Below are 57,671 nucleotides of genomic sequence, written 5' to 3'. Positions count from 1 at the left end.
TTCTAAAAAACAAAAGAACAATAGATGCGAAGATCATAATGGGAAATTCCACTTTGATTGACCCAATATCACTGACTGTGAGAAAAAAGAAATTAAAAGGCTCAGTCCGAAAATCCTCTGCACCTTTTACAACTGCATTATCCATCTGCTGAATACCTTCCATTTGATAAAGTACAGCCAGAAAGATAAAAAGAAAAAGAAAAAGAGCTATTTTTTTCATTGAAACTCCTCCCCCGCTGCCATCTTTATATTTTTTTATGTTTTTTTTGCTCTTTGTGCCCAGGAGCCGGCTTTGCTTTATGAGCGATCTCGCTTGAAAACTCTTCCTGATGCTTTGCAGGCTGTTTTTTCGCTTTCTGCTCTGCACTATTTTGATGTTTATGTGCCATACTTGTTCCTCCTTCTCTAAAATTTGTCACCCTTTTATTTTTTCAAAACTAAAGGAGAAACATTCACATAAACGCTTTGTCCATCATTGGCATATTATAGGACATAAGACTCTGATTCAGTCAGAAAGGATGATTTAACTGAAATATCTGGTGGTCATTGTATTTTTGCTTTCCTTCCTTGCGCATTATGTGCTGGCGGCAGATTCGCCATCCTATGATGAAGAGCTTTTTATTGCACACCGCGGACTATCCTCTCTCGCTCATGAAAATACGTGATGGATTCAATATGATTGAGCTTGATGTTCAAATGAGCAAGGATAAACATTTGGTTGTCATTCATGACATTACCCTGAAAAGAACCGCAGGCCTTGATAAAAAAGTTTCAGATCTGACATTAAAGGAGCTGAAAAATCTCGATGTCGGTGAATGGTATGAAGAATCATTCGCAGGCGAAAAAATTCCTACGTTAGATGAAGTTTTTATGAAATATAATGATCGCTATCATCTGCTCATTGATTTAAAATGCCCCTCTATTTATCCAGGCATCGAAAAAGTCCTTTAAGATAAAATATTGGACGATTACTCTCCTAATGAGTTTTCTATGCTCTCCATCCAATCAACTGAGCTTAAGAGCATTATGCTTCTGAATGCATTCCTGCCTCAAATTAAAAAAGGACTTGTTATCTCTTCTCATATCCCCTATCATCAGCTAAATGAGCTGGGAGCAAAAATTGATTTTATCACCCTGCACAAACGGTGCCTGAATTATTATTTTTATCAGCAGGCCAAACGGGCGAAGCTGACTCTCTATATTTGGGGCATACACAATAAATATGATTATAAAAATGTAAAAAGACTAGCTGTTGATGGGGTTGTGGTGGGGAAAAGGTTTGATTAGAAAACAGAGAATGTCCGTATTTCGCAGTTCAGGCGAAATACGGACGTTCTCGGTTTGGCTTTTATATAAAACAAGCCGCTCAATAGGAACGGATTTTATTTCGGCGGGTTATAAAGGACGCTGCCATTTTCATGTAAAGTAAACCTAAAAATAAAAACAGAATAATCATGCCCAAAACTTCAAAGCCAATCAATTTCATGCCTACGCTCATTGCTGTGAAACAATACAGCATGCCAAGAAGCAATTTCATCTCTGCATGTTCGTATTTGGCTGTCATATAAGCTCCGGCCTGAGCACCTGCAAGGCCTCCCGCTATCAAAAAAGCGCCTATCGATAAATCTATGGGAGATTTTATAAAATAAGTGATAAAGCCACTGCTGACAATAAATAAAACACTGAGAAGACTTGTCCCGATTGCGTCTTTAGGATAAAAACCGGATAACGAAATTAAGAGCGGCACGATGATAAACCCTCCGCCGACACCAAGCATAGTTGAGATAAATCCACCAATTCCTCCCGTAAGCACTAAAAAGACTATCGCCCATTTTTTAATAGGTTTTACCCCATTGCTCTTCTTTTTCTTTCTGAACAGCAAGCTCCAGGCAAAATAACTCAAAAGGAGAATATAAGTGACGGGAATGATGGTTTCATCATATCCATTATTATTTAAGTAATAGACAAAAGGATTGGCTGCCTGAGTTGCTGCCACTCCGCTTAGACCTATAATTATAGCTTCTTTCCATCTCAGGTTTTTCAATTTCAGATGAGCAACCATCCCCGAAACCGATGTTCCGATTGTATATAATAAACTGATCGTTATTGCAGTAATTGGCTCTGTATTCATCAGCAGCAAGACAGGGGTTAATATAAAACCGCCGCCAACACCGAAAAATCCGGATAAAATGCCAATCAGAAGACCTATTGCGGCAAAAAGAAAGAAAATAAGAATCACACCTTAAGGCAGATTTACAACTCATCTCTTATTTTATAGATGGGTGCTGCAAAAGAAAAGGTCACGCCTTATTTTCAGAATAAATACATTTCTGAGATGTTGCTTTAAAATGGGCACTAAAAAAAGGCTGATGTCACAGCCTTTTCAAAGTATTCCACTTATTTTTCAATCAGTCACCCGGTTTTTTACTGAAACAAGAATAACACCTGCAATTATACAAGCTCCTCCCAGAAAAAAAGACGGACTCAGTCCTTCGTTCAAAAGCAGCCATCCTAAAAATGCCCCCGTCAATGGCTGGAAAAAGAAGAATAGGGAACCTGCTCCAGCTTCCATTAATTCCATCCCTTTGTTCCATAGAAAAAAAGCACCTGCTGTTGATATAATTCCTAAATAAAGAATCCCTGTAATTACCAAAGGACTAATGTCAGTAATAGCATTCACATTCCATTCCCAAACAGCAAATGGACTTGTAAATATAACGGCAAAAGAAATCGCATAAGTTGTGATTGTTAAAGATGAAAATCTTTTAGATGCGATTTTGACAAATACAGAAAGCAAGGCCCACGTTACTGCAGCCAGTACTAAAAAAAGGCTCCCGCTGTATTCCATGTTTTGCTTGTACCCAATGACGATGATGACCCCAATTGTCGCCAAAAGAACAGAGATCAGTTTTCTTGGCGTAATCTTTTCCTTAAGAATAACACCTGCAAACAGAACGACAAAGGCAGGAGTGGCTGATGTGAGCAGTGCTCCAGTATGAGCATCAGACAATTTTGTGCCGATGAACTGACATAGTATGGAAACGAAATAGCCAATGAATCCGATCCATGCAAAGAGAATATAATCCTGTTTTGAATATTTAGGCTTCATGCCTTTTTGAGAAATTTTCAGCAGAGTGAATAAAACGGCAAACGCAATAATGAAACGCAGCCAGACTAATGTAAAAGGGGGAATGTACTCAAGCACGTATTTGCTGACCACATACATTCCGCCCCATATGCCTGCGGCAAGTGATAAACAGACCGCTCCTGCCCATGATTTTTTCATTGATGACGCCTCCATCCAGTTAGGATTTTACTTTCCATATCCTAAAGACAGGGCTGGAATTCATCCTTTTCCTTCTTTAGGAAAGAATGGTTGGCTGGTCATTTTCAAATAGCGAAAAGAATAGCATTTTATATTCCTCCTTTTTTTAACGAGGTCTGGCAATAATTCCGTTATGAACTTTAATAAAACCGTGCCTTAAAATATCGAAACCGTTTTCATAAATGTACATTCCCATTTGCTGAATGGTCATTAATTCCCTGTAAGTATGATTCATGACATCAGCCATGATCTGATAATATAATTTAGATTTCAACTGAGCCCTCGGGGTAGTTAAGATCGCATATCCCCCATCTTTTAAAAACTTTCTGTGCCAATCAATGGACTCAGGTTTTTGGTCATCAGGAAAATGTTCAATCATGCCAACGCTTATGACGATGTCAAACTCTTTTCCAAATGGAAGATTTCGAATATCTTCGACAAGGTAAGTGATGTTAAAATCGTTCTTATACCACACTTTGGGTGCGCCAGTCACAGGGTTTTCACCTAAAAAAGGATAATGCTCAGGAAATTCGGCAAAACGGCCGTCTCGGCAAAACGGATCATAGTCCACCATGACAATTTCACCGCCTGGATACATGGCAGCAAGCTGCATCGCTTCATAGCCTTCGGCAGCCCCTAAAAATAGAATTCTAGGCTTTGAAACATGCAGCCCTTCAAACAGTGCTCTTTTCCCCCGCGGATCCCAGATGCCATCTTCAATTCGGTGAATATAATTCCAAAGCCTGAGCTTCATTGATCTGCCTAGAACATCTTTAACCTCAGCCGGACGGAATGCAGCAAAATATTTCTTCAGTTCATCATTAAATGCATTCATTTCTTCCGGTACATCTCCATTCATGGAAGGATTTATTAAAATACTGCCATGATGTATGAACAGGCATGGACTTTTGATTTTCTTTTTCCCAGTCCTTTCGATCTTTTGCAAATGTTTTGACTTCGTAAGGTTTTCTAACATCCTTCCACGTCAGCATCGACCAGTCCCGAACCAGATTTGTTGCAAAAAGCTCGCCTTTTTCTTCCTCTGTATAGGTGCGAAGATCAATTTTAAAGCTTTCAGATAAAGCTGTTTTTCCAATATCACTTTCTGTAAAAGGACGTACTTCAGCTTCTGTCGGCATGGAAAACCTCCGTTTTTTCTGAATTTTAAATTAATTTTATCAACCCTTGTACGTATTAGCAATGAATATTTAAGCACCGCTGAAAAATAAAAAAACGAAATTCAATGAGAAACTAAGAAAAACAGAGAATTTGAGAGATTTACAAGTTGTAAACGCTTTATTTGCCTATATACAGATTATTCTGAATGTTTAATTATTGTTAAGATTTTGTTAAGATGAATTTACTCACTCATAGGAAGGCGTGATTCCAATGACGACGGTAAGCGAAGCATATCAGAATCACATCCAGTAAAAAATCAGCCCGTGAAAACTGATTTTGAGATGTGTGGATATGCGGGGAAACGTGAATCTGACTAAGGGGATGATTCCAATGACGACGGTGAGCGAAGCATGCTAAGATCATGATGCAGATGAAAATAGCCCGTGAAAACTATTTTCGCAGCATGTGGGCATGCGGGAAATCAAAGCAAAAGAATAAACTGATCGAATCCGTGCAAGACATTAATTGAAAGCAATCAATTGATTCAAAGCAACGAATGGTTATTAGTAAGAAAGGAAAGAACAAAAAAGTGAATATGTTTGATTCAAGATAAGACGCTGTTTATGTTCTGTATACATAGACAGCGTTTTGTTTTGAGCTTTTTTTCGTAAAAAGACGTTTCTTTATAGAAACGCCTTCAGCTTGAATATTTAGTTGGCTTCATTTTCTATAGACTTACATTCTTCCTCTAAATATTGAAGGAAGAGGTCTGCTGCATCATGCACCGGTCCATATTTTCCGGTATCTTGAATACGCTGTTTTGCAGCATCTATATAAGGATAATAAGCTGCTTGAATTTCCAGGTCCTTGATTAATTGTTCCCGCGTTTTATCCAGTACTGTATACTTTCTAGTCCAAAGATTCTCACTCATATCCACTTTCAACCCTTCCCTTTTCACAAGAAGCGCGGAGCTCGCTTCGATTCTCTTTATGTATATAGTCCATCCGAAATTTATCTGCGGTATTCAGTATACGTTTAAACAGTTTCTAATAATGCAGTAGACAAAAAAGGAAACTTTTCAGCTGTTTCCCCGCCGAATTCCTCTGTAAGAGCTGCTGCAAGCATGCTTGAGACCGTTTCTCTTTTTTGAATATCAAATGACACGATTTCATTTGCATTTAATCCGAATGTAAGGCCTGTGTGCGTGTAGCCTATAAAAAAGCGGTCTGTCTGCAGACTGTTAATGACGTCTTCTTTCTCTAATCCGAGAGTGATTAAAGATAATTTTCCTTTTTCTGTGCCGATTTCAATTTCGTAGATCATGGCTGCATCCTCCTTAAATTGTAGTGCGTTAAAACTATGTAATGTTCATGACAAATCGTTTCCATTAAGTCAGAAATAAACTGTCTTTCTATACTATACGTTCCCTGACGCACTTTTTTTGTCTGTTCTCTTAAAATGGAGGATTTTTTTACTGCTGTAACTCTTGTTGATACAGTATTAAAATAGGCTCTTTACTCGTGCCACGCCTTAATGGGCCGGTCATCAGGATACCCGAATGTTTCACGGTATTTCTTGCGCTCCTCGGTAAAATCCCACCAGTTTTTATCGCTGCCTGGATGATTTGCATGATAGACGACACATCTCATGACATCTTCTACACAAGGATCCATCCATACACCGTATTTTTTCTCAAGTTCATGAACGAGCTCTTCTCCTTTCCTGTTCTTTATATCCGCTAAAGCAGAAAAGCCAAAATCCACAGCGAAATTATGGGCAAGCTTTGGGCCCACTGACGGAATAGACTGAAAGACAGCAAGTCCAATTAATACCCGGGCACGTTCGTTTGGAACTTCAATTAAAGCAGCTAATTCGTTTGCCTTCATCTCTTTTATCTCTAAGAGTTTGATTTTGCCCTTTCTCAGCTGTTCCCTCTCCTTGTCAGTTAGGGGAAGCTTTGGTGATTTTTGCTTCATTTTGTTTCTCCTCTCCTATTAAATTGGTTATCTCCCATCAAAAAACAGCAGTGATAAACTCTTCACTGCTGTCACCTTGATTAACTATACCGCTGTATGACATTTTCAAGTGTTCTTCTGATAGATGCCTGATCTTGCTGAGTGATCATAACTTTTACCAGGGATTCATCCATTTCGAGGGCCTCAGATAAAAAGCCTCCGAGTCCCCTTGCCCGGCGATCTACTTCAAGCAGCAGCTCTACTCCGTGATGGCTTACATTTGAAATGACGACTTCCAGTTCATCGAGCTTGCCGCGGAATGGACCTGCGGTTGGATAGAACTCAAATTCCTGAATGAAAGGAAGCCTTTTCCTCAAATGATACGGAGCTGCCTCATTTTCTACTTTTCTCAGGTTAAAGCCAAGGTCCCTTAGTGCGGAGAAAATTGTTTGCACGAGCGGCGGTGCTGCTACATCTAAAAAGTCTTTGTCACTCGGGTCAACTGCTCCTTTAATATCAAGCCCGGTTTCTAGCCAAACCTTTGATGAGCCAAGGGTGATTGGTGTGTCAGCAGGCAATGGAAAAGCAAATGGAATTTCTTTTATTTCATTTGCCTTGATTACAAATGGTTCATTAATTTTCACCTTTGTAATGGTAGCAGTCTGATGATATTTCTTATCATCTGATTCTTTTAAATAAGTTGTTTGCAGAGAAAGGTAGATTTCATCGATCTGCTGCTCGATGTTTCCGCCTTCGACGTGAATGATCCCTTTCAGCTCTTCTCCCAAAACAATTTTATCAGAAGCTAATCGCGCATCCACTTTAGCTGCACCAATCCCTACACTTGAAAGAATCTTATTAAAAAATGACATTCTGTTCTCTCCCATCCGCACACTTCAACACTTCCCCTATAAGCTCATCAATAGAATCATATGGCTTTAGAAGCTTGAGCATCCGTTTTATAATTTCTTTAGCAAACGATGATAATTCAAGTTCATCTTCCCAGCTTCTGCTCTTTCTCGAAGAAGGAACATAGCCTGAATACAATAAAAAAAGCACGAAATGTCCCAAAGCAAAAAAATCGCTCTGATAGGAAACCTCTCTGAAAAGAATCTTTTCTTCGGAGTATTTTGTTTCAGATTTGCATACTTCATAAGATTCATTCAGTCTTCTGGCTAATCCAAAATCAATAATATGAATGGACTGATTTTTCATAAGAATGTTCGGTATTCTTAAATCCCTGTGAACAATTCCATTTTCATGAAGAATCTTTACAGCCCTTAATACTTTCAACAATATATGAAAGGATTCCTTCTCTCCATAAGCTTCTTTTTTAATAAATATTAAATCCTCGAATGTCTCGCCTTCTACATACTCCATTGAAATAAAATGTTTCTTTTCCCATTGAAAAGATTCGTAAAAATCGGGAAAGGCAGAATTGCGCATGCTTGACTGAATGTCAGCCTCCCGCATGAACGAAAGCAGCCCTTTACTGGAACGCGCTTTATAAGCTCTAAGCTGCTTTACGACAGCAAACTTCCTGCAATGAATATCTTCGGTAAGATATGTAATGCCATAGCTGCCCATACCCAGCACTTTTTTTATGATGTATTTGCTGTTAATCGTTTTACCTGATTTTAACGGCCTTTCCCCATATTTTAATAACAGGTTAACCATTAACTGCTGTAGGATCTTGAGAAACGGCTTGATCTAGATTTCCGCTTATAATGCTTGTGGCCATACTTAGCGGGATTTCCGTAATGTCTATTTCTGCGGTCGCTGCTGCTGTATCTGTGATGTGATTTTTTCCCTAAAAATGAATTGATCAGTTTTTTTAACATATAGATCCCTCTTTCTTTCTTTATTTACTACGTTTCATAAGAACAAAAGTTTCAGCTTTTTCATATGTAAGTAGGAGGCACGGATATAGGAGCTGGCTATTATGAATATCCTCCCGCTTTTTAAGAAAAAAGCATTACCTGTCCTTTTACCTAATACGGAAAAATTAAACCTGGAAAAAACTTTGTCAAACTCTTTGGATTTGAAAAATCCCCTAGTACTTTATGGAGAAGAAAGACTTGCTGTTTTGGACATAAGAGCTCAGACTGCCGAGTTGAACAGGAACAACCTGACAAGAACGGAAGCCTATTTAGCTTTTTATTTAAAGCACCCTGAAATTCATTGGTCTTTTCTTGCCCATATGGTGTCAAGAAACGGGGGCTACAGCATGACTGATTTGAAAAATGGCATTGTCGGTCAGTTTCTGCCAGAAAAAGAGATTATCGCTCTTTTTCAATTTCTTGAAACAGCAAACGCTCTTATTTTCCATGATGCCTATCCGCAGCTGATGCTATACGAAAAAAGCCTTTTATTCGGCAGACCACTTTTTCATTTATTGCCCGCTTTAAATGTTTCGCGATTTATGATGCCAATCTGGGAGATGTTTTTTAAAAAGAGACACTCTGACGTGCTTACGCTTGCCTTAATTACAAACGAGCAGCATTATGTGGAGAATCAGCTGCTGTCAAAATCGTCCGGCATCTTAAAAACATTCCCTTATGCCCTGCAGGAAAAATGCGGACTGACGAATGTTGTCTTTCCATACAAAAAGCACTTTTATGATAAAAAATATTCGCTTGCAGGAATGGAAGTAGATAACTTTATTAAGCCTGAAGCAAGAATCAAAATAGGAAAGATCCTTTATCAAACTCTTTTTCATCCAGCCGTCTTCAATGAGGCATTGTTATTTTCAACGCATACCCCGCATACTGGCTCAAGAAGTGACTATTGGCCACACCTCTTCTCAGCTGCTAAAGAGAAGCAAAAATTCCAGAGCCCGAAGCTGCTGGATGCATGGGAAGATGTTCATCATACTTTTCACAGATACAGCGATTGGCTTTTGAATATAGATCTAATTTCAGATTTTGATGTTTTTCCGCACACAGGCACCTATAAAGACATAACAAAGAATGTAAAAATGAATTTGCTGAAAATGAGCTCCCTCCATTTGATTGCAAAGAAAATATTTTGACATGACGCCAATAAAAAACGACGAGAACCCTCGTCGTTTATTCTATGTCTTCCAAATCTTCATCAATTATGCATTTTTCGAGTAAATAATCGAATGCGATATCTGCTATTGTATCCAGTTCGAGTTCTGAGGGAATGTATCCCCTTTTCGTCAGCTCATTGTAAAAGAATTCTGCCATTTCTTCTGTATCAATAATAACTTCAATTTCTTTCACAACACCGCCCCCTTAGTAATTGTTTATATGTCCCAATTTTCAAAACTATGTCTGGAATGAATAAGCTTTCGATAAATTTTAATGTTCATAATCTGTCCTTGCCTGCATACCATTTAAGTAAATGGACAAGCCAAAGAGGAGATGACCTGAAATGAAGAACTTACAAGCGATTTCAAAAAAAGAAGAAGAAAATATCGTGCTGCAATTTATAGACGGAGCAGGCTTTGATCAACTGCTTGAACAAACGATTAAGATCCTTCAGGGGGCTATGCTCTTCGGGTGTGTGCCGTTTTTTATTTACTTGCTGATTTCACTGTTTTCTTAATGATCCTTTGTATACTTGTTTAAACTATCGATTATAAAATCCATCATTTCTTTATACTCAGGATCACCAAACATATCGTACAATGACAAATAATCATTGTATATATCAAGAAGTTCATCAACAATATCCCTTTTGCTTCGTTTTACTTTGCGAGCAGCGGGTTCTTGCTTTGTCAGCTTTTCTTTGGCAAGGAGCTGTTCCATCGCTTTACTTTCTGGAGAAACGATATGCATCAGGCTCAGCTGCTGAACGAATGTTCCTGCCTGTTTTTTTCCCAAAATGAATACAAGCTCTTCCTCGGATGCTTCAAGCCATTCCCCGTCGTTGATGCGCATGAGCTCATAGATAATATCTTCCCAGCCATCCTCTGTATATCTCCAGATTTCTGTACGAAAACCGACTACCTTGAACAACTCTTCTTCGTAGCCCTTTACTTGTACAATATCTCCAATATGGTACTGAAATTCAATTTCTATTTTTTCGGAATCAATGACTTTTCCGGTGTATTCTGAGTAAAGCTGGATCGCGTTTTCAAAGTATAAAATCTCGCTGTGATTCACTTCATATAGATAATGCTGATCGATTTGATGAACGTTTGTAACCGTTCCAACTGTACTGTACATAACAATCACGACAGTATCACCGACTTTATACTTTGGAATTTTTTTGTTCACTAAAAGATCCTCCTCTGCCGCGATTCATAAAAGTTAGAATAGTATATGCTGTAAAACCTGAATGCGTAATAGGCAAATCAGCAAAGGATTTTCTAAAATAATAGACAATTTGGGTTCATTTAAATGATTGACTCATTTTTTTAGGACACCTGGAGATAGTAAGAATATGAAGTCATTTTAGGAGGTCATTTTTTATGGAAAACACATCTAATTACGTCGAAGATTTACATGAAAAACAGCAAAAGGACGAGCAGAACAGACAGCACCAAGGCAAAGGAAACCCGGGCAAGAAAAAGCCGAATAAAACACATAAATAATAGGAAATGCAAAATCGCCTGGTTAGCGCAGGCAGACAGAAAAGGCTCCGCCATAAAAGTCTGGGTTTGACATGTATGGTGTAGCCGATCTTACCGAGGGTTAGGCGATGGAGCGGACTATAACGAGTTGCGGAGCCGACTGATTAGCCCAAACATGGCTTACAACAATTCCCCCAAAAAGTCAGCGTTTGACTTTTTGGGGGATTTCTTTTGACTGAGGAAACAGGAGGTCCAGTTGGACAATGGCGCAGGCTCCTTAATGATAATGGTGAACTTTCGCACCGTCTGCTGGGAGGTATCTGGAAAAAAGAAAGTATTTCCTATAAATAGGCCAGTATTTTACCAAGTCCGGCCAGTAAAAGAGGCAATCTGGAAAGTATTTTACTCGTTTCAGCATGTAAATCGCCAATCGCGTTAAACCCACGTGCCAAATGTATACTGATCCTCAGTTTTCCCACGATATGATTGATAAAATATAATTTTCCATTTATATTGGCACTATCCAAATCATTTTCAGTAACCAGATGCCCAGTATTCCTCCAACAAACTTTCATCTAATCAGAACGTAATTGCTTCAATTTAATACACCCGTATAAAAAGAGAAAACTCGCAATCATAAAGACCTCCATCCAAAGCAAATACCACGGCCAAGCCCCAAGAAAATCTAAAAGTGAAGCATTTTCAGGTTTTTTCATGATGTATAGATAATTTGAGCCAATCCCTTTATTTAAAAGATAAATACATCCGGCATAAACATTGACAATCAGCACTGAAGCCCATAATGAGCCCCAGGTTGGAAAAAAGTGATAGGCCAATATCATAAACAAGCATGCAATGATCACTCCTCCATGTGACAGAAAGAAAACGATATACTGGAAATGCGGAAAAGAATACTCTCCAAGGTCGGGTGTGAGAATGGCCTGGATGGAACTAGCAATTCCTGCGTAATACATAAACTGAAACAGCCTGTTGCTTTTTGCAATGAGCATGATAATGGCCAGAATGACAGTAAAATCACTAAGGTGAAGAGGCAGTGAAGATTGAGGTGCCCATGCCCCTTCTGCTATTAGCCACAGCTGGTGCACAAACATGGAAAGAAAAAGAATAACTGCCAGTGCAATACGCACGGGGTGTCTCGTTAATTTAACTTTTTTCTTAAAAATAAATAAAAGGAAAGTCAAAAACAGGATTAAAACCAATGTCCATATGTGATCTGCTGAAAATAGACGGAAATTTTCAATCTTGGGGTCGTGCTGAAAGTATTCGTTCATTCATTCCACTCCGTTTTTCTATTTAGTTTGCGGCAATTTCACATAATCTATGCTGATAACAGCTGCAAAAAAGAACTAACCTCAAAGTCAGCTCTTACTTCCCATTAAGTTCCCGTACTAGCATATAACAGGTAAGATTACGAGATAAATACTTGTTAGCCTTTATTTCTCCAACCAATAACACCTATGTAAAATCCTACTATAGAAGAATGTGAAAGAGGTTTAATAATGGTAAAATTCACTATATGAATTTCAATTATGATTTTGGGGAGTGATAGGTATGAAACGCCGGATTTGTATTGTTGGGACCGGGACAGCTGGTCTCCATTTGGCATATGCTCTTAAAAATGAGTTTGATGTGACGGTGATCTCCCATCGCACAGCAGAACAGATTAGAAATGGAAGAGTTCAGTCTACACAAGTACATTTCGGCTCGACAATTGAAAGAGAAAGACGCTTTTCTATGCCAAAATGGAGTGAGCATACACAAATTGAAAGCATCCATATGACCATTGGTCAGCAAAAACTGTTTGCTGGAATGCTGGCTGAACCAGCACTTTCTGTTGATCAGCGCTTCTATTTTTCACATTGTTTAGAGGAACTAAAAGAGAGAAAGGTCCCTGTTCTTTTTAAAAAAATAAATAATGAGAATCTCAATGAATTAATAGAAGAATTTGACTTGGTTATTGACTGTACTGGGAAAAAAGGTCCGCTTTTTCCCTTTCCTATAGAAAAAGATTTTTCACCATTCCACACACCTCAAAGAAAATGCATCGTTGGATACTTTAGAGGCATAAAGCCGCTTACACCTCTAGGAATTAATGTCACCATTCTCCCGGGGGAAGGAGAAATGTTTGAAATACCTGCATTAACAGACAAGGGTCCAGTGACAATCTTGTTTATTATGGCAATTCAGGAAAAGAGTCTAGATGTTTTTAATGCGATTCGCTCATCAGACGAATTCACGTTAAAAATACGGACAGTTTTACAAACCTTTTTCCCGGAAATCGCAAGCCGTATAGTAGAGGAAAGCTTTGCTCTAAATGACGAAAAGGGCTTTCTGCAAACAGCGATCACACCCGTTATTCGAAAACCGTATACAATTATACAAAATAAATTAGCAGTCGGATGCGGAGACAGCGTGTTTTTGAATGATCCGATTACAGGACAAGGCTGCAATCTTTCTTCCTATTGCGCAGAAAAACTGTATGAGACGTTGATTGAGTTTAAAGATGAACCTTGGAATTCACAGCTCGGCGAGTCATATTGGAATAGAACCAAACCATTAGTAAAGCAAGTGACAGAATGGACAAATGCGATGACAATGCCGATGCCTGAGCATGTTATCGAACAAATCCTTCAAGGTTCCGGGGAACAGGCAAAAGCCGATCGAATTGCCGGCTGGTTTGCTGATCCAAGCACAGCCTATCAGGATATTTTTCAGGGCTGCAAAATCCAGTAGTTAATAAGGAGAAGGGTGAACTTGATTCACCCTTCTTTTATTCTTGCGGCATTTCGAAAACGAATAATTGAAAAATTCAAGGATGATGAAAGTACACGATTCCGGATTGGATATAGGTCTGGAGTAAACCTAAGTTCAGCGTTTGCCTTCACAATCTTCTCCAATAAATCGCCTGCAGGCTCAACGTTCAGCGGCACAACTTCTTCAAAAGATATATAGTATCCTGCCGTTTTCGCTTCTTTAAACAACTCAAATGATTCCGGCTTAAATGTATAAACGTATAAATTTGTGCTGCGGATCCGTTCAAGCCATGAGCTTTCAATCACAATAATCTTATCTGTACTTGTCTCACCAAAGAATCTGGCTGAATCCTCTTCCTTCGATTGCTCACCCTTCCAATATATAACTCTCGGACAATCCCGCGGAAAATAATAATGAAGCGCATGCTCCTGATCAATGGCCCAGACAACTGGACGAAGGTTTGGAAAAGAGGCAGATTGCCGCGGTTTAAATAGATCAATAGAAGGATCTTCACTAAAATGGTATAGCATTCACTTTGGCCCCCTTATTCTATCCTTTTTAAAAATGAGTGCATTCTTCAACCTTAGTATGGTCTAATAAAAACCACCTTTGCTATACTTTACAATAAAATAGTTAGTTTTTGGAGGAAACAAAATTGAGAAGCGAAAGCGAAATGATGAAATTAATTCTTGATGTTGCCAAAAATGATAAGAGAATTCGGTTAGTAACTCTAGAGGGTTCAAGAGCCAATAAAAATGTACCAAGAGACAAATTTCAAGACTTTGATATTTCCTATTTTGTAACGGATATTGATTCTTTTAAATCCAGCGATGAATGGTTAAATCAATTTGGCAAAAGAATCATGATGCAAAAGCCGGAAGATATGGAACTTTTCCCACCGGAACTTGGCAATTGGTTTTCCTATTTGATGTTATTTGCAGATGAACATAAAATCGATTTAACTCTTATCCCAATTGATGAGCTGGAAAAGTATTTATCAGAAAGTGACAGCTTGGTAAAATTATTGTTGGATAAGGATTCAGAGATAAATAAAAAAATGGATCCTAATGATGAAAAATATCACATAAAAAACCTTCAGCTAGAGAATTTGATGATTGCTGCAATGAATTTTGGATGGTGTCAACGTATGTTGTTAAAGGTTTAGCACGAAAGGAAATCCTTTTTGCAATTGATCATTTAAATGAAATAGCGAGACCTAATCTCTTACGAATGATGGCATGGAATATTGGGATCGAAACTGATTTCTCTTTAAGCGCTGGAAAAAACTATAAGTATATTCAAAAATATTTAGACAGAAACGACTGGGAAAAATTTCTAAATACGTATGCAGTGAATAGTTACGAAAATATGTGGCAATCTTTATTTGATTGCTATGATCTTTTTAGAAAATACTCCAAATTAGTTGCACATCATTTAAGTTACGACTATCCAGATTATGATGAACAGATTACTGGATTTACTGAAAAAATTTTTCATTCCTTTCGTATAAAACCTTAAAAGCGGGATTGGAGAAGTTCTGTTAGGGAGGCCAAGAACTTCGATCGAATCGCCAGCTAGCCTGTTTATTTTCATTCCAGCTAATAAGATTAATAACAAGATCTTTTAGTGCACAACCGTATTCCATCTTGTGTCCATTTCAAAATGAAAAAACCTGATCAGCAGCTGCTGATCAGGTTTTTTCATACCTTTAAATATGTGATTGAATCTTTTTGTCAGCTGAAAGATGTTTCCTAAACGGAAATAGACTGCGCACGGTTTCATCCCGCAGCCATAAACCTCCCCATGCTAAAACAGCTAAATATACAGGAAACAATGTATGAGAAAAGAGCGGGGCATCCAATCGCAAATGTGTGACGATGACGCCTCCATAATAGCCGGTCAGGAGCACTGCCCCCAAGAGAGAAGTCCGCGGTACAAGATACAGAATCGTAGATAGCAGCCCAAGCAAGCCAATGATAAAAATGTGATGCTCTTCAAAACCAAGCGAAAGGGTCCCTTCAACAACTTGAGCAGGCTTAACAAATTTCATAATACTGTCAAGTAACATAAACAGGATAACCAGTCCGCTCATCACCCAAGCAGTCAACAGGCGGCCTTTTGAAACACTGTTTGCCATGATTGTTTGTACCTCCCTGATTTTTGTATGATACTCTGTAAACTTTAGTTCCTCATGTGTAATCCTACTTTATTTCAAGATACTGGATGGGTTTTAAAATTATGACTTCCAATTCTGTTCTTACATCCGAGGCTAATGAAATCCTTCACTTTCTTTTTTCTATAAACATCTTTGAAATCCAGGATAATTATAATGCCCAATGCAAATGGACTACTTGGAGTTTTCTGCTTTCCTTTCCAAATCTTACAACTCCATGGAAACGGTCCTCTTAACTTTCCGAATTACTGTGAAATAAATATAACTCCTTTTTTCATTCATTTTTGCAGACAACATTATATTTCAAATTGCCGCTGAACAGCTCTTTTTAGTCAAACAAACACAAGTTTTGTTGCTTCATTTTCACTCTTCAGTCAGCTTAAAAAACAATCAGTCTCCTATTCAAACATCATAACCCCGGGATCTTTTTTATAACAATGCACAAGCATCGCATGCAGCTGGCCTCGATGATGATACAAATGAACTGCCATTTCTAAAAGCCATTCAAACCGGGTATAAACGGTTCCCCAATAAGAGGTCATTTCCTGATGAAGTTCTTTTTCATTAAATTGACTGAACTGTTCTGATAAAATAACGTGATTCTTAATCAATGCTTCTTTTATGTCGTGAAGGTTATTTAATGCTGCAGAAGAATAAAAGCCGGCCATCTCTTCCCCGCTTGCTCCTTCAGAAATCAGCAGATCTGCATGACAAATCATTGCAATATGTTTGAGCAGCTCTCCGATGGAATGCTTGTCAGCTGTCGGTCTTTTCATCAAATCACTTTCTTCTAACGTTTCTATGATTTTAATAATAGTGTCAATTGCCACTTCAATTTGATGCAATGCATTTTTAACATATGGATTCAAAAGATAAACCCCGCCCTCTATTTCCTCTTTATAATAATTATCGGATATTTGCCTTTCCTCTACAAGAAAAAAAAGCCGCTCTATTCGTTAGAATAAAGCAGCTCATTCAAAAGATTAATATAATTTGCTGATTAAATCATTTTCTAAAAACATCGTTGATAACTCTATATCTTTATATAACTTGTTATAGTTTTCTCTGCAAGCTTCAATGTCTGTCTGCTTTTGTGTTTTATTATCAATACATTTACCAGATGAAAAAACGCCATCATGGGAAGCGATGTAGTCATAGTTATCAGAGTAAAACGAATAACGTGTTGTTTCGTAAGCAAATCCTGCAAAGCCCTCATGATCTGCATCAAGAGGTTTCCCAAACTGAATCAGCTTCTGATCGATTCCAAGCAAAGACGTGATTGTTGGAAAGATGTCCATCTGGCTGGCAGTTACTTCATTGACTGCACCCTCTGTTTGCCCGGGATGATGAATGATAAGCGGGATATTGAATTGTTCTTTTTCATTAAAATCCACACCAAGCAGTTTATTGATTTCATCTTTATCCATTGGCAGCGGTCCATAGTGATCGCCATATACAACAAAGATTGTATCGTCCCACAGGTTTTTCTTTTTCAGATCTTCGATAAACAGACCAATTGTCTCGTCAAAATATTTGGTAGACTGCAAATAATGACCTGTATTCGTACCTTCAAACCTTTTTGGAAGATTTAAATATTGATAGTCATTCGGCATAACAAAAGGACGATGGTTTGTGAGCGAGACAATGAAGTTATAGAAAGGCTTAGTATCTTCCGTGTATATCTCAGCCATTTGATTAAATATACTTTCATCCGAAATACCAAGTCCAACAATTTCATCCGCTTTAATTTTCGGGTGATTTTTATGATAAAACGTTTGATACCCTTGTTCTGGATAGGCTTGATGGCGATTCCAGAAATCGGGATTATTGCCATGGGTTGCGCTTGTTGAATATCCTTCCCGTTTTAGAACTTTCGCAAGCGACATGTATTCATTAAAAGGATATGCATTATAAACACCTTTAGGCGCCATCGGATATAAAGAATTATTTGAAACAAATTCTGCATCAGACGTGTTACCGCGTCCAATTTGCAGATAGGCGTTCGGATAATAATGACTTTCTCCAATCAAATCATTTAAATTCGGAGTGACCTCTTCCCCATTCACTTTAAGGCCGATTGGGAACGTGTTTAAAGATTCTGCTTGAATGACAACGACGTTTTTCCCTTTAAATTTGCCGTAATAAGGTGATTCTTTCTGCAATTCCTGATTTTCAATAAAATACGACTGCAGCTCTTTTATTTGTTTTTTGTCATTAAGGAAGGTTTCCTTAGCAAAAGCCTGTTTAAGCATATTTTGTTTCACATCGTAAATATGGGCAGGAAGAACTCCTGTTAATGAGACTTTATATTGATCAGAAAAAGTATCTTTCAAAGGGTAAAAAGACGTAAATAATAGAGCTGCTGCTCCAAGTCCGAAGGCGATTCTGCTGAACGCTTTACGCTGTTCATCCTGTTTCATTAAATAATAGACAAGCAACAAAACAGCAAACAGCAATACATCAATCCAGTATAAATAATCGGCCGGATAGATAAGGGATATAATTGAATCTTTCACATGCCCTAACTGATCAGCCTGCCCAAGCAGTTTTATATTTAAAATAGCATCATAATACCGTTCATAAACAGCATCTGCATATAGGATAAAAGATAGAATGAAATAGATGATGAATGCGGTGATGAATTTGAATTTTGATCTTCCTGTTACTAAGAGGCTTGTTAAACAAAAAGCAAAACCGGCAGAGGCAAGCAGGATATATTTCTTATGAGGTGATAATTCCATTTCTTGTACAAAATACAGGGTTTTAAACATCCAGAAAACCGTGATCAACCCTACGGTCAGCAAAAACAGGACCATGTTCTTTCTATTTTTTGATGACAACCTATATTCACACCTTTAAATAATTTAATCGAACAAAAATAGATCTTTATATTCAGTTAATCATAGCAAAACGAGTAAGCTTTATAAAGACAATTTTAACAAAAACTTAACACTTCTTTACAAAGAGTTAAAAAACGCGTAATCAATCGTTTACATTTACGCGAACTCCTCCTTAGTCGTTAAAGATGCTTATACAAAAATTTCACAAATCTTAACACATTCAGGAATGAAAAAAGATTATTTATATTATAAGTTTTATTAGTCAAATTTGACCAAAGTCTAAGGAGGATTCAGCCTCTGTTCGAACGTTTTCTCAAACGGGAAAAATTAATTATTATTTTATTTTTTGTGATTATTTTATTGTATCCCGAGTCCTGTTCTCAACAATTCTGACGCTGCTGATCGTTCCTGCTTTATTTATAGTCGTAGATAAACTTCGTGCAAAAAGAAGAAAAGCATGATTGACATGGCTGCCTATTATTGGCAGCCTTTTTGTTTCATAGTATAGTAATAAAAATAGAGAATGAGATTGGGGGATCTAGTGTGTTTGCACATATAATAGATAATGAAGTTTCACTAAAATTAATGGACATAAGAGATGGAGATGGGCTGTTCAAACTCACAGATCAATCAAGAAACCATCTGCGTGAATGGCTTCCCTGGCTTGACTTCACAACAAAAGCTGAGGATACAATAACGTTTATTGAAGGCTGTTTGCGGGCTTATGCAGAAAATAAAAGTATGAATGCGGTTATTTTATATAAAGGCGAACTCGCCGGAACAGCAGGCTTTAACCAAATCAACTGGTCAAACAAGACAGCTTATATCGGATATTGGCTCGGAGCAGAGTTTCAGGGCAACGGCATTATGACAAAAGTTGCCGGGCCCTTGACGGATATAGCCTTTCAGGAGTATAACCTGAATAAAGTTGAAATCCGGGCTGCTGTTCTGAACACTAAAAGCAGAAGCATCCCAGAGCGGCTTGGATTTATTCATGAAGGAAACATAAGACAAGCTGAATGGCTCTATGATCATTTTGTCGATCATGCCGTGTATGGCATGCTTGCTGAAGAGTGGAAGCAGAATAAATTCAAAAAGCACCTGACTTAGTCAGATGCTCAGAGTGTAGACAAACCCCTTTTCCAGAGAAATTATTGAAGAAAAAGGGGTTTTTGTGTCTTGAATTTTGCATATATTGATATCTATTCAAAAAAATCATACTATATCTTGAACCTCATCTAGATAAAGAAAATAGCTGCCGACTTTGTCGACAGCCTGAGCACCTGACTTAGTCAGATGCTTTCTTTCATTTTAATAAGTAGACGCAGCTGTCTGTTCTTTTGTAACCCTTCTGCCCTTTCCTTCTAAAAGAGTCAGGACCATAGGTACGATAAGAAAAATGCTCGAAATTTGGAAGAGAACCGCCGTTTCAAGGTATTGGGCCAGCAAGCCAAAAACGATTCCGCTTAGACCTATCCCAAAATCAATCGCAGAGAAAAACATTCCATTTGCCACACCCCTGCGGCTGTCCGGCGTTTTTGAAAGCGTCCATGACTGCAGAGTCGGAAGCAGCGAACCGAATCCGATTCCAAATAAAATCCCGGCAATTGCAATTCCTATATTGGTGTGAGAGAAAGAAAGGACCCACATTCCAGCAAAAGTCAGTGCCGTACAGACGACGATCAGCCCCTTAGGTCCTTTTTCGTCAAACCACTTCCCGGCAATTGGTCTTGAAATCGAAGCCATGACTGCATTAAACAGATAGAATAGGAAAATCTGATCGATACCTCGTTCTTCACCGAAAATTACAATAAAAGTCACAACAGATCCATAGCCGAATGTCGCAATCATCGTAATAAAAGCCGGATACCAGCTTGTTTTTTCCACGAGCGAGCCAAGATATGAGAATTTCAGATCTTCTTTTTTGGCCAGTCTGACCGATTCCGGCGTGTAGTAACGTACAGCTGATAAAAGAATAATCGCAATGATCCCAAGTGCACAGGATATATAGATTAAATTGTTAAACGTTGTAACCCCGAATAAAAAGATACCAAGGCTTGGCGCTATAATCATACCAAGCGTAACGGAAAGACCAAAATACCCCATCCCTTCTCCAAGACGGGAATTCGGAATCACATCCACGGCGGCCGTCCCATTCACTGTGGTGGAAAAACCCCAGGCAAGACCATGGATAAACCTGAACATCAGGAAAATAAAAATCACATTTGAAATAGGGTAAAAAATGGTAATCGCAAGAAGCGCGGCTGCCCCAATCAAAACGAGCGGCTTGCGGGCTTTATATTCAAGCATGTACCCGATAAACGGACGGCTCAAAACCGCTCCTATCGAAAATAAAGCCGTAACTAACCCAATCTCAAGTCCCGAAGCCCCCAAAGATTTAATATAAGGCGGAAGTGTGGGAATCAGCATTTGAAACGACATAAAAATAAACAGGTTGCCAAGCATTAGCATAATAAACGATTTGGTCCAAAGAGGTGCTTTCGTTAATTGATTCACTGTATCTCTCCTAATTTAACTGAATACCATAAATTTATTTCGGATTACTAAATAATATCACAATCAATGAAGGGATTAAATAAAAATAGCTCACACTCCTCCTATTTTAAAGCACTTTAATTTTCCTGTTAATTAGATAAATCCCCGCACAAAAAAACACAAACAGCTCCAGTCTGCTCGTGTTGTAGAATTAACAATATCCCATTTCCTTCATTTATTATGAAAGGGATAAATTATTAGCATCTTCAGCTTGCCATTCATCTTTTATTTCGTCCTTCGGATCCCAAATGGACCAGGCTGCTTCCAGCAAATTGCCTTCATTATCCCTGAAATAAAAATATTTTGCTTCGCCATTGCCCAAAGTTATTATTTCACCAATGTTCAATCCTTTTTCTTTTAGCTGGTGATGGGTATATTCGATATCATCACAATTCAATGCAGCAATTGGGAAAGCTTCCCCGTTTCTCATGATTTCCAAGGGGTTTTGATCGCTTGTTTCGATTAATAGAGATGCGATCGCGTTCTTATGAGGATAATGCAGAACAGCAACATTTGAACCGCGATCTGTGAATTTAGAAATCAGCTTTAGTCCTAAATGATCGGTGTACCATCTTATCGATTTATCAATATCCGAGACAGGAATGTAATGATAACCTACTCTTGAAAACAAGTTCTTCATTTTTTTGCAGCCTCCATTTTATTATTTATTAAGAAATTCTCCTTAAATTACATAAACCCTTCTATTTCCTAATCTTTGGGATAATCACTTAAAAATAAAAAGCTGCATAGAGCAGCTCTAAAAAAATACAAGATTAGGATGATGTCCACTCCCCGCCATTCACATGAAGCGTTTGACCCGTCACATAACGTGAATCATCAGATGCCAGATAGACAAAAGTAGGGGCAAGTTCAAATGGCTGTCCCTGCCGCTCCATTGGATTATCCACGAGGGGTACTTGATCAGCGGAAAAGCTCGAAGGAATAAGCGGAGTCCACACACGGCCCGGTGCAACAGCATTAACTCTGATGCCTTTGTCGATAAGATTATTTGCCAATGCGCGGGTAAAGCCAATATTTGCGCCTTTTGTGGCTGTATAATCGATCAATTGCTTATTGCCTGCAAATGTTACAACAGATGATGTATTTATGATGGAGCTGCCGGCTTTTAAGTATGGGAGGGCTGCACGGCTCGTGTAAAAATGAGAATATATATTTACTTTAAATGTATCATCAAATTGCTCATCTGAAATATCAAGTAAGCTTACTTGCTGAAACTGAATCCCGACATGATTGCACAGGATATGGAGATTACCGAAGGTTTGGATTGTTTTTTCAACGATATTGATGCATTGCTCTTTTTTCCTCAGATCTCCGGGCATTGCCAAACAGCGCCGACCAAGTTCTTCTATTCGGCTTTTCGTCCGGTTTGCATCCTCATGTTCATCTAAGTAGGCTATTGCAATATCTGCTCCTTCCTTTGCAAAAGCAATGGCTGCAGTCGCACCAATCCCGCTGTCTCCTCCAGTGATAAGGGCAACCTTATCTTTTAGTTTGCCGCTCCCTTTATATCCCGGGTTTTCAATGATTGGTCTTGGAATCATCCATTTTTCCAGACCTGGCTGCCTAAGCTGCCGTTGTTCCGGAACAGTAACAGGAACATCCTGATATCGTGTTATTTTCCCGTAATTAGGATACATTGGATATTCTTCTGGGGATGGTCTTTTTTCTGCATATTTGTCAAATGACATTTATAAGCCCTCCTCGGGAAACCATTAATTAGGTTACTTTATGTTAGTTGGGCTCAATCAGTGAGAGTGATTTTATCATTTTTAGGACGGACTCATTAGTGGGGAATCATGAATAAAGTGGTTATTAAAACGTGTTAGGAGGCTTCTGCTGTGCACTACTATGAATATAATCCTGAAGTAAAACTGATGCTGCTCAATCATGCATCATCTAAAAAAAATACAATCGTTTACAATGCTAATCAATTGCTCTTTCATATACCTAAAATCGTACCACGACCTCCATATTATACAAATATGAGGTATGAGCAGTACTATCCTGTTATCTAATGAAAAGAATCAATGCAAAAACTCCAGTCTGATTGACTGAAGTTTCAGACCGTCGACAAATGCTTTCCTATGGAGAACTTGATGGTGTATTTGTAAATGGTGCATATAATTATTGAAATTTCGCAACTGTTTATAGTTATTTTGAGAAATTCTTACTCCTTCCACCTAAAAATAGTCAATTTGAAAATCAACATGAACAAACGTTAATTGTTAATAGCGATCTAAATTGCATATATAGAAACAAAACGTTAGATTTTTCCAAGGAGAATCAAACTCATGATCCGGCTATCATGAGTTTGATTCACTTGAATCTATTTTGAAGCAGTTCATTATGGACTTGGTATCAGTATAATCCCGGCAGACGTTGCAAAAAGTCGAAAAAAAATACAATCAATTCAATATAAAGAACTGTCTGAAACAATCAAGTCAAGAGATAAACTAGCAGCCATCACTTTTTCAAGAAGGCCTTGGCTGCTTCTTATATTTGTAAACCTCGTGTTATAACAGTAGATAAGATCCCAGTCTATTCCTTAGCGATTCAGTACTTAGAATCCTACAGCAAGGCCCCTGTCATCTATCCAAGTAGAAATAAATAGATAGAAGAATCTTGTCTAAAACCAGCCGGAAAGTAGATGATTTTTTGAAAATTTGAATACATAAAATTTTAGTTTGATTAGAACAATAATACTAGATTTGCACCTTTATTATTTGGTATCATTATCCTATATTTAATGTTTTGAAGATTTAAGTGGTAGTTTTCAACTTGAAAATCAAGGGAAAGATAACGAAGGAGAAAATGTTTCAAGAAATATATGTATAATTTAAAATGTTAATGATTGATACCCTAACTTCTCAAACTTTTATAGGGTATGGAATCGTCAGTTTTCCTGCGAAAGCCTTTACAAGATATAATTTGATTTTTCATTTTATAAAAAGATAAAATGAAATAATTGAAAAATGAACCCTTAAATAATTAATAAAAATCATTATTGTTAATGTTTTAAAATACACCTAGATTAAATCTTTAAAGGAGTTAATATGAGTATCACAAAACGCAGAAAACAATTTTTAGAGGAAATCGTTAAAATATATCAAGATACTCTATTGCCTGTACATTACGAAACAATTGCGAATGCAATTGGTGTCAGTAAATGGACTGCATATGATGTCATGCAAGTATTGGAAAAGGAAGGTTATTTAGAACGCACCTATAAAAAAAATTCAAATGACACGGGTCGTTCTATAGTTGTATTCAGTCCTACTCAAGAGGTAATAAAATTATTTACAGACGTCAATAAACAAATATCAACAACCGAAGAAGTGAGAGAAATAAAGGGCAGAGTAATAGATTTCATAGTGGCTTTAGAAAACAAATCTTATACTGAATCTGTTAACCAAATGTTATTAAAAATGGAGAAAGTTGAATTTTGCTACTATTTTTTAGGTATTTTAGTTTTTCACCTTAACCAGCTAGGTAAGGAAACTAGATCGCTCATAAAATTTGTCATTACCATCTCTAATAAACCATACGTTCAGCTATCGGTATTTGTCGGTCTGGTTGTCGGGATGACTACTCTAAATTCAAGGGATGAACTCGGCTTAAACATTTTTGAGATTAGTCATCAATTCTTTGATTATTTGGATGAACTCAATTCTAATGACTTGAATAGGTTGATCGATTTCTTAAAAGAAATATAACAGTTTGTAAAAAACAATATTGTTGCAATTAATACTTGAAAACAGAAAATAAAAAAGGACTTGAATGCATTATACTTTTGTTATTCCAGGAATAAAAAATGATTTATGGGATTGCCAAAAATCCCTTCTTTTTTAACTAAAAGGAGGGATTTTTCCTTAGGCACTAATCACAATTTCCTTTAAGCATCAATAAGGATTTAGACTACCCTTTTTGATCTAATCGCTTTAACCAACATTTAAAGATTACGTATATTCAAGTCTAAGCTCTCCAACAACCCAAAATACTGGGGACAAGTTTTAGAAACGCATCCTGGATCATTTATTTGAATTCCCTCAACTTTTGAACCAATAAGTGCTAATGACATAGCAACTCTATGATCATCATGAGTATTTAGCAAAGTTGGTTTCGGATTACCTGGATACACTATAAAAGGCCGCTTTCATATAAACAGAGCGGCCTTTTATATCGATGCTTAGCACTGTCTCCTGATAAGGCGCCAGAGCTTTTCTATGATGTTAAGCTTCGCTTTTCTTATTTCAATCTCTCTAATAACTCTTCGTCATCCATTTCAAGGATTCTCTCCAACAGTTCGGGCTGTCTTTTTAAAAGAGTATTCTCGTATGTTTCGCGTTCTTTTTCATTTAAGAAATAACGCTTCATTTGTAATAGTGTCATGAAAGCTCACCTCTTATATCAAAACCTCAAAATCTCCTATCTTTATCGTATTTTCCATTATAGGCTTCATAGGTAGCAAGCACATAACAGGACCTTATTTAATCAATCTGGTAAATATGGTCAAACTTGTCTTCCAGCCTGCCTTTTTACCTTTTATTTTCCTGTAAATTTTATAATTTTATTTTTACGAATTTTTAGAATTAACTTTTTACTTAACTTGATTATTTTTTTATTGTATATTTTTTCATGTTGTGGAAAAAAGGAGGTGGAGAATATGAAAAATTTAGCTGATGAAATATTGTTAGATGTTTACCGTAAAGCAGTTGAATTAAATTTAGACAAAGATTTTATTTGTATTATTAAAAAAGAAGTAAAAAGAAGAGGCTTACCTCTAGTTACTTGGACAGACCATACTAATTATTCAACAGACTCTTGAAACTTAACTTCAATCCTGTTTTTTCTTCTTCTGTATTCCACATCAAGAATTTTTTCTCGCTCGTTTAATTTCTATCTAAAACTTTATTCCCTACATACTCTTAATTTTACTTGTTTACTTAACCAAAGTTAGTTCTTGAAGTCTTATATTTGTTTCTATCATTTTTTCTAAAAGAACCGGAATAAAAATATACCCTCAACTATTAGAAAATAGGAAATTAATCAAAAAGCCTTCATATGATTACAACTATATGGCGTTCGTATAATAAGGCTTATAAATTTTTTGTGATTGGTAAATAGGACTATAGAATTTTTATATCAGTAGCTTTGGGAGGGTTTTTTGGTCTTTTAGGTATTTTACTAACAATTCTCGACAAAAATATGATATATATATCTTAGGTTAAAAATTCAGGACGGATAGATCCATGGTTAATAGTATGGGGGATGAATTGTACAACATTAAAGTTGCAGCATCCTTGGTTAATGATGTGAACTGATTAGCGTTATTTTGGCTGTATTAATTTTATTGATTTACGAAAATAGGAAAGGTGGTGGTTAAATACAATAACTTCAAAATTCAAACGATTTTCTACTTTGATCATAGTTTTTATCTTTATGTTTAGCAGATTGTTAAGCCTTAAAAAACAGACAGAGGAGGAAGAAGATACATAGATTTTATCGTTTTAAGAGGTGAGTATCGCAATGTATTTAAATAAAATTCATTTCACTGCTGTAGATATATGGAGTCAAAAATTCAGCAAAGCTCTTAAGGGATATCATTGTAATGAGGTGGATGAGTATCTTGATTTGATAATTAAAGATTATCAATCTATTGAAAAACATATGGAAGATTTAATGGAGGAAAATATTAAATTACGCAGACATATCACTGAAATAAACAAACAAAATGTTGATAAATCAAACAAAATCGATATTTTACAGCGTTTATCAAAACTTGAAAAACATGTTTTTTTTGAGAAATTAACAAGTTCATAATTATGAAGAAATCTAGAATTCTAAAAGTGAAGAAGGGAAATATGGATAGTCCTTCTATGTTTTAATTTCTTTGTTCTCATGCCTTATCATTTGAGATTGACAGTGTTCAGCAATTCTGATTGAGAGATATTGATGTTTTTGCACCGATAAGATTATAATTTTTTTGATATAAGTATATGAGACATTTAAAGTCCTTGTAAAATCTTAAACCTCAGTAATCAAAAATTCTTGGCTGTTCAGAGGATAGTGCAGTTGTTACTGTTTTAGGAAATCAAGGTTGGGCAAAGATTCATTTTCTATGGCGGAATATTAATCGAAGGAAGTGGGATTAATTGAGGTTAAATATTAAAATTTCATTTGCTATTATTATTTGCTTAATGTTTGTTGTACCAAATTCAACCTTTGCTCAAGAAGTTTTATACAAGGGAAGTCAAGGACAAGCAGTTTATAACTTACAAGAAAGTTTAAAGAAAATGGGGTATTTCACCAGTAAACCAACAGGGTTTTATGGTTCTATTACAGATAATGCCGTTAGACAATTTCAACTTGATACTCGGTTATCACCAGATGGAGTCATTGGACTTCAAACTAGAAGAAAATTAAATAATATAGAAATGATGGCAAAGGTTGTTCATGGAGAAGCTCGCGGTGAGTCTTATGAAGGAAAAGTAGCTGTAGCTGCTGTTATTTTGAACCGGATGTCAACGCCGGGTTTTCCTAAAAATACTTACGATGTTATTTTCCAGACAAATGCTTTTACAGCTGTACATGATGGTCAATATTATTTGACTCCCAATAGCTATTCTTATCGAGCAGTAATTGATGCCCTAAAGGGTTGGGATCCTTCTTATGGATCAGTTTATTATTATAATCCAACCCTAGCAACCGATGATTGGATTTTCACTAGAGACACAGTAATTAGTATAGGAAACCACTTATTTGCAAAGTGAAAACTCACTTACGAAATACTAAAAAGGGTTTGAATAAATACGACCAAACCTTTCTAATATTACCATGGCTGTTTGTTACTCTAATTAATTTACTTCCAAATTAATCTATTATATTTTTTGTAAACCAGCTTCTTAATAATTAGGAGGAAATTTAAATGATAAAAGAATTTAGGGAATTTGCCTTAAAGGGCAATGTGTTTGATTTAGCTGTAGGTGTAATAATAGGTGCAGCTTTTGGTAAGATTGTCACATCGTTAGTGAATGATATGATCATGCCACTCATTGGACTAATAATGGGTGGTATCGATTTCAAAAATTTACAAATTATAGTTGGAAGTGCTGAAGTAAAGTATGGAGCGTTTATTCAAACAATTATAGACTTTTTAATTGTTGCATTTTCTATTTTCTTGTTTATCAAATTATTTAACAGGCTTAAGAAAAAAGAAGAAAAACAAGAGGAAGTAACAGAACCTGCATTAACCAAAGAAGAAGAGTTATTAACGGATATTCGTGATTTGCTAAAAACTGCATCAGCAAGAGAACATTCATAATCAAAAAACTTTCTATTTGGGTACCGCCACATCCCCCTCAAGCAACAGGCTCAACGCCTGTTTGATTCATGAAAAAACGGATGTTTTTTCCTCCATTCGTTTATGTTCATAGAATTTAAGCTTCAAAAGGTTTATTAGTTAGATAAACAAAGGGGCATGGCCCTTGCTCTTTTCTTATAGATAGCCTTTAATGGTCCCCTATGGGTCACGATAATATGGTCAAGAAGCGCCATTGCCTTGATAAGCCAGGTTATCTTTCCTGGCTTTTTATATTGATTAAAGTAACTAAAATTCGCTTTTTATTGTCGATAGCAACTCCCTCCTATAAACTATTAAACTAGTCAAAAAATATATCAACCCTCGTTGGCCCGATAACTCTGTAACCAGGTCGAATGGCGTAAATAATTTAAGACTCCACTTTTTTCCGTGCGATTTCTTTGTTATACCTTTCCCCCCAATCTCTCATAAGCATAATAATTGGTTCTAATGTATGACCGAACTCAGTTAACGAATATTCTACCTTTGGCGGAACTTCTTTATAGATTTCCCTGTGCACTACTCCATCTTTTTCTAATTCACGAAGCTGAAGAGTCAACATCCGCTGTGTGATGTCAGGCATTAATCTGCGGAATTCATTAAAACGCTTTATTCCTGAAAGTAAATGATATAAAATAACTCAATGAAAATGATAAACATCCCAAATATCTGGAGTTTCAGAGCCTATATACCATGCTGCAGCTCCGCCTAAATGATTCTCTTTCACCATCTTCATTCTTAGCTCAATTGATTTTTTATCCTCTATCCACAATTGATGTTTTTCACCGTTTTCAGTGAATTCAGCATAATACTGTGATGCTTTCTGATCCCATACCTTCTTAAGCCCTTTTGATGATATCATTTGATTCACTTCCGCCATTGAGCGGTCGATGCTTCTCAGCTTGCCATCAGATAAGTCTGTCACCCATTCTCTCGTATAAAAAGGCACAGCAAGAATGATTTTATGTGTGGGCACATCTTTCATTAGCAGCTTAATACCTTCTTCAACCCAAGGCAGGGAAGCAACAGAACCCGCTTCCGGTCCCCCTCCCCAATGCTCATCGTATCCCATCATAATCACATAATCGGCTATTTTACCGAGTTCTTTGCGGTCTAAGCTTCCAGACCAGAATGGGTCATCACTTGATCTGGTCACATCGACAGACACGATGATTCCATGAGGTTTCAGAGCTGTTTTTAGTTCCCTGATAAACGTTACATAATCCTGTTTATTTTTTATATCAATGTTTTCAAAATCCACATTAATTCCATCACTCTTGTTATTAATTAATGCACTCTGAAGAGCAGAAACAAGTTTTTGTCTTTTTTCTGAATTGCCTATGACCGAATCTGTCAGAACAGGGTCAAAGCTGTTGCCAAGAAGCGGCCAAACCTTTTTCCCTGCAGCATGTGCTGCCTCTGTATATGCAGGTTCCGTTTTAACTGTAACACCTGATTCCGATTGAGATAGCGTAAACCAGCGCGGTGAGACTACATTTAAATTTGGTTTGTTTTTCATCTGCTGAATGTAAGTATTTGATGTTCCATTAAAACTCCAGCCCATGACAACACGTTTGCTTGTTTTCACTTGCAGGTGCGATTTTTTGATCCACCCTTTTTTCCCGCCAAGCAGCTGAACTTCATAATAATACACAGGAATTTTTAATTTTTGGCCTATTTTAAGCTGAGTTGTCTTCAAAGTATTCAGCTTGGTAATATCATTGATTGTTACTCCATATTTGTTCGTGATTTTCCAAAGTGTATCACCAGAAATTACTTGATGAACTTGAACGGACTGAGGAATCTTTATATTTTGACCAAGCGAAATCTTATCATTTTTTAAGCCATTGAACATTTTCAGTTCTTGAACGGATGTTCCATATTGATTGGCTAGTTTCCATAGAGTATTTCCGCTGGTAACTTTATGTGTAATAGCATCGGCAGAATCTCCCGCTGCTGATTGAATAAGAGGATATTCATCACCTTTTTGAAGAACAGCTGCCACAGCCGAGCTTAATTTTGGAGAAGAGTATACATTGACGCTGTTCCCTTTTACAGACCCGATTTGCTGAGTATTCGACTCGGCTTTGCCTATTAGAGGCATTTGATTTAGCATCAGGAATAAAACTAGTAAACTGCTGAAAACCTTTTTCACTGCCTTCATCTTCTTTCTCAAATCTTTTAACATATGAATGAATCATACTCCCGGAAGTTATGAATTGAAAAGTGGGATTTAGTGGGGATTTTGTATTAGGGGATAGGCATTATAGAATTCATGCTGAAATTGCATTTTCAATAAAAAAACAAGACCCAATGTTCTTTAGATCTTGTTTCCTTGTTTCATTTTTTCTTATTTACTAATTATTTTTAACTGTTTCAATACCTCTATCGTGATATTCTTTGCCTCGGTTCCGCTTCCGTCTATATTTGCCGCAAAAACCCATTCAGCTTTTTCTGTTTCGGCGTATCCAACAAACCAGCCGAGCCCAAGATCTGAAAGGCGTGTACCCGTTTTGCCATGCTGCACATATGAATCCGCTTCTTCATTAATCATGATTCTTTTAACTGTTCTCATTTGCTGCTTATCAAAAGGAAGTGTCTCTTCAACAAGATTTTCAAAAAAACGGATTTGTTCTTGTGCAGATATTTTTAAACTGCTGTCAAGCCAGAAACGATCGATTCCTCCGCCTATGTCGCGATTTCCATAGTTCAGCAAATCAACATTTTCCTGCATCGCAGCAGAACCAATATCTCTTGCCATCGATTGGTAGTACCAAATGACAGAATACCTCATACCAGAAGCTAAGGTATGATCCCTGTTCCAATCTTCAATTTCCCTGAGTGTTCCGTCCCATCTCCTCACTTCATATTCATCTTTGACCGCACCTGTTTCTAACCCAATTAACGCATTTGGCACTTTGAAAGTCGATTCAGGTGTCAGGCGCTTCTTGCTTCTCTTTTTGTTATAAACATAAATTTTATCTGTTTTCAGATTTTTAACCACAATGGTTCCTTGTTTTCCTTTAAACAGCTCGGCCACCTGCAGGTTTTCTTGATTTGGAGCTTCAGCACTTACGGGGGATCCCGTCATGCACACTAATAAGATACTGAGTAAAAACATCATCATTCTCTTCATTTTTTGCATTCTCCTTTTTAAAGTATTTCATTTTAAACGAAGCTTGCCAAACGGCATTTCCACCTTCTTTCTCTGCTTTTCTATACTGATGAAAAGCACCAGGATTTATTGATTTCAAGTATACTTATCCTTATCAGGAACCGAAATCCCATTTTTCTTGCTCTGTACCCGTACAGATTTAGGAGGAGAAGCTGATGACAAAGAAAAAATACGAAGAGGTTATGATGGAAATTGCACATCGTGCAGCAGCTGGAGTATTAAAGCCAGGGAGCAGACTTCCTTCAATAAGAGCTTTATCGGAAGAACTATCCTGCAGTAAGAATACAATTATCAAAGCTTATCAGGAACTGGAACTGAATCATCAAATCTACTCAGTCAAAAAGAGCGGTTATTACCTTGTAGAAGACTATCAATTTCAGAAAAAAGAGTCTTCACAAAACAGAAAGATTGATTTTTTATCAGCTGGACCTGACAAGGAAGCCATGCCTTACCTGGACTTTAAGCATTGCATAAATCAGGCAATCGATCGCTATAAAGAAGACATGTTCTCCTATTCAGAGCTTCAGGGCCTGTACTCCCTCCGCAAACAGCTTGCCAGGCATTTGCAGGATCTTCAGGTATTTACTGTGCCTGAACGGATTGCTGCCGTAACTGGCTCACAGCAAGCCCTTCATCTTCTTGTCTCTCTTCCATTTCCTAATGGAAAGAGCAAAATATGTGCAGAACAGCCGACGCATCCAGGATTTATTGAATCGCTTAAGACACAAAAAGCGGATGCTGTTGGCATTGAAATTCAAAAAAACGGCATTGATCTGGATCGTTTAGAGGAAATCTTCAAATATGAAAACATTAAATTCTTTTATACCGTCTCACGCTTTCATAATCCAACCGGATACAGCTACACAAACGCAGAAAAGAAAAAAATCGTTGAACTTGCCCAAAAATACGACGTATACATAGTGGAAGATGATTATATGGGTGACCTTGATCCGAATATGAAGCAGGATCCAATGTTTGCATATGACCCCTCAGGAAGAGTCATATACACGAAAAGCTTTTCAAAAACACTGCTGCCAGGGCTCAGACTTGGTTTAATTGTCATGCCTGAAGCGCTTAAAGCAGATTTTTTGCAGGTAAAGTTCGCTTCTGATGTTCACACCCCTGTTCTCACACAGGGTGCACTTGAAATTTACTTAAAAAACGGAATGTTTGATGCGCACATCTCAAAAATTAGACAGACTTACCATAAAAAAGGAAAGCTACTGCAGAAGGCCTACTCGGAATACTTGCCTCCTGATGCAGTTTATACAGGTTCATTATCAGGATTTTACTCAACTATTCACTTGCCTCCTCCTTTAATAGCACAGCAGCTTATTAGCTTATTAGAGAAAGAAAATGTCTTTTTAGATAATGCCGAAAGAATGTATCTTCCTGCATATAAAAAGGAAAATGTCCTGAGACTCAGTGTTTCACAAGTGGAAGATGAGTTAATTGCTAAAGGAATTCAAAAAATTGCCGCCGGTATTCAGACGATAATTCTAGAAAAGAAAAAGGTCCCGACATGGTCATTTAAATAAGAAGGGAGCCGGTGATCCGGCTCCCAAAAGTTCATGATTTTCGTCAAATTTTATTTTGAAAGGAAAGCATAATCTTTTTTATATCTGATTCAAATGGCCCGTTATTTTCAGGTATAATACAAGCGTTGTTTGATCATTCATCTTTTTTCTTATACCAGTCACGGAGTAACCCATTTTTTCATAGAGATAACAATTGCGTTCTTCCTCCAATATTGTGGCTAATTCCCAACTGGCAGCTTGAGGGAACATCTTTTCAACCATTTTTATTGCTCTCTGAGCGATCCCCTTACCTTGAAAATCAGGCAGAATAAACATTGGACTTATCCAAAATTGTGATGTTTCCACTTTCCAGCATATACATATTGCCCCCACAAGAATGTTATCAACCAGGATTTTATAAAATTCACCTGAAGGATTATTTATTCTAGTAATAACTCGATTTATGGTTTCATTTGCAGGACTAGTATCGTAGTCTTTATATTTCTCCAATAATGGCGTAAATGACTTTACTTGCATATCAAAAATAGAATCTGCATCAGAGTCTATTGCCTTTTCTAAAACTATTTCCAAAATAACCACTCCAAGATTGTTTATTAGAAGCAATATCTGCCACTATGAATAACCTGAATATGGTTATGTTCAACCGATCATCATAAAACTCCTTCTTTAAACCCTCCATTTGTGATAAAAAAACTGCCTATTAAGATTGTAATTTATTTTTTTTGTTTCCTTCGGACAAAACTCAATTCTATTCGATCCCTTTAGTGTTGAAACCCTCTTAGACTTCATTCTATCCCCTAAAAAAACTTAAAAATGCAGGAAAATGTAAAATTTAATCGAAATAATCTAAAAATATAAGAAAAATGGAATAATTCTTATAAAATACAAGATGAGGTTTTAAAGATTACAGTTCATCAATACAATAGGGGGAAATAACATGAAAATCCTGATCTCTTTTTCGAACAGATTGATGCAAAGGTATATGCCTGATCCTTTTTTATTAGTTATTTTGCTTACCTTTTTTGTTTGTGGCCTTGCACTTATCTTTACGAATAGTACACCTGTTCAAATTATTGAATATTGGGGTGGCGGGTTTTGGAGTTTATTAGCTTTTTCGATGCAAATGGTGTTAATTATCGTAACAGGTCATGTAATGGCAAGCAGTCCCTTTTTTAAAAAACTATTAGGAAACTTAGCCAAATTGCCAAAAACTCCGGGACAAGCCATTATCCTAGTTACGGTTGTAGCGCTTGCAGCGTGCTGGATAAATTGGGGATTCGGATTAATCATCGGAGCTTTGTTTGCAAAAGAGATTGCTGCAAAAGTAGAGGGTGTCGACTATCGTTTATTGATAGCAAGTGCTTATAGCGGCTTTATCATTTGGAGCGGCGGGCTTTCTGGATCTGTCGCCTTGACCATTGCAACTCCTGGACATTTTACTGAACACCTCATTGGAGTTGTTCCTACAAGCGAAACGATTTTTTCTGTTTTTAATTTAGTTATTCTGGCGGGCCTTTTTATTTTAGTGCCGATTATTAACAGATTGATGGTGCCGCCAAAAGATAAAGCGTTTGTCATTGATCCAGCTTTGTTAGAGAACAAAGAATTTTTCGAAGCAGCCAGTGAGGAACAAGCTGTTCTGACGCCAGCTGATCGATTAGAAACTAGCCAAATCCTTTCATTACTTATTGGATTGTTGGGTATCGCCTTTTTAGTCTATTACTTTGTCAAAAATGGTTTTGCTCTTAACCTTGATATCGTGAATTTTTTATTTCTCTTCATCGGCATCATCTTGCATAAAACACCAAGACAATTTTTGAAAGCGGTAACAGACTCAGTGAAAAGTGCAAGCGGCATTATTATTCAATTTCCATTTTACGCTGGGTTAATGGGGATTGTCTCTGCATCAGGCTTAGCTGGAGTATTATCTAATGCGTTCATAGCGATATCAAATGAACACACATTTCACTTATTCACCTTATGGAGTGCAGGATTAGTTAACTTCTTCGTACCATCAGGCGGCGGACAATGGGCTGTTCAAGCTCCAGTCATGCTGGAAGCCGCTCAGAATTTGGATGTTTCTTTACCGAAAACGGCAATGGCGGTAGCATGGGGAGATGCCTGGACGAATATGATCCAGCCGTTCTATGCCCTTCCTGCTCTGGCAATCGCAGGGTTAAAAGCAAAAGACATCATGGGCTATGGTCTTGTTATCATGTTAATTACAGGAGTGTTTATTTCTGCCGTGTTTCTATTTTTGTAGAATTAAATGGGATTTGATTGCTGTAAATGATATGAAATGCTGTTACTCATGAAGGTACAGGAGAGGGATATTGCTCCCTCTCCTCTTCTAATGGGAAAGAAGCCAGCAAGAAGCTTTACGATAAAGTGACACTTCACTCAGTGGGATTTTTCTTTTTACCTATGGGGGATTAGTAAGGCCAAAGGGTTTTAATAAGGTAAAGATAAAGTCAAAACAAAAATCCCATATTAAAAGTTTAATACAGGATTTGTTACCTATAAATTTAATCTCCATGTATACCTAAGTTACTGGTTCAGAATCATTTCTTACCTTGGCTCAACCTCTTCTCCAGTTTTAAGGTCGATGACCTTCGTTGTATCATCAGGGACAGGAATTGTCTTGCTTCGAGGTGCCTTCTCCCCATTCTCTACCCAATCTACCAATAAATCAAAAGACTGATGGGCATAAGGGAGCAGCGGCTGCAGTTTTTTGTCTGAGTCCGTAGCAGAATTCCATACTAGACTGTCAACATGATTCCCATTTTCAATCGAATACATGCGGTGAAGCTTTTCCCTGCCAGCTTTTTTCACAAGTTTTTCATAGCCCCTGGCATGAATATCAGGGAAAATCAATGCATCCAATGTTCCTGTAAAACTGATAAGCGGAACATCTATGTCACCCGTATTAGCAATTTCTTTTATGTTCTCTTTAACACTTTTCGGACGGCTTTGATACTTGTAATCTTCAAAAATATAATCGTAGCTTCTGTCTCTGACTCCATTTATAAAGTTTAAGTAGTTTCTCCACGGAATGCTGTCCGGTGCATTTGGATCAAAATGGTCACGATAGATGTTCGCTGTAATAAACCAATAAACCTGATCATGGTATGACCACAATTTTTCCGATCCTTTTGGGATGCCCGCTTTATACATTTCTTTCATAGCTATTTCTTTTTCTTTTCCAGTGCCGTAGAGCGCAGCCTCAGCATGATTAACAACTGCTGTGAGAGAAGAAATTAAGTTTGGCTGCTTTTCCGTCCAAAGAACACCTTCCCAATCTACACCTCCATCAAACAAGCGGTTTTCTTTTTTCTGGCGGCCGTCATGCTCCAGAGCAAACCTGACGACATATCCCCCATTTGAGATCCCCATTGCATAAGTAGGAACACTGTGATTCTTTCTCACCAAATGATGTGCTGGATTTGATTTATCTTTTGAAGAAATCAGCTGCTCTTGATAATGTTCCGCTAAATACGATTGAGCGGCTTTCGTGATCTGTCTGAAGCGCTTATTCCACTCTGCGACGCTATCACCTTCGGCAGCCAGAGCGTTCTTCGCTTTTGCAAATGGGTCACTAGGATCCATCTCTCCTTGTGTTCCCTTGTCAATAGCTGCAAACGCATACCCTTTTTCAAGTACAAAATCACTGAACAGTAAGTCTGTTGACGTTTCATTTCGAGTAGCAGGAATACCAGCCACCACAAGTTTCCCATTCCACTTATCAGGGACACGTATTACAAACTGAGCGTCTTCAAAAGCTCCGTTCACCTGAGTTCCACTGATGGCTGCGGGTTTATTCATCTTAAACCAGCCTGTCCCTTCATTTGCATTTCCCCAATTGACAGGAGCAAGACCAATGTTTCCAAACACAGTGGCATTTTGGAATTGAAGAGGATTTTTCGTTGTTAAGTAATTTCCGTTCACTCCATCAAAATAAGTTTCAACTACATTCTGTGCTCCTGGTATAGGCAGACTCTGCAGCTGGGAGGTTTCTGCATTTACAGCATGGTGAGGGATCGGCAGCACTGATGCAAGCATAGCCGCCGATAAAGTAAACGCTATCATTTCTTTTTTCAAAAAAAACACTTCCTTTATTAGAATTTTCTGTAAACTAGGCAATTCTAGTTTACTCTTTTAAGAAATGATAGACATGGTGCAAAAGATAGAGCTGGATAAATGGTCTATAGACCTATCAATGATAGTTACTTTAGTAGCAACATACGATTTTATTAAAAATTTTCTATTATTAATATAATTAGTAATTAGAGGAATTTCTCCATTTATGTCGAAAATGAATAGGATAAAGGGGATGACCCAATGAATAAGGATAAATTATTTAAAAAAATGCATCACGCCAGCCGTGGTAATTTGTTTTCCATTGAGGTTCAAAAGACTACGAAGGAAGAGGCACGGCAGATTGATCAATTTGTATCAGAATTAGAAAGAGAAGGAAAAATCAAATTAAGAGAAGTTGTGCAGCGCGAATATTCCGTTTATTTACATGGGATTGTTAAGTATGCATCCGAATAATCGGATGCTTTTTTTCATTGCTTATCTGCGAATACAGGAGCAGGATGATGCATATCCACTTTCAATATCCTGCTCTTTTTGGCGCTTATCCAGTCATTTTTGAAGCAACTCCCATCCTCCCCCCAACCAGGTGTAATGATATCACTGCAGATAAAAAGGGGAGCAGGATGAAACTTGAAAAAGCATAAAAAAATAACCTTTTCGCAAAGGTCATTTGTACATTTCTTTTTCTTATAAATTTGCTTTTTTTAGTCTCGCATCCAGAATCATGTTGCCAAATGGAATAAACGCTACAGCGACTGCACTGAATACCCAGGCGAATGACCATCTGATTTTATACGTAGTATAGGCAATGATCAGCAAATACGTGATAAAGAAAAAGCCATGAAGTGATCCCACAATTGTTACGGCCATAGGGATTCCTGCCATATGTTTTAAAGGCATGGCAATAAAAAGAAGAATCAGCAAAGACGCTCCTTCGATGAATCCCATGAGCCTAAAGCGGCCAATTGGTGTTTGAAGCATAGGTGAACCTCCAGTACACTTTTTTCTTTTATTATAAGATATGAAGGGCCTAAAAACTACTTTTGCTGTGCAGACGTCATAGAATGTTCATTTCTATATGTATGTCCACTAAGAGGTTTTATTCTTTTGATTTATCCGGATTGAGATTGACATGTAAAGGACTGCAATAAATCCAATGACTCCAAAGATGATTGCCATAACATAGGGCAAAGTAAATTCGAAATAATAAATGCCGGGAATAAAGCTGAACCCTACCAAAATAACGAGCAGCCAATGTCCGTATTTATTCAATGCTGCTGTCCTTTTTCTTTTCATAAAGATAAAACACATAATCCAAAGATACACCTGGCACACCCTGCTGCCTAAGCATTGCTGTGATGTTTCCGCGGTGATAGGTTCCGTGGTTTGCTACATGCTGGATCAATTCAAAAACATTTGTCTCTAATTTTCCATACTTAGGGTGTTCAATTGTGAATGCTCTTTCTGTATCTTTATTGTCTTTTAAAAATAATTCGTATTCATTCGCAAGTTTTGCAAACATATTCTCTAATTCTTCCATACTCCTATTCTCTGTTTCTTTTTGAGCCTCTGCAAGATAAGCCATTATACTTTCAAAAGAATCCTGCTTGATCACTTTCAGCCAAAGGGCATCCGTAAGATAAATGTGAACCATGACATGGGACAGAGACGGAAATACACTTTCTATTTCGTTTGTATACAATTCCTTCGGCAGTTCCTTCAATCGGCTAAACACTCTGGTATTAGACCACTTGTGATAATCGTACAGCTGAATAGCATTTGTCATAAAGCTCATCCCTTTCCTATATATGAATTCTCCCCTTTCAATTATAGCTTTTTTTGGAAAAAATTTCATTTTATAATCAAAAAAACCAAGGCACGAAATGCACCTTGGTTTACCATTAATTTTCGTTGCTCTGTAATTTTCCTGTTTTAATGATATTTTCTTTTTTTACAGATGGCTGATCCTTCGCACTTCTAAGCGGAACTTCTTTAATAAAGAATGTTAAGAGAATTGCGACGGCCATCGTAATGGTTACAAAGATGAAAACACCAGATAATGCATAGCTCAAAGAATCCTGAAGCTTGAGAATAACATTATCAAAGAAAGGAATCGCCTCTTGCGGCAATGTATTTTTAAGGCCCTCAAGTTTTTCATGGTCAAGCAGTAGCTGAGGATTTTGAAGGGATTCCAATTTGCCGGCAAGTTCCGGTGATGCGGCCATTTGATTGGTGTCTCCCGTTTGACTCATGGACGCCATTTTATCCTGCATCCGTGAGTTGAGCAAGGTTCCCATGATGGCAACCCCAACCGTTCCGCCTACAGATCTGAAAAGCTGTGACGAAGCAGTTGCGACACCAAGCAGCTTTTGATCTACCGCATTTTGTACTGTTAAGGTAAAGACCGTCATGCCAATTCCTATACCGAATCCTACTAAAGTTAAATAAAACACCAATAGGTATTGAGACGTTTCTACAGTCATTGTAGAAAGCAAGTAAAGACCTATTGCAGAAATAAAAAGACCGATGATGGCCTGCAGCTTATATTTTCCTGTTTTCGAAATAATCTGGCCGCCAAGAGCACTGGCAAAAACTAATCCAAGAGTCATCGACATCGTCAGAAAGCTGGAATGTGTAGCTGAATAGCCAAGTACTCCCTGAATAAAGTAAGGCACGTACATGACGCCTCCGAACATGGAAACTCCGATGACAAAACCGATAATATTTGAAATCGTAAAAATGCTGTTTTTAAATAAGTCCAATGGCAAGATCGGACTCACCGCTTTTCTTTCAACAAAGATAAAAATGATCAGAGACAGCGCTAAAGCTCCAAATAAAGATAATATCTGAACAGAATCCCAGTCATATTTTGTTCCTGCCCATGAAAAAGCCAGTAATGCCGTTGTGATCGCTGATGATAAAAAGACGGATCCAAGATAGTCGACTTTCTCACCTGCTTTTTTAACAGTTGAAGGGAAAAGCTTCCAAATTAGAACGAGAGCTACTATACCAAGCGGCAAGAACACCCAGAAGACCCATTTCCACTCAAGGTTATCAACGATATAGCCGCCAAGTGTTGGACCAAACACACTTGAAATCCCGAAGACTGCACTCATGGCACCCTGCCATTTTCCCCGTTCACGCGGCGCGAAAAGATCTCCTACAGCAGTAAAAGCTGTAGACATAATCATCCCTGCACCAAATCCCTGAATTCCGCGGTAGATAATCAGCTGAAAGATGTCCGTTGATGTTCCGGCTAAAAATGCACCGATTGAAAAAATAATGATACCAATAATGATAAACGGCTTTCTTCCATAAATATCTGACAGCTTACCGACAAGGATCGTTGTGATCGCACTTGTCAGCATGTAAATCGTAAATACCCAGCTGTAATAGTCCAGTCCTCCAAGATCTGAAATAATCTTCGGCAAAGCATTCCCGACAATTGTTTGATTGACAGCAGCGAAAAACATCGCGGCAATAATCGCAATCATAATCGTAATTTTTTCTTTATGACTTAAATGTTCCATTTTTCCACCTCTATTGTTCATCTATTAATTTCGTTAATAATTGATTAAACACAATGATTTCTTCATCGGTTACGTTTTCCAGTTTGTGATGAAAGTATTCTGTAATGGTCGATTCCACTTCAGTTGTCACTTTTTCTCCCGTTTCAGTCATCTCCAAATAGACCACTCTTCTGTCATCCTCAGCGCGCATCCGGTTCAAATAGCCCTTTTTGATCAGTTTTTCACTTACAGAAGTGATATGGCTGCTTGAAACACTTAATCGTTCAGCTATTTGGCTGACATTTTGGCGGCTCTGCTCGCGAATCAGACGAAGGACCATAAATTCATTGAACGGGAGATAAGTTTCCAGCAATTCATTCAAATTTGTCCTGGTCATTTTATTTAACTTCCGGTAATTAGAGAGAAATTCATACGTAAGTTCCTGTCTTGTATCCATTTTCCCCTCCTGTACACTTAATGAAATTAATATTTAACCTACTTAACTATTAACTTTATTAACTATATGATTATTCGAAGGTGATGTCAAGGATAAAAATTGCGGAATTTCAGATGACTGAGGAGTGGATTTTTCGTGTCAAAAATGATGATTATAGATAAGTTAGGAGGTATACAAAATTAATACACTTTCTTTTGATGCTCTGCAAGCAGAACTCTAAAAGGCGTCCTCTAAAGAAACGCCATCCCGTCGTATTATAAAAGTCATTTAGAATTTTCTGGTTGACTGTTTTTTAGTATAATAAGTATGTATCCTGCAGCATTGTTAGAATGTCCGCCACTGTATGATAAAATCTCGTGGCTATAACCCTTCAACTTCTCCTAATTATTTGCCCAGTCCAAATTTATATTTTGTCTTTGAGGAATATTCCTTGTCATTATCAAGGATCCAGGATGGTAGATGCGGATGATGAATTGCGTCAGGCAATCCTTGTGTTTCTAAACAAATTCCCAAATATTTTCTGGATGGAACACCGTAAATTTCGCCATGGGATGTAAGCTGAGTCCCTGAATAAAAAACGACAGCAACTTCATCCGTTTCGATAGTCAACGTTCTCCCGCTTTCAGGGTCTTCTAAAAAAATTTCCTGATCATGATTAGCACCTAATAAGAAAGGATGATCATACCCTTTACCCGCTAAAATACATTGTTGATGGTCTGATTCAGCACCGCTTTGAATCAATCTCCCTATACGAAAATCGAAGTCCGTTCCTTCAACATCTTGTATTATTCCAGTCGGCAGCAATTCCTGATCCAATTCCAGGAAGGAATTGCTCTTTAATGTCAAAGAATGCTTTAATGTATCCCTTTTTAAGTTGCCGCTCAAATTAAAATAGGAGTGATTCGTCATAGTAAGGAGCGTTTTTTGATCTGTTTGGCCATGATAATTAATCGTCAATTCATCGAAATTATCAAGAGTATAAGTAACGACCAACGAAACATTACCCGGATATCCCGCTTCCCCATTGGGACTTGTATATGTAAATTTCACTCCAGCCTTTTTGTCAGTCTCAAAAGATTCTGCTGCCCATAAAACTTTATGAAAACCTTCTAAACCACCGTGAAGATGATTTCTGTTATTGTTTTGCTGCAGTTGATAAGGAATGCCATCTAGATCGAATGCTGCTCCCTTAATTCGTCCGGCTACCCTGCCGATGACAGCACCAAAATAGGCGGTTCCTTTTTCATATTCCTCAAAAGTTTCGTAACCGAGCACAATGTTTTCATAGTTTCCATGCCGGTCAGGGACATTTATTTTTGTAATGGTGCACCCATAATTAATACAAGAGATTTCAATGCCGTTTCTATTAATCATCGTAAAAGAGTTTATGATTTTACCATCTTTTTCTGCAAACTTCTCCTTAATTATTTTCATTTTCATCATCCTTCCAATTACCTTGTTATTACTATTCTGTTAAAAATGACAAATCCATATCTTTTCCAAATATTAACCTGGAAAAGATATGGGCATTGTAAAGTTACTTTTTCGCTAAACGTATCACATTCCAAGAAAGCTTTGACAATAAAGCTGTTACAATCCCATTATCAAATGCAGCATTGCCATTCGCATGAGGGGCGACAGGTGTTGCCTGGGCTGAATTTGTTTGTTTCACATCGTCATTTTCAAGAACAATATGTTCAACAACCTTATACCCTTCAAAATTACGAATATCGCATTCTAACAGCAATCCTTCTTTTAAATCGCGGTTAACCGCAAAAATAGTGAGCTCATCATTTTCTTCGTTAAAGACAGCTGCAGACTCAAGTTTCGGCACATCAGTGAAGTCTTTACTATCATATTTCGGGCTTGAAATGATTGGATTCAAGGCAACCCCACGGCCAAATACTGATGTATGCATAAAAGGATAAAAAATGGTTTGTTTCCAGGCTTTTCCGTTTTCTTCTGTCATAATCGGTGCAATAACATTCACCAATTGGGCCAGGCATGCAATCTTCAAACGATCAGCATGCTTCAGCATGGTAATCAACATACATCCTACTAACAAAGCATCCTCAAAGTTATAATTATCCTCAAGCTGTGCGGGAGCAATACTCCAAGGTTCAATTAACTTGTCTGCCTCATTAGAATGATACCAGACATTCCATTCGTCAAATGCAAGGTTAATCTTCTTTTTACTATGTTTCTTCGCCTTAATATAATCTGCAATTGAAATTACTGAACGAATAAAGTCATCCATTTCCAAGGATAATGCTAGATAGTTCGCTACATCATTATCACGATTTCCGTAGTATTGATGCAGGGAGATATACTCGACTTGGTCATAGGTGTGATCCAATACAGTTGCTTCCCATTCTGCAAAGGTAGGCATATTGCGGTGCGAGCTTCCGCATGCAACAAGCTCAATGGATGGATCGACCCACTTCATAACTTTTGCAGCCTCTGACGCAATTCTTCCATACTCCTCTGCTGTCTTGTGGCCGATCTGCCAAGGACCATCCATCTCATTACCTAGGCACCATGTTTTAATCTTATGGGGTTCTTTGTAACCATGGGAAATTCTTAGATCACTATAATAGGAGCCGGATGGATGATTACAATATTCTACTAAGTTTCTAGCAGCATCAATTCCTCGGGTTCCTAGGTTTACAGCCATATTTACTTCTGAATTGACAATCTTTGCCCATTGCATAAATTCATTTGTTCCAACCTCGTTTGTTTCGGTTGTTCTCCAAGCAAGATCCAGACGGCGCGGCCTTTGTGTCATAGGACCAACTCCATCTTCCCAATTATATCCAGAAACAAAATTACCGCCAGGATATCGGACAAGCGGAACCTGCAGTTCTTTCACTATTTCAATAACATCCTGCCTGAAACCGTTCTCATTTGCATCTGGATGATTAGGTTCATAGATCCCCCCGTAAACAGCACGACCAAGGTGTTCAACGAAAGACCCATATATTCGCTTATCAATCTCAGCTACCCTAAAATCTTTTTCCAGTATCATTTTTGCTTTATTATTATTCATGCTCTTTTCATCCTTTCATTCTGATGTTTTCCAGGATTTCAGAAAATAATAGTTATAGCTTACATTTTTTAGGTGCTAAACAGAAGCAAGATCCTTTTACCATTTCGGACCACATGGAAAAGGGCAGCTGTTGTTTTTGAACTTAGCCCGGTACCGGACGATCGATCCGCTATGGATACAAGTTGTACCATAATACAAGGATGGGCATGACTGGCAAACAGTCAGCCGTTTAACATAAACATGATCGTTAACGACTTTCGTCATATCTTCCATTGCCTCTAGCAAAAGCTCCTGGATAACCTCTTCTGTCACGATCACATTTTCTAAACAACCCTTGCAAAGACTTTTTTTGCTCATGCCCTCATGTCCCCTGTTCGATCGCAATAACGACGACAGACATTGGCGGAAGCTGAACAGATATTTTATTTTCTGCGACTGAAACATGATTGAAGTCCGCTGGTGTTACCTTTTCAGGTTCTTCAAAGTTGTTGTGGTCATTCATGCTTCCGGCTGTCAAAATTCTTCCGGACACCTTAGTTTTATTAATAATCAACCCTCGAATATCCATTTCTAGCCCAGCTTCATTTTTATGATCAAGATTACATAAACTAATATGGACCTTTCCTTCTTTATTTTTTGATGCTGACACACTGACCTGCGGTAATTTCTCGCCATTGTATTCATAATCGGCAATGTTACAATCAACTGCCAAAAGCTGCGCATCCTGGTGGACCTTAAACATTTCAAACAGATGATAGGTTGGAGTCAGGATCATCTTATCGCCTTCAGTCAGAATCATTGCTTGCAGAACATTGACTGTCTGGGCAATATTAGTCATCTGGACTCGGTCGCTGTGCTTATGGAAAATATTGAAGTGCACTCCGGCAACCAATGCATCACGAATTGTATTTTGCTGATACAAAAATCCTGGATTTGTACCTGGTTCAACATCAAACCACGTTCCCCACTCATCAATGATCATCCCCACTCGTTTTTCAGGATCATATTTATCCATGATGGTACCGTGCTTTGTGATTAATTCCTCCATATGGAGTGATTTTTTCATGGTGATAAACCATTCATCCTCTTGGAAATCAAGTGCCGAACCCTTTCCTAACCAAAAGTCTCCTGGGATTGTATAATAATGAAGGCTCAGACCATCTATTAAGCCTCCAGCATTCTTCATTAACACTTCAGTCCAGTTGTAGTCATCAACATTTGCACCGCCGGCAACTTTATAAATTTTGTTACCGCCATAATTACGTACATACGTCTGGTACCGGCGGTATAAATCAGCATAATATTCAGGGCGCATGTTTCCGCCACAACCCCAGTTCTCATTGCCGACCCCGAAATATTTTAATTTCCAGGGCTCCTCCCTGCCATTTTCCCTTCGCCAGTTGGCCATTGGTGACTCACCTTCAAAGGTCATGTATTCTACCCATTCAGACATTTCTTGTACAGTACCGCTACCAACATTCCCACAAATATAAGGTTCACAATCGAGCATTTCGCAAAGCATCAAGAACTCATGTGTACCAAAGTGGTTATTCTCAACAACTCCGCCCCAATGCGTGTTAACCATCCTCTTGCGATTTTCCAATGGCCCAATTCCGTCCTTCCAGTGGTACTCGTCGGCGAAGCAGCCACCAGGCCAGCGAAGTACCGGCACTTGAAGCTTTTTTAATGCCTCTATAACATCACTGCGTAATCCGTTCGTGTTCTGTATATGAGATTCTTCCCCCACCCAAATTCCTTCGTAAATACATCTTCCAAGATGTTCAGCGAAGTGGCCGTATATATTTTTATTAATGGTTCCTTTTTCTAAATCTGCGTTAATAACGATTGAGTTGTTCATTGAAATCCTCCTTTTTTGGAGAGCTGATTTTTATTTTCTAACTCTACTCCTGTAATATTGAAAAACCTGTAAAAGTTATTTAGCTAAAAGCTGTTCCCAGCACCTCCATTAACCCTTGGGCCTCTGTAAAAATCAGCGTGACATTCGTCTTTACTCCTCTATTCGACATTATGTAGGTTGTTTCTGCCCAAGTCGTAATTTCAGAGACTTCATTAACCAATGACATCCGAACTGACAGAACCGTTTAAAACCGAACTAATTTCCTAGATCCTTGTCTAAAATCCATCCCTTCTTTAGCAATAAGAGTTGGATTGATGGTAATTCCATCAACCAGGCTTAAATTAGCAATTCGTTTGATTTCCTCAACATTCGTGTATCTAAAAAGAATCTAACCCATGATACGTACAAGCTGAAATCGAAATAGTTTAAGCATAAGGCATTCGTACATATAAGTTCATAATAATTAGCAATCTATTTAACTTGTACGTATAACATTGATTAAATTTTAACATTATCTAACTTTTTTTCAATGATTATTTTTATATATTATAAATTTTAAAAAGTTTATTTTAGCTTGTCATTAATGACCCTTACTCCGTATACACCACCAGCTATTTTTCCTTTGTCGGATACAAATTTGACTTCAATCTTTTCTTTTCCTGCGGTCAACCTGAATGGAATCGTATAAACAACATCAAAAAGGTTATCAGATATATCCTCATTATGTGTCTGCTTAGCAATTTCTGTGCCATCCACGAGAATATTGAACTCTCGTATATATGCTTTTCCATCTAGATGTAATACACGATCACCCCCAAAATAGGTTACGTGTAAATACATTTCCTTTTCAGGCTCCACAGCCATTTCGTAACTGAAGAAGCCGTCGCCACGACTATCCCTCCATCCTTTATGGACAAGATTCAAATATCCCGATTGTGAATTTTGCGTTTTAATCAAATGGTCAACCTCTGGTTGTTGTTCGTGAGGCTGAACACTATCAATAGTGACTGACTGTAATTTCTCCATTTCCGTTTGTTCTTTCGTTAAATACTTCTCATACACTTCCTGCGTCATTACATTCCAATATAATGTATAACGCTGGTGATGCAGGGAATAAAACGGAACAAGGGTTAATTTGACATTGCCAGGTTGTCCAACAGGCTCCGTTTCAAAAGTTAAAGAGGCACCGGCAATAGGTTTTATCCATTTATTTAAATCAGATTCATCCGAAACGAGAGTTGGTACACTTATTAATGGATGGTTGTTCAACTTTAAATGATCATCCACAATATCACTTTCTGGAAACTTTTCTGTTCCTAATGCACCGGCAAGTACAACTGGTCCATACATAAATGAAACTTTATCAGACCCATCTTTCGGTCTATACATATGAAGTTCCATCGGAGTCATAATATCGATTACATCACCATCATTCCAATTATTGCTAATTGTTAAATACCCTCGATCACAGCAGGTATAGGTCTTTCTTCCATTAACAATGGCAGTAACTTCTCCTGAAACCCAATACGGCACACGAATATGAACCGTTAATAACTCATCAATTGCATTTTCAATTGTTAACTTTGTATTGAATGATTCAGGAAATGTGGTTTCTTGCTTGATTTTTATTTTTTTATTTTCCAAGACTATTTCGGATCCAATAAATAGGTTTACAAACAAGTCATTTTCATCTTCATGATAAATGTTTCTTGTATACCGTGCTGGATTTTCCATACCAGTTCCAGTACAACACCAGAAAGAATGATCTGGTGAATTATATACTTTAAAATGACCTGGTTGTGTTGACACAAAATACGTCTTCATGCCTGTATCTGGATCCTGTGATGCGAGGATATGGTTATATAATGCTCTCTCATAGTAATCCATATATTTTGATTTATGGGTCCAACTATACAAATGCTCTGTCAGCTTCATCATATTATACGTATTACATGTTTCTGTTGTCGTAATTCCGAGATCTTCTGAATTTTCTACCCCGAAATGTTCATTTTTTGAGTTTCCGCCAATAACATATGATCTGTTTTGAGTTACTCGTTCCCAAAAGAATTCAGCAGCATCTCGATAGTAGGTTTCACCAGTTATTTCATAAAGCTTAGCAGCGCCAACTACTTTCGGAATTTGAGTATTGGCGTGTTTTCCCTCAAGATCATCAATTGCTTTAGATAATGGATCAAGGACAGCTTTATGGCAGAACCTGACCGCAAGGTCCAGATAATCACGATTGCCATTAATCAAATAAAGGTCAGCCATTGATTCATTCATTCCGCCATGTTCGCAAACCAGCATTCTTTGAAATTGCTCATCCGAAAGATTATCTGACCCTTTCTTAGCCCACTCTGCAAGCCTATTCAATATTTCAAGAGCCTTTTCGCTATGACAAAGTTGATGGGCATCAATAAGTCCCGCAAAAATTTTGTGAATGCTATACCATGGCACCCATGAATTGCCCAGACTGAAATTTGACACTTCAAAGTCCCCGCCTTCAAAAACTTTATCGAAGCAGTCACGGGGAAACCCGCTGACATATCCATCAGGATCAAATGATTGCACATAAGCAAGTTCTGCTATTGCATAATCCAGTTTTTGTTTTAATTTTTTATCACCTGTAACCGCATACATTGTTGAAGCTGCAGAAAGCCAATGACCTATTGAATGTCCACTGATTCCCTTTGTTTCCCATCCTCCGTAACGAGGTTTTTTCGGTATCTGGGAGGCCGCTTCATAACAGGGGGCTACAAGCCGATCGACATCTAGATAAAGCAAATACTCTTTTCCTATTTGCTGTGAGTCTTTAAAAATACCAGCTAAAAGTTTAACATTCTTCATCAAATCATCCTCCTACTTATAAATGACTTATTAACATTGACATACTTCTATTGTGAATCTCATTCATGCCTTATGGAATTCACAATACTATAGAATAAATATCTTTTTTTAGATTTTTGTATTAATCTAGAAAACATAGATAAAGATGTAATGGGGTAAGCATAAAACTTTCTATAAAGCTATTTTTAGTAGTATTGACGAATGTGGCGATAACTCATAGCTGATCTTATTACTTACCGAACCAAGCTGTTCTCGCTTCCACAAATCTCTGAGTTGTAATGGCATTGATGAAGGCAAATCTAGTTGACTGAAATCAACTGAAACTTTTTGCGTTATGTCACCAATATTAAATAATGCAACATAATAGCTCTCATCACCTTGTGAAGCCCATACCACCTTTTCATCTTCCCTATATACTTGACGCGCGCTATGGCTATATTTGTGCATTTCAAGCACTTCTTCATTTGTTAGTAAAGATAATGTCCAATCATCATTATCCCTTAGCTCACCGCCAAACATCAGTGGAGAACGAAAAATTGACCATAATGTCATCATAGTTACCTGCTCAGCCTTGGTAAATCTTGTGTAACGGTCACTTGCTCCACCATCAACTGAACGTATACCAATATGGCCTAAAGGCAGCATGTCTGCATCTGGCCAATGACCAGGTCCGACATTTTTGCTCCATTTATAACAACGATCAAACATGTTATACAACGACTCCCAAAGATCCCAAAAATCATCGGTCATCCGCCACATATTTGCATTTTCTTCTAATAAGCTTGCTTGTTCTAGTTGTGCAGGTCCTGGAGATAGGCTTAAAACCATGGGACGGCCACAAAGATCTATAGCTTTCCTGATCATTTTTATTTCTTCTGTGTGAGTACTGTAAAGCTTTGAGGCTGCAATATCATCTACTTTAACGAAATCCACTTCCCACTCAGCATATAGCTTAAACAATGAGTCATAGTATGCTTGTGCTCCTTCTTTTGCAGCATCCACACCATACATATCTGTATTCCATGGACAAATGGAATTAGGTTTAGCGATGTCCCTCGCCTTAACATCTGCACCAAGTATTTTTGTATTTTGATGAACCGCTTGACAAGGAATCCCTCTCATAATGTGGATGCCAAATTTTAACCCGAGATTATGGATATAATCAGCTAATGGCTTAAAACCTTTTCCTTCCTTTGCTGAAGGAAAGCGATTAACAGCTGGAATTAATCTTGAATATTCATCCATTTCCAAGGGTACAAAATGTCGATATGCTGAAGAAACAGCCCCGGGCTCTGACCATTGAATGTCAACGACTATATATTCCCAGCCGTATTGCTTTAAATGTGCTGCCATGTATTCAGCGTTTCCTTTTACTTCTTCTTCCCTAACTGCAGCACCATAACAATCCCAACTATTCCAACCCATCGGAGGAGTTAAAGCATATTTATGATGATTCAATTTTTCCCACTCCTTTTATAACTAATCTTTACTTGGGCAAAGTGAAACTCATAGTATTTTTTCGTTTTATAGCGCTTTCAAAATTATAAATAAGATTAACAAAGCGAACGAACTTAATAGTTGAGCGGATGTATTTGCATAGTGTGAAAATACCGATAATTTGTACGTACATTCAGATTAATGATATTCTATTTGTTTGTCAAGAAGTTCTGTATTAATTCTAACGCAACATTTTTCAAAAAAAATGACAGCTAAAAAAAATATATTTAGAGAAATTAATATTTAAATACACTGATAAACTAAGCCACTCTAAGGTTCAAGAATTACCCACACAATATTCAGAGTTTTTAAAAATTTATTTACGTGTACACCTAAGTTGTGTATTCTTAACTTATACGAACAACTTATATTTTATTGAACTTGGAACGTTTTGATAACAGCATTTAATAAACCATTTGACAAACACGATTATAAAAGCGATTACAAAATACTAATGGGAGGGACAGTAGGTATGAAAGGTGTAACAAGTTGGTATATTCGTATTGGTGAATGGGCATTTCATTTGTTTGTACTGAATATTTTATGGTTCTTGTTTTCTTTATCGGGACTTTTTATACTAGGTATATTTCCAGCTACTGCAGCTATACATGCTGTAATAAGAAAATTAATAATGTCAGCAGAGAACGTTTCTATCATTAAATTGTTTTGGAATACTTTCAAAGTAGAGTTTCTAAAATCAAATCTTCTAGGTTATATATTTTTAGTTGCAGGATTTATTTTATATATCAATTTAAGAGTGCTGCAGCAATTAGATGCCAATATTTTTAATCAATTCATGATTGTCATTACTTATATTGCAGGACTACTCTATCTATTAACTTTGCTTCATGTATTTCCAGTCTTTGTTCATTATAATTTTAAAACAATCGATTATATTAAATATGCTTTTGTCCTATCAATAGGCAGACCGTTACAATCTACCTTAATGATCGCTGTATTAGTAATTACGATATTATTATTCTTTCAAGTTCCTGGTTTAATTCCAGTGTTTGGGATCGGTTTAATAAGTTATATAATAATGAAAATATCTTCCAGATCGTTTCCAGGTTTAGAGCATTCTTATGATAGAAAAAATAATCATTCAACGCAATAATAAACGAACTGTTTTTTCGAATAAGAATTTATAAAGAAAAAAGCACTTGAGAATTTGCGTAATCATTCTCAAATGCTTTTTTTATTTTGTTTTCATTTACAAAATCTTAAAATGTACTAATCCTTATCTGAAACACAGCGATCAGTTATCCTTTTACAGATCCAATCATAACACCTTTTTCAAAATATTTTTGTAAAAATGGATACACAACTAAAATCGGCAAGGTAGAAACTATGATAACACCATATTTAATTTGATCGGCGTATCTTTGTGCATACCCTCCTCCAGCTCCTCCACTGCCAGCACCTTCAGCGAAAACCTGGTTGGAAATGAGGATATCTCTCAATACAATTTGCAGCGGCTGCAAACTATAATCTCTAATATAAATTAAACCCGTAAAGAAGTCATTCCAATGCCAGACTAAGTAATATAGTCCAATAACGGATATTACCGCTTTTGACAAAGGCAATACTATTTTTGAGAAAAATTTAACGTGATTACATCCATCCATAATGGCAGCTTCATACATTTCATTTGGAATCGTACTTTCAAAAAAAGTTCTTGTAATAATAAGGTTAAATACATTTACTGTAACTGGGTTAAAGATAAAGACCCACATTGTATCTATCATAGATAAATCTTTCATTAATAGGTATGTTGGGATTAACCCGCCATTAAAAAACATGGTGAAGACGAAGAAAAACATTAAAGGACGTCTTGCTCTAAACTCTTGTCTTGATAGTGCATAAGCTGCTGGTAATGTGAATAACAAATTAATTAAGGTACCACCTAACGCGTAGATCATTGTATTTCTGTATCCAATCCAAATTCTTGAATCTTGAAAGATCTCCTGATACCCAAAAAGACTAAATCCCTTTGGGAAGAATAGAACTTTTCCAGTAGAAACAAGTGTTGAATCACTGACTGACGCAATAATGACAAAATACAAAGGATAGGCAATGACTAAGAATACTAAAGCACATGTAGTGTAGATAAAAATATCAAATAGTAATTCTGAGTAATTTTTAGTTTTTAGAAAGCCCATGACCTTCCCTCCTTGCTAATAGTAAATGTTTCTCTATTACCACAAACTTATTCTTGAAGTTCTTTTTGCAATATAATTCATGACTAACAATAAAGTGAAATTAATTAAGGTGTTAAACAAACCAATCGCTGCAGCATAACTGAATTGGTTAGAAATAATACCAATCTTATATACATATGTTTCTATAACCTCTGAAACTGGGAGATTTAATGAATTTTGCATTAAAAATATCTTTTCGAATCCTGTACTAATGATATGCCCCATATTTAGGATAAGGAGGATAATGATTGTAGGAATAATGGCTGGAATCTCTACATTCCGGATAATTTGCCACCTATTAGCCCCGTCAATCTTAGCAGCATCGTATAATTGCGGATCAACGCTAGAAAGTGCTGCCAAATAGATAATACTATTCCAGCCTACATGCTGCCACACGTCAGAAAGCACGTACACTGGCACAAAGGTTTCTGTAGAAGCTAATAAATTCAATTCCTCAAAACCCATCTTATTTACTAAGAGCCCTAAAATACCAGTGTTTGGTGATAAGAGTACATTTAACAACCCAACCAACACCACCAAAGAAATAAAGTGTGGTAAATAGACTGTAGTTTGAAGAATTTTTTTTCCCCGCTTCCATCTGATTTGGTTAATTAACAATGCCAAAATAATGGGAGCCGGAAAACCTATTAAAATTGTTGTTAAACTAATAACTACTGTGTTCTTCAAAAGGTCGGTAAACAAATGGCTATTTATAAATTGTTCGAAGTATTTTAGCCCTACCCATTCTCCCCCGGTGAGTTTAGCAGTAAAGTCATATTCACGGAAGGCTAATTGAATTCCGTACATCGGAATGTAGTTAAATATGATGACACAAACAATTGCAGGAAGGATCAACAGCCATAATTGATAATCACGTTTAAATGTATTAAAGATTGTTTTCTTTTTTTGCAAAGGTATAGAAGTGATGCTATTAATTTTTTTTGATTCCAAGTTTATAAAGGGCATGAACAAAATTCTCCTTTATTTATAGAAGATGCTATACCACAACATAAAATGGTATAGCATCTCCCAAATTATTTATTAAGAATGATTGATTGCATCAGCCTTTCACAGTGATTTATTCCATTTTGGACTTGTAATCATCATAGTACTCTTGGACGATTTCAATATTTCCCGGGAGTCCCATTTGATTCATTTTTTCGACGTAAGAATCCCATTCCGAATCAATTCCGCCTTTTGTAACCCATTTGGAGAAATTCGCCATTGCCAGGTTCATCAGTTCTGTATTGACCAGGCTCATCACATTGTTATCTTCTTCAGAATATTTTAAGAACGTATCAGGTAAAACGTCGTTTTCAGTGTCAATAGCATCCAATGCACTCTGTAGTGCTTCTGTTTGCTCTCCAACTGACTGCATATCTGTACCTAAAGTCAGTTTTAAAGAATCAGAAATATACAATGGTCCATTATCTGCCCATGAAGATGTCCATTTCCAAGTTCCTGGATCCATTTTTTCATCTTCTGGAGGAAGAATACTGTAAGTTTCGTCACCATTATCTTTGATGTTAGGTCCTAGAGAACCAAATAATACCTGCATACTAACTTTTGGATCATACAATTCATTAATAAATCTCATGGCGGCTTCTTTATTTTTTGTTTGTGAGGACATTTGAATCATGTTAACGCCATAGTTTAATACATTATAATCATACGTCCATGATGGCTTTACAGTCGAGCTTTCATCTATCTTAAGCGGGGCAATAGAGGAATATTGCGGAGCTAATTCATTACCGAATCTGTCTGTTAGTTCCCAGCCATACGTATATCCAACAGTTGCAGTTTCTCCCTCTCCGCGTGCAACTGATTGATATTTTGTATAATCCTGAGTAAATGCTTCCCCACTAATTAATTTCTCCTTATAGAGTTTGTTCAAAAATTCAACGAGTTGTTTATAACGTTCATCTACAAAGAAGTTGCTCACTTTACCATCTTCAGCAAAATAGCCTTGTCCACCGCCGCCAACTATAGTCATACCAGTACTTCCCAGCAGAACAGTAGGGTGAAAGAAACCAAAACCTCCAGTTCCTATAGGAGCAAAGTCCATTGGAATTTCATCATTTGGATCACCATTGCCATTTGCATCTTCTTCTTTAAATGCTTTCAAAACGGTATATAATTCATCCCAATTCGTTGGTTGTTCTAAACCTAAATTGTCCAGCCATTTTTGATTGATAAATTGTCTTGTTCCAGTATCAGGCCAATATCTCTGATATTTAGGTAAACCGTATATTTCGCCATTAAGCTGCGTTGAAATAACTTTTAATTCAGACTTTTCTTCAAACATTTTTTGTATATTTGGTCCGTGATCCTCGATTAATGGTGTTAAATCTTCAAAAAGTCCTTTGAATTTGGAAAAGTCTGCGTCCGTTATTGCATTTGGTCCTACGATTATATCTGGAATATCACCGCCAGCAAGCATAGCACCTTTTTTCTGCTCCCAGTCTGCTGTCACCTCTTCCCATTTAATCTCCACGCCTGCTCGTTTCTCAGCTTCTTCTAACCATTCCATTTTGTTAACATTTTTTGTCAGTGGATGTTTCGTTATAAGTCCAGTTAAAACAACTCTTCCATCTTTAGTTACCTCTTGCTCCTTACTTGTTTTATCACTGCATGCTGCCAGAGTCGTTGTTGCTAAACAGGTGGTTAATAACAATGATAATACCTTTTTCATGGTAATTCCCCCCTTTTGTTTTATCGAAAAATAACCTTAGCTAAAAAAGATTACCTGTAAAAATTGCTTATTATTAGTTGTTATGGTTAGGCGATGGTGTGTTTTGATAGATTCAGGTGCAGAAATAAGAAGTAAAGAATGATTAGAAACAGTTTCCAGTTGAGAAAAGCCTTAAGTTTCTCCGCTGTCGGCTTGACATCTCATCATCCGTCATTTGAAACCATAGGAGCTGTAGTTGTTATAATTTTTTAGGAGAGTTTTAGTGTATATTAATAAATTTCAAAAGACTGATGTAAAGCATGATCATCTTGGGTATATAACCTAACTTACTATGTCCCCCCCTTCAATAATCTTTTATAAAAGACTAAAATGTTCTAAAAATGTAATAATCTAGCGCCATTAATGTTCTGTGCATTTTGATAACGCTTACAAACTGTTTATTATTAAAAAGTGTTTAGCTTGGATGACACATAATTGATTAATTCTGTATGATTTGCATAATGTTGTACGAATGTGTGTTGAGGTGAAAATGTTATTCACCAATTCATCCGTATAAGTTTATTGTAAGTAAATTTATTGCTTTTTTCAATCATTAATTTTTTTATTTTTTTGATAATTCAAACAAAACTTATCCGTATGTGTTTTAGCGATTTAAATTTGTCAGTTCCTGCTTTTGAGAAAAACAGAGAATATTAGGTTAATGAATGAAAATATTATAGTTATTCAAGCTTCATTGCTAATTTTTAATATTCAAGATCTTACTGCTGAGGGGATATCAACTTCCAATCTAATCCTAATAAATGGTAGGATGTTCATTGAAAATGTAACTATGCTGCGCATTCATGAAGCAGATAATTATTAATGGAAGGAAACACGACTGTAAGTGAGGCAGCCTCTCATGCTGGCTTTGTAATTATTACTTTTTTGAAAAAGTGATTAAGAGCCTCCATTTTCATGGAAGCTCAGCAATTTCTCATATTACAAGGTTTCATTTAGGATGCTATCTATTCTTCAACATCCACTTATACAAAATGTAAAGCAATATTCATCATTCTTTTATTTATCAAGAAGAGAGTTAGCAAGATTAATCAAAACTTTCGCCTGTTCTGCTGTAAATTCACTGCCGATCTTTGTCTTCACTTGATTGATATAAGATCTTATTTGTCCATTTCTTGCATGAATTTTCCCCTTCTCTTCAGATGATTTAGCTGCTTCAAGCTTGCTAATAAATGGTTTAGGATTATAATTCTTATTATCACTTTGTTCCAGAAACTGTTCTGTTAAACTACCTAAGCTTTTATAGTTTACAGTAACTATTATGTTTAGAGTTGCACTTGAGCTATTACCTGCTTTATCAATTGCATGTCCTATAATAGAGTGAGATCCTAACCCTAGCTTATAAGCAGGTATCGTCAAACCCTTGCATGATGAGGAGGCTATTCCTGATAGAGCATCTTCTGCTATGCATGTAATATTCATTTCCTGATTCACACCAAACTCAGTTCCATCTGCTTCTGAAAAAGTAATCATTGGAGCTGTCTGATCAAGATTGATTTCTACTGATTTTTTCTCTTCACGATTGCCTGCCTTATCGATACTCCAGTACTGTAAAAGATATTTGCCATCCTTAGATATCTTTACTGAATCTCCTATTTGTTCAGCCCCTTCATTTAAACTGTAATGAGTTGATTCAATACCAGCCTCATTATCTTCAGCAGTAAAGTTAACTGTAACAGGCTTACGATACCATCCGTTTTTTTCACTTTCTTCAATTTTATGATTCGTTTCTGGAGCGATTTTATCTGGATCTTCCACTTCTGGAATTTCTCCTGATTTATAGTAACCAATAATTTTCTCTTCTGAAAGAGCTTTTGAATCATATATGAGTACCTCATCCATTAAACCTTTATATGGAAGATCCCAGTAGTTTACACCTAAGCTAAATACACCATCAGTAGTAGTAAATATATTTGAAAATCCAGTACCTGTGAACGTTTTAACGCCGTTTATATAAATAGCTATTTTACCATTATCAACAGTAAATGCGACATGTGACCATTCATTTACTTGAAGTTTTATCTTGGTGTCAGCATCATA

General features: G+C 37.2%; 60 protein-coding genes and 3 pseudogenes (2 of these 63 cut by a window edge). 19 read left to right on the top strand and 44 right to left on the bottom strand.

All coding sequences use genetic code 11. The features are described 5' to 3' along the window. Together QFZ72_RS13235 and QFZ72_RS13230 are read right to left on the bottom strand one after the other, a co-directional pair. Positions 1–220, bottom strand: partial view of a phosphatase PAP2 family protein gene (locus QFZ72_RS13235; protein WP_307433967.1) — the beginning only. It extends 401 nt beyond the left edge of the window; 220 of the gene's 621 nt are visible here — the first part of the coding sequence; it begins with the start codon at positions 218–220; its stop codon lies beyond the left edge, outside the window. A 25-nt stretch (positions 221–245) separates the two neighbouring features. After that, complete coding sequence (locus tag QFZ72_RS13230; protein WP_223435585.1) at positions 246–389, bottom strand: hypothetical protein; 144 nt, start codon at positions 387–389, stop codon at positions 246–248. Positions 390–603: 214 nt separating this feature from the next. On the opposite strand from QFZ72_RS13230, the gene QFZ72_RS13225 reads away from it, so the two are divergent. Then, positions 604–951 carry a glycerophosphodiester phosphodiesterase gene (locus QFZ72_RS13225; protein ID WP_307433965.1) on the top strand — a complete coding sequence of 116 codons (348 nt, stop codon included), beginning with the start codon at positions 604–606 and terminating at the stop codon, positions 949–951. A gap of 9 nt (positions 952–960) precedes the next feature. Continuing rightward, entirely contained in the window at positions 961–1,287 is a 327-nt protein-coding gene (locus QFZ72_RS13220; protein ID WP_307433963.1) for a PI-PLC domain-containing protein, read from the top strand. Positions 1,288–1,366: 79 nt separating this feature from the next. Here QFZ72_RS13220 and QFZ72_RS13215 read toward each other — a convergent pair whose 3' ends face one another. The 10 genes from QFZ72_RS13215 to QFZ72_RS13170 form a co-directional block, all read right to left on the bottom strand. After that, positions 1,367–2,239 carry a sulfite exporter TauE/SafE family protein gene (locus QFZ72_RS13215; RefSeq protein ID WP_307433961.1) on the bottom strand — a complete coding sequence of 291 codons (873 nt, stop codon included), beginning with the start codon at positions 2,237–2,239 and terminating at the stop codon, positions 1,367–1,369. A 165-nt stretch (positions 2,240–2,404) separates the two neighbouring features. Continuing rightward, a complete protein-coding gene (locus QFZ72_RS13210; protein WP_307433959.1) occupies positions 2,405–3,286 on the bottom strand; it encodes a DMT family transporter in 882 nt (293 codons plus the stop codon). Between the two features lie 145 nt (positions 3,287–3,431). Further along, complete coding sequence (locus QFZ72_RS13205; RefSeq protein ID WP_307433957.1) at positions 3,432–4,160, bottom strand: class I SAM-dependent methyltransferase; 729 nt, start codon at positions 4,158–4,160, stop codon at positions 3,432–3,434. Then, positions 4,147–4,464 (bottom strand): hypothetical protein, encoded by a 318-nt coding sequence (locus QFZ72_RS13200; RefSeq protein WP_307433956.1) that lies wholly within the window; start codon positions 4,462–4,464, stop codon positions 4,147–4,149. The genes QFZ72_RS13205 and QFZ72_RS13200 overlap by 14 nt, the downstream gene beginning before the upstream one ends. A 690-nt stretch (positions 4,465–5,154) precedes the next feature. Then, on the bottom strand, positions 5,155–5,382 hold the full coding sequence (locus QFZ72_RS13195) for a hypothetical protein (protein ID WP_307433954.1): 228 nt from the start codon (positions 5,380–5,382) through the stop codon (positions 5,155–5,157). Positions 5,383–5,480: 98 nt separating this feature from the next. Next, positions 5,481–5,768, bottom strand: coding sequence for a hypothetical protein (locus QFZ72_RS13190; RefSeq protein ID WP_307433952.1), 288 nt, complete (start codon positions 5,766–5,768; stop codon positions 5,481–5,483). Between the two features lie 191 nt (positions 5,769–5,959). After that, positions 5,960–6,421 carry a helix-hairpin-helix domain-containing protein gene (locus tag QFZ72_RS13185; RefSeq protein ID WP_307433950.1) on the bottom strand — a complete coding sequence of 154 codons (462 nt, stop codon included), beginning with the start codon at positions 6,419–6,421 and terminating at the stop codon, positions 5,960–5,962. 80 nt (positions 6,422–6,501) lie between these two features. Beyond that, complete coding sequence (locus QFZ72_RS13180) at positions 6,502–7,272, bottom strand: sporulation protein (protein ID WP_307433948.1); 771 nt, start codon at positions 7,270–7,272, stop codon at positions 6,502–6,504. After that, the gene (locus QFZ72_RS13175) at positions 7,259–8,077 is read right to left on the bottom strand and encodes a serine/threonine protein kinase (RefSeq protein ID WP_307433946.1); all 819 of its coding nucleotides are present in this window, start codon (positions 8,075–8,077) and stop codon (positions 7,259–7,261) included. The genes QFZ72_RS13180 and QFZ72_RS13175 overlap by 14 nt, the downstream gene beginning before the upstream one ends. Then, positions 8,077–8,241, bottom strand: a complete 165-nt coding sequence (locus QFZ72_RS13170; RefSeq protein ID WP_307433944.1) for a hypothetical protein — start codon at positions 8,239–8,241, stop codon at positions 8,077–8,079. Before QFZ72_RS13170 ends, QFZ72_RS13175 begins: the two co-directional genes overlap by 1 nt. Before the next feature lie 101 nt (positions 8,242–8,342). On the opposite strand from QFZ72_RS13170, the gene QFZ72_RS13165 reads away from it, so the two are divergent. Beyond that, positions 8,343–9,431, top strand: coding sequence for a DUF2515 family protein (locus QFZ72_RS13165; RefSeq protein ID WP_307433942.1), 1,089 nt, complete (start codon positions 8,343–8,345; stop codon positions 9,429–9,431). 37 nt (positions 9,432–9,468) lie between these two features. On the opposite strand, the gene QFZ72_RS13160 is transcribed toward QFZ72_RS13165, so the two are convergent. After that, positions 9,469–9,645 (bottom strand): YozD family protein, encoded by a 177-nt coding sequence (locus tag QFZ72_RS13160; protein ID WP_133310713.1) that lies wholly within the window; start codon positions 9,643–9,645, stop codon positions 9,469–9,471. A gap of 151 nt (positions 9,646–9,796) precedes the next feature. Between QFZ72_RS13160 and QFZ72_RS13155 the strand changes: the two genes are divergently transcribed. Then, the gene (locus tag QFZ72_RS13155) at positions 9,797–9,970 is read left to right on the top strand and encodes a hypothetical protein (protein ID WP_307433939.1); all 174 of its coding nucleotides are present in this window, start codon (positions 9,797–9,799) and stop codon (positions 9,968–9,970) included. On the opposite strand, the gene QFZ72_RS13150 is transcribed toward QFZ72_RS13155, so the two are convergent. Further along, positions 9,967–10,593: a hypothetical protein gene (locus QFZ72_RS13150; RefSeq protein ID WP_373464691.1), complete on the bottom strand. Its 627-nt coding sequence runs from the start codon at positions 10,591–10,593 to the stop codon at positions 9,967–9,969. The genes QFZ72_RS13155 and QFZ72_RS13150 overlap by 4 nt on opposite strands. A 245-nt stretch (positions 10,594–10,838) precedes the next feature. On the opposite strand from QFZ72_RS13150, the gene QFZ72_RS13145 reads away from it, so the two are divergent. Then, the gene (locus QFZ72_RS13145) at positions 10,839–10,961 is read left to right on the top strand and encodes a DUF4023 domain-containing protein (protein ID WP_252200722.1); all 123 of its coding nucleotides are present in this window, start codon (positions 10,839–10,841) and stop codon (positions 10,959–10,961) included. 554 nt (positions 10,962–11,515) lie between these two features. Here the strand turns inward: QFZ72_RS13145 and QFZ72_RS13140 are convergent. After that, positions 11,516–12,232 carry a YwaF family protein gene (locus QFZ72_RS13140; protein WP_307433933.1) on the bottom strand — a complete coding sequence of 239 codons (717 nt, stop codon included), beginning with the start codon at positions 12,230–12,232 and terminating at the stop codon, positions 11,516–11,518. A 280-nt stretch (positions 12,233–12,512) separates the two neighbouring features. Between QFZ72_RS13140 and QFZ72_RS13135 the strand changes: the two genes are divergently transcribed. After that, positions 12,513–13,694, top strand: a complete 1,182-nt coding sequence (locus QFZ72_RS13135) for a styrene monooxygenase/indole monooxygenase family protein (protein WP_307433931.1) — start codon at positions 12,513–12,515, stop codon at positions 13,692–13,694. 26 nt (positions 13,695–13,720) lie between these two features. Here the strand turns inward: QFZ72_RS13135 and QFZ72_RS13130 are convergent, their stop codons facing one another. Next, the gene (locus tag QFZ72_RS13130) at positions 13,721–14,245 is read right to left on the bottom strand and encodes a DUF6886 family protein (protein WP_307433929.1); all 525 of its coding nucleotides are present in this window, start codon (positions 14,243–14,245) and stop codon (positions 13,721–13,723) included. A 143-nt stretch (positions 14,246–14,388) separates the two neighbouring features. Here QFZ72_RS13130 and QFZ72_RS13125 point away from each other — a divergent pair. Then, positions 14,389–15,143, top strand: a pseudogene (locus QFZ72_RS13125) (aminoglycoside 6-adenylyltransferase); the annotation flags it as partial. Positions 15,144–15,423: 280 nt separating this feature from the next. Here the strand turns inward: QFZ72_RS13125 and QFZ72_RS13120 are convergent. From QFZ72_RS13120 to QFZ72_RS13110, 3 genes are all read right to left on the bottom strand, one after another. Beyond that, entirely contained in the window at positions 15,424–15,852 is a 429-nt protein-coding gene (locus QFZ72_RS13120; RefSeq protein ID WP_307433927.1) for a DoxX family protein, read from the bottom strand. A gap of 434 nt (positions 15,853–16,286) precedes the next feature. Next, entirely contained in the window at positions 16,287–16,757 is a 471-nt protein-coding gene (locus QFZ72_RS13115; RefSeq protein ID WP_307433925.1) for a DinB family protein, read from the bottom strand. A 114-nt stretch (positions 16,758–16,871) separates the two neighbouring features. Then, positions 16,872–18,728, bottom strand: coding sequence for an LTA synthase family protein (locus tag QFZ72_RS13110; RefSeq protein ID WP_307433923.1), 1,857 nt, complete (start codon positions 18,726–18,728; stop codon positions 16,872–16,874). Positions 18,729–19,271: 543 nt separating this feature from the next. On the opposite strand from QFZ72_RS13110, the gene QFZ72_RS13105 reads away from it, so the two are divergent. Further along, entirely contained in the window at positions 19,272–19,838 is a 567-nt protein-coding gene (locus QFZ72_RS13105) for a GNAT family N-acetyltransferase (protein WP_307433921.1), read from the top strand. Positions 19,839–20,039: 201 nt separating this feature from the next. On the opposite strand, the gene QFZ72_RS13100 is transcribed toward QFZ72_RS13105, so the two are convergent. The 3 genes from QFZ72_RS13100 to QFZ72_RS13090 form a co-directional block, all read right to left on the bottom strand. Continuing rightward, on the bottom strand, positions 20,040–21,200 hold the full coding sequence (locus QFZ72_RS13100; protein ID WP_307439750.1) for an MFS transporter: 1,161 nt from the start codon (positions 21,198–21,200) through the stop codon (positions 20,040–20,042). 262 nt (positions 21,201–21,462) lie between these two features. Next, on the bottom strand, positions 21,463–21,924 hold the full coding sequence (locus QFZ72_RS13095; protein ID WP_307433920.1) for a VOC family protein: 462 nt from the start codon (positions 21,922–21,924) through the stop codon (positions 21,463–21,465). 133 nt (positions 21,925–22,057) lie between these two features. Continuing rightward, entirely contained in the window at positions 22,058–22,993 is a 936-nt protein-coding gene (locus tag QFZ72_RS13090; RefSeq protein WP_307433918.1) for an SDR family oxidoreductase, read from the bottom strand. 150 nt (positions 22,994–23,143) lie between these two features. On the opposite strand from QFZ72_RS13090, the gene QFZ72_RS13085 reads away from it, so the two are divergent. From QFZ72_RS13085 to QFZ72_RS13075, 3 genes and pseudogenes are all read left to right on the top strand, one after another. Beyond that, positions 23,144–23,320, top strand: a complete 177-nt coding sequence (locus QFZ72_RS13085; protein ID WP_307433916.1) for a hypothetical protein — start codon at positions 23,144–23,146, stop codon at positions 23,318–23,320. 423 nt (positions 23,321–23,743) lie between these two features. Then, positions 23,744–23,889, top strand: a pseudogene (locus tag QFZ72_RS13080) (IS6 family transposase); the annotation flags it as partial. A 469-nt stretch (positions 23,890–24,358) separates the two neighbouring features. Next, a complete protein-coding gene (locus tag QFZ72_RS13075; protein ID WP_307433914.1) occupies positions 24,359–25,018 on the top strand; it encodes a LexA family protein in 660 nt (219 codons plus the stop codon). A 236-nt stretch (positions 25,019–25,254) separates the two neighbouring features. Here the strand turns inward: QFZ72_RS13075 and QFZ72_RS13070 are convergent, their stop codons facing one another. Both QFZ72_RS13070 and QFZ72_RS13065 read right to left on the bottom strand, forming a co-directional pair. Beyond that, positions 25,255–25,443 (bottom strand): hypothetical protein, encoded by a 189-nt coding sequence (locus QFZ72_RS13070; RefSeq protein WP_373464514.1) that lies wholly within the window; start codon positions 25,441–25,443, stop codon positions 25,255–25,257. A gap of 107 nt (positions 25,444–25,550) precedes the next feature. Beyond that, on the bottom strand, positions 25,551–25,694 hold the full coding sequence (locus tag QFZ72_RS13065; RefSeq protein ID WP_307433912.1) for a hypothetical protein: 144 nt from the start codon (positions 25,692–25,694) through the stop codon (positions 25,551–25,553). 274 nt (positions 25,695–25,968) lie between these two features. Between QFZ72_RS13065 and QFZ72_RS13060 the strand changes: the two genes are divergently transcribed. From QFZ72_RS13060 to mscL, 4 genes are all read left to right on the top strand, one after another. Next, complete coding sequence (locus QFZ72_RS13060) at positions 25,969–26,130, top strand: sporulation histidine kinase inhibitor Sda (protein ID WP_307433910.1); 162 nt, start codon at positions 25,969–25,971, stop codon at positions 26,128–26,130. A gap of 701 nt (positions 26,131–26,831) precedes the next feature. Further along, positions 26,832–27,125, top strand: a complete 294-nt coding sequence (locus tag QFZ72_RS13055; protein ID WP_307433908.1) for a DivIVA domain-containing protein — start codon at positions 26,832–26,834, stop codon at positions 27,123–27,125. A 332-nt stretch (positions 27,126–27,457) separates the two neighbouring features. Next, positions 27,458–28,075 (top strand): cell wall hydrolase, encoded by a 618-nt coding sequence (locus tag QFZ72_RS13050; RefSeq protein WP_307433906.1) that lies wholly within the window; start codon positions 27,458–27,460, stop codon positions 28,073–28,075. Positions 28,076–28,230: 155 nt separating this feature from the next. Next, entirely contained in the window at positions 28,231–28,626 is a 396-nt protein-coding gene (gene mscL / locus QFZ72_RS13045) for a large conductance mechanosensitive channel protein MscL (protein ID WP_307433904.1), read from the top strand. A 406-nt stretch (positions 28,627–29,032) separates the two neighbouring features. Here the strand turns inward: mscL and QFZ72_RS13040 are convergent. The 3 genes and pseudogenes from QFZ72_RS13040 to blaOXA form a co-directional block, all read right to left on the bottom strand. After that, a pseudogene (locus tag QFZ72_RS13040) lies at positions 29,033–29,302 on the bottom strand (winged helix-turn-helix transcriptional regulator); the annotation flags it as partial. Then, on the bottom strand, positions 29,303–30,850 hold the full coding sequence (locus QFZ72_RS13035; protein ID WP_307433902.1) for a LysM peptidoglycan-binding domain-containing protein: 1,548 nt from the start codon (positions 30,848–30,850) through the stop codon (positions 29,303–29,305). A gap of 162 nt (positions 30,851–31,012) precedes the next feature. Next, positions 31,013–31,798: a class D beta-lactamase gene (gene blaOXA, locus QFZ72_RS13030; protein ID WP_307433900.1), complete on the bottom strand. Its 786-nt coding sequence runs from the start codon at positions 31,796–31,798 to the stop codon at positions 31,013–31,015. 194 nt (positions 31,799–31,992) lie between these two features. Between blaOXA and QFZ72_RS13025 the strand changes: the two genes are divergently transcribed. Continuing rightward, entirely contained in the window at positions 31,993–33,375 is a 1,383-nt protein-coding gene (locus tag QFZ72_RS13025; RefSeq protein WP_307433899.1) for an aminotransferase-like domain-containing protein, read from the top strand. 78 nt (positions 33,376–33,453) lie between these two features. Here the strand turns inward: QFZ72_RS13025 and QFZ72_RS13020 are convergent, their stop codons facing one another. Next, positions 33,454–33,945 carry a GNAT family N-acetyltransferase gene (locus QFZ72_RS13020; protein WP_307433897.1) on the bottom strand — a complete coding sequence of 164 codons (492 nt, stop codon included), beginning with the start codon at positions 33,943–33,945 and terminating at the stop codon, positions 33,454–33,456. A gap of 367 nt (positions 33,946–34,312) precedes the next feature. Here QFZ72_RS13020 and QFZ72_RS13015 point away from each other — a divergent pair, with 367 nt between their 5' ends. Continuing rightward, positions 34,313–35,638, top strand: a complete 1,326-nt coding sequence (locus QFZ72_RS13015) for a short-chain fatty acid transporter (protein ID WP_307433895.1) — start codon at positions 34,313–34,315, stop codon at positions 35,636–35,638. Positions 35,639–35,943: 305 nt separating this feature from the next. On the opposite strand, the gene QFZ72_RS13010 is transcribed toward QFZ72_RS13015, so the two are convergent. Beyond that, a complete protein-coding gene (locus QFZ72_RS13010) occupies positions 35,944–37,473 on the bottom strand; it encodes an alpha/beta hydrolase (protein ID WP_307433893.1) in 1,530 nt (509 codons plus the stop codon). A gap of 240 nt (positions 37,474–37,713) precedes the next feature. On the opposite strand from QFZ72_RS13010, the gene QFZ72_RS13005 reads away from it, so the two are divergent. Continuing rightward, positions 37,714–37,926 (top strand): hypothetical protein, encoded by a 213-nt coding sequence (locus QFZ72_RS13005; protein WP_307433891.1) that lies wholly within the window; start codon positions 37,714–37,716, stop codon positions 37,924–37,926. 231 nt (positions 37,927–38,157) lie between these two features. On the opposite strand, the gene QFZ72_RS13000 is transcribed toward QFZ72_RS13005, so the two are convergent. From QFZ72_RS13000 to QFZ72_RS12950, 11 genes are all read right to left on the bottom strand, one after another. Beyond that, positions 38,158–38,451: a DUF3817 domain-containing protein gene (locus QFZ72_RS13000; RefSeq protein ID WP_307433889.1), complete on the bottom strand. Its 294-nt coding sequence runs from the start codon at positions 38,449–38,451 to the stop codon at positions 38,158–38,160. A 108-nt stretch (positions 38,452–38,559) separates the two neighbouring features. Further along, on the bottom strand, positions 38,560–38,766 hold the full coding sequence (locus QFZ72_RS12995) for a hypothetical protein (RefSeq protein ID WP_307433887.1): 207 nt from the start codon (positions 38,764–38,766) through the stop codon (positions 38,560–38,562). Beyond that, complete coding sequence (locus QFZ72_RS12990) at positions 38,735–39,256, bottom strand: DinB family protein (RefSeq protein WP_307433885.1); 522 nt, start codon at positions 39,254–39,256, stop codon at positions 38,735–38,737. The genes QFZ72_RS12995 and QFZ72_RS12990 overlap by 32 nt, the downstream gene beginning before the upstream one ends. A gap of 115 nt (positions 39,257–39,371) precedes the next feature. After that, on the bottom strand, positions 39,372–41,000 hold the full coding sequence (locus tag QFZ72_RS12985; RefSeq protein ID WP_307433883.1) for an MDR family MFS transporter: 1,629 nt from the start codon (positions 40,998–41,000) through the stop codon (positions 39,372–39,374). A 10-nt stretch (positions 41,001–41,010) separates the two neighbouring features. Continuing rightward, positions 41,011–41,436, bottom strand: a complete 426-nt coding sequence (locus tag QFZ72_RS12980; protein ID WP_307433881.1) for a MarR family winged helix-turn-helix transcriptional regulator — start codon at positions 41,434–41,436, stop codon at positions 41,011–41,013. 384 nt (positions 41,437–41,820) lie between these two features. Then, on the bottom strand, positions 41,821–42,870 hold the full coding sequence (locus QFZ72_RS12975; protein WP_307433880.1) for an aldose epimerase family protein: 1,050 nt from the start codon (positions 42,868–42,870) through the stop codon (positions 41,821–41,823). A 103-nt stretch (positions 42,871–42,973) separates the two neighbouring features. After that, positions 42,974–44,482 carry an arabinosylfuranosidase ArfA gene (gene arfA, locus QFZ72_RS12970; RefSeq protein WP_307433878.1) on the bottom strand — a complete coding sequence of 503 codons (1,509 nt, stop codon included), beginning with the start codon at positions 44,480–44,482 and terminating at the stop codon, positions 42,974–42,976. A gap of 96 nt (positions 44,483–44,578) precedes the next feature. Then, positions 44,579–44,839, bottom strand: a complete 261-nt coding sequence (locus QFZ72_RS12965; protein WP_307433876.1) for a DUF6171 family protein — start codon at positions 44,837–44,839, stop codon at positions 44,579–44,581. 4 nt (positions 44,840–44,843) lie between these two features. Beyond that, on the bottom strand, positions 44,844–46,340 hold the full coding sequence (locus QFZ72_RS12960) for an alpha-N-arabinofuranosidase (protein WP_307433874.1): 1,497 nt from the start codon (positions 46,338–46,340) through the stop codon (positions 44,844–44,846). Between the two features lie 564 nt (positions 46,341–46,904). Further along, complete coding sequence (locus tag QFZ72_RS12955; protein WP_307433872.1) at positions 46,905–49,187, bottom strand: glycoside hydrolase family 127 protein; 2,283 nt, start codon at positions 49,185–49,187, stop codon at positions 46,905–46,907. 171 nt (positions 49,188–49,358) lie between these two features. Then, complete coding sequence (locus tag QFZ72_RS12950) at positions 49,359–50,645, bottom strand: glycoside hydrolase family 27 protein (RefSeq protein WP_307433870.1); 1,287 nt, start codon at positions 50,643–50,645, stop codon at positions 49,359–49,361. A 511-nt stretch (positions 50,646–51,156) separates the two neighbouring features. On the opposite strand from QFZ72_RS12950, the gene QFZ72_RS12945 reads away from it, so the two are divergent. Continuing rightward, complete coding sequence (locus QFZ72_RS12945; protein ID WP_307433868.1) at positions 51,157–51,798, top strand: YesL family protein; 642 nt, start codon at positions 51,157–51,159, stop codon at positions 51,796–51,798. Between the two features lie 145 nt (positions 51,799–51,943). Here QFZ72_RS12945 and QFZ72_RS12940 read toward each other — a convergent pair whose 3' ends face one another. From QFZ72_RS12940 to QFZ72_RS12925, 4 genes are all read right to left on the bottom strand, one after another. Beyond that, a complete protein-coding gene (locus QFZ72_RS12940; RefSeq protein ID WP_307433866.1) occupies positions 51,944–52,843 on the bottom strand; it encodes a carbohydrate ABC transporter permease in 900 nt (299 codons plus the stop codon). A gap of 36 nt (positions 52,844–52,879) precedes the next feature. After that, on the bottom strand, positions 52,880–53,848 hold the full coding sequence (locus QFZ72_RS12935) for an ABC transporter permease (protein ID WP_307433865.1): 969 nt from the start codon (positions 53,846–53,848) through the stop codon (positions 52,880–52,882). A 112-nt stretch (positions 53,849–53,960) separates the two neighbouring features. Further along, positions 53,961–55,574, bottom strand: a complete 1,614-nt coding sequence (locus QFZ72_RS12930) for an extracellular solute-binding protein (protein WP_307433863.1) — start codon at positions 55,572–55,574, stop codon at positions 53,961–53,963. Positions 55,575–56,630: 1,056 nt separating this feature from the next. Then, positions 56,631–57,671, bottom strand: the 3' portion of a protein-coding gene (locus QFZ72_RS12925; protein WP_307439748.1) for a LamG domain-containing protein. 615 nt of this gene lie beyond the right edge of the window; the window shows 1,041 of its 1,656 coding nt (coding positions 616–1,656); its start codon lies off the right edge, out of view; it ends in the stop codon at positions 56,631–56,633.

Origin of the sequence: Bacillus sp. V2I10 (assembly GCF_030817055.1) — a bacterium.
Lineage (GTDB): Bacteria > Bacillota > Bacilli > Bacillales > Bacillaceae > Bacillus_P.
This window is presented reverse-complemented; position numbering and strand designations above follow the sequence as displayed.

Bases quoted from the DNA above. Each gene is read 5' to 3' on its own strand.
- QFZ72_RS13230 (WP_223435585.1), bottom strand. From the start codon at position 389: ATGGCACATAAACATCAAAATAGTGCAGAGCAGAAAGCGAAAAAACAG.
- QFZ72_RS13225 (WP_307433965.1), top strand. From the start codon at position 604: ATGATGAAGAGCTTTTTATTGCACACCGCGGACTATCCTCTCTCGCTC.
- QFZ72_RS13210 (WP_307433959.1), bottom strand. From the start codon at position 3,286: ATGAAAAAATCATGGGCAGGAGCGGTCTGTTTATCACTTGCCGCAGGC.
- QFZ72_RS13205 (WP_307433957.1), bottom strand. From the start codon at position 4,160: ATGAATGCATTTAATGATGAACTGAAGAAATATTTTGCTGCATTCCGT.
- QFZ72_RS13200 (WP_307433956.1), bottom strand. From the start codon at position 4,464: ATGCCGACAGAAGCTGAAGTACGTCCTTTTACAGAAAGTGATATTGGA.
- QFZ72_RS13190 (WP_307433952.1), bottom strand. From the start codon at position 5,768: ATGATCTACGAAATTGAAATCGGCACAGAAAAAGGAAAATTATCTTTA.
- QFZ72_RS13185 (WP_307433950.1), bottom strand. From the start codon at position 6,421: ATGAAGCAAAAATCACCAAAGCTTCCCCTAACTGACAAGGAGAGGGAA.
- QFZ72_RS13180 (WP_307433948.1), bottom strand. From the start codon at position 7,272: ATGTCATTTTTTAATAAGATTCTTTCAAGTGTAGGGATTGGTGCAGCT.
- QFZ72_RS13175 (WP_307433946.1), bottom strand. From the start codon at position 8,077: ATGGTTAACCTGTTATTAAAATATGGGGAAAGGCCGTTAAAATCAGGT.
- QFZ72_RS13170 (WP_307433944.1), bottom strand. From the start codon at position 8,241: ATGTTAAAAAAACTGATCAATTCATTTTTAGGGAAAAAATCACATCAC.
- QFZ72_RS13165 (WP_307433942.1), top strand. From the start codon at position 8,343: ATGAATATCCTCCCGCTTTTTAAGAAAAAAGCATTACCTGTCCTTTTA.
- QFZ72_RS13155 (WP_307433939.1), top strand. From the start codon at position 9,797: ATGAAGAACTTACAAGCGATTTCAAAAAAAGAAGAAGAAAATATCGTG.
- QFZ72_RS13150 (WP_373464691.1), bottom strand. From the start codon at position 10,593: ATGTACAGTACAGTTGGAACGGTTACAAACGTTCATCAAATCGATCAG.
- QFZ72_RS13145 (WP_252200722.1), top strand. From the start codon at position 10,839: ATGGAAAACACATCTAATTACGTCGAAGATTTACATGAAAAACAGCAA.
- QFZ72_RS13140 (WP_307433933.1), bottom strand. From the start codon at position 12,232: ATGAACGAATACTTTCAGCACGACCCCAAGATTGAAAATTTCCGTCTA.
- QFZ72_RS13135 (WP_307433931.1), top strand. From the start codon at position 12,513: ATGAAACGCCGGATTTGTATTGTTGGGACCGGGACAGCTGGTCTCCAT.
- QFZ72_RS13130 (WP_307433929.1), bottom strand. From the start codon at position 14,245: ATGCTATACCATTTTAGTGAAGATCCTTCTATTGATCTATTTAAACCG.
- QFZ72_RS13120 (WP_307433927.1), bottom strand. From the start codon at position 15,852: ATGGCAAACAGTGTTTCAAAAGGCCGCCTGTTGACTGCTTGGGTGATG.
- QFZ72_RS13100 (WP_307439750.1), bottom strand. From the start codon at position 21,200: ATGCTAATGCTTGGCAACCTGTTTATTTTTATGTCGTTTCAAATGCTG.
- QFZ72_RS13095 (WP_307433920.1), bottom strand. From the start codon at position 21,924: ATGAAGAACTTGTTTTCAAGAGTAGGTTATCATTACATTCCTGTCTCG.
- QFZ72_RS13090 (WP_307433918.1), bottom strand. From the start codon at position 22,993: ATGTCATTTGACAAATATGCAGAAAAAAGACCATCCCCAGAAGAATAT.
- QFZ72_RS13075 (WP_307433914.1), top strand. From the start codon at position 24,359: ATGAGTATCACAAAACGCAGAAAACAATTTTTAGAGGAAATCGTTAAA.
- QFZ72_RS13065 (WP_307433912.1), bottom strand. From the start codon at position 25,694: ATGACACTATTACAAATGAAGCGTTATTTCTTAAATGAAAAAGAACGC.
- QFZ72_RS13060 (WP_307433910.1), top strand. From the start codon at position 25,969: ATGAAAAATTTAGCTGATGAAATATTGTTAGATGTTTACCGTAAAGCA.
- QFZ72_RS13055 (WP_307433908.1), top strand. From the start codon at position 26,832: ATGTATTTAAATAAAATTCATTTCACTGCTGTAGATATATGGAGTCAA.
- mscL (WP_307433904.1), top strand. From the start codon at position 28,231: ATGATAAAAGAATTTAGGGAATTTGCCTTAAAGGGCAATGTGTTTGAT.
- QFZ72_RS13035 (WP_307433902.1), bottom strand. From the start codon at position 30,850: ATGTTAAAAGATTTGAGAAAGAAGATGAAGGCAGTGAAAAAGGTTTTC.
- blaOXA (WP_307433900.1), bottom strand. From the start codon at position 31,798: ATGAAGAGAATGATGATGTTTTTACTCAGTATCTTATTAGTGTGCATG.
- QFZ72_RS13025 (WP_307433899.1), top strand. From the start codon at position 31,993: ATGACAAAGAAAAAATACGAAGAGGTTATGATGGAAATTGCACATCGT.
- QFZ72_RS13015 (WP_307433895.1), top strand. From the start codon at position 34,313: ATGAAAATCCTGATCTCTTTTTCGAACAGATTGATGCAAAGGTATATG.
- QFZ72_RS13005 (WP_307433891.1), top strand. From the start codon at position 37,714: ATGAATAAGGATAAATTATTTAAAAAAATGCATCACGCCAGCCGTGGT.
- QFZ72_RS13000 (WP_307433889.1), bottom strand. From the start codon at position 38,451: ATGCTTCAAACACCAATTGGCCGCTTTAGGCTCATGGGATTCATCGAA.
- QFZ72_RS12995 (WP_307433887.1), bottom strand. From the start codon at position 38,766: ATGAAAAGAAAAAGGACAGCAGCATTGAATAAATACGGACATTGGCTG.
- QFZ72_RS12990 (WP_307433885.1), bottom strand. From the start codon at position 39,256: ATGACAAATGCTATTCAGCTGTACGATTATCACAAGTGGTCTAATACC.
- QFZ72_RS12985 (WP_307433883.1), bottom strand. From the start codon at position 41,000: ATGGAACATTTAAGTCATAAAGAAAAAATTACGATTATGATTGCGATT.
- QFZ72_RS12980 (WP_307433881.1), bottom strand. From the start codon at position 41,436: ATGGATACAAGACAGGAACTTACGTATGAATTTCTCTCTAATTACCGG.
- QFZ72_RS12975 (WP_307433880.1), bottom strand. From the start codon at position 42,870: ATGAAAATAATTAAGGAGAAGTTTGCAGAAAAAGATGGTAAAATCATA.
- arfA (WP_307433878.1), bottom strand. From the start codon at position 44,482: ATGAATAATAATAAAGCAAAAATGATACTGGAAAAAGATTTTAGGGTA.
- QFZ72_RS12965 (WP_307433876.1), bottom strand. From the start codon at position 44,839: ATGAGCAAAAAAAGTCTTTGCAAGGGTTGTTTAGAAAATGTGATCGTG.
- QFZ72_RS12960 (WP_307433874.1), bottom strand. From the start codon at position 46,340: ATGAACAACTCAATCGTTATTAACGCAGATTTAGAAAAAGGAACCATT.
- QFZ72_RS12955 (WP_307433872.1), bottom strand. From the start codon at position 49,187: ATGAAGAATGTTAAACTTTTAGCTGGTATTTTTAAAGACTCACAGCAA.
- QFZ72_RS12945 (WP_307433868.1), top strand. From the start codon at position 51,157: ATGAAAGGTGTAACAAGTTGGTATATTCGTATTGGTGAATGGGCATTT.
- QFZ72_RS12940 (WP_307433866.1), bottom strand. From the start codon at position 52,843: ATGGGCTTTCTAAAAACTAAAAATTACTCAGAATTACTATTTGATATT.
- QFZ72_RS12935 (WP_307433865.1), bottom strand. From the start codon at position 53,848: ATGCCCTTTATAAACTTGGAATCAAAAAAAATTAATAGCATCACTTCT.
- QFZ72_RS12930 (WP_307433863.1), bottom strand. From the start codon at position 55,574: ATGAAAAAGGTATTATCATTGTTATTAACCACCTGTTTAGCAACAACG.